Here is a 55,862-nt window from a genome sequence, read left to right on the forward strand (position 1 = left end):
AAGAGTTACATACATTACAAGGTTCTGCATCTTTTCTATTTTCACAATTTAAAGATTTTGATAAAATTCTTGCGATGGTTGTTTTACCAGTGCCTCGTGGACCTGCAAATATATATGCATGTGAAACATTGTTATTTTTTATGGAATTAATAAATAGTGTTTTAACGTGGTCTTGGCCAACTATTTCCGAAAATTTTTTTGGTCTGTATTTTCTGTAAAGAGTTTCCATATTTACACCTCGTTTATGAATTTTTCTATTTTTTCTAGTGCTTCTTTTCTCGAAAGCTCGGATAGATTTATCCACAAGGCATTTTTATATCGTCTCAACCATATTATTTGTCTTCTGGCAAAATGTCTAGTGTTTCTTTTAATCAAATGTATAGCGGTTTTAATATCGTATTTTTTTTCAAAGAAATTTATTAGTTCTTTGTACCCAATTGTTTGAAAGGCATTAATATCTTTGGAGTATTTTTCGGTTAACATTTTTACTTCGTCGATTAATCCATTTTTTATCATTAAATCAACTCTATAGTTTATTCTTTCATATAATTCATCTCTGTTTCTCGTTAATATTAGTATTTTGTAATCACTTGAAATTTTATCTTGTTTGTGCAAATCCGAGATTTTCTTTCCTGTTTTGAAAAAAACCTCAAGTGCTCTAATGGTACGTTTCAAATCACAAGGATGAATTTTTGCTGCATATTCAGGATCGTATTTTAGAAGCATTGTCCTCAAAATACCGGGTTCATTTTTCTCAAGTTCATTTAATTTTTTTCTTATATTTTCATCTCTTGGTGCTCCTTCAAAGAATCCCTTTACTAGTGCGTCGATATATAATCCTGTGCCACCTACAAATAATGGCAGAATACCTTTTTCTTCTAATTTATTTTTGATTTCCAGAGCTTCCTGTCTAAAGTAAAATGCATTATAATATTCATCTGGATAGATATGGTCTATTAGATGGTGTTTTACTTTTTGCTGTTCTTCTTTAGAAGGTTTTGCTGTTCCGATATCCATTAATTTGTAAATTTGTCTAGAATCAAGGGAAATAATGTGGGCACCTAATCTTGTGGAAATTTCGATTAACAAATCTGTTTTTCCAACAGCGGTTGGACCTGTAATTATGCTATATTTCATATCTCACTCCACCAATATCTCAATTTTAACATCTTCACCTTTCATGTTATTTGTTTCCGTAAATATCACAACTTTTTTTGCTAAAAGTTTTATTTTCTTTTTACTGTCTTTTAAATCAACACTTTTTTCCAGAGTAATTTCGCCTTTAGTTCTATTATAGTAGAACTTAAAAGCTTTTGCAACAATACTACCTTTACTGATGAATATTTTATCGTTTTTTCCTGTTCCACGGAAATCTTTTTCTTTTAGATTAAATTCAAGGTTTTCACATTTTATTGAAATGGTTTCCGTACTTTTAGAATCGTGGATTGTTAACGAAGCATCTTTAAGTGTTCCAACTTGTGTTTCAACATTGTAATTCAAATTTGTTCCTTCGATTATTCCATTTTCAAATTCTATCTTTACGTTATTTTCCGAGACTAATGTGCTCCACTTGTTGTTTATTTTTTTTATAACCATCTTTTGAGTTAAGAGTTTGAGATTATCTTCGTCAATTCTTAATAAAATACTTCCTTCGTATTTTATTAAGTTGTCAGTTGGTTCAATATAATCGGAAGAAACGTGTATAGTTTTTGTAAAAAAGATGAGTGAAACTATTAAAAAAAAGGATATTGCAATTTTTTTCATGAAAAGTGCCTCCTTAAATATTCCTGTGACAGTTTAAAAACCTCTGTGGAAATTTCAAATGGATTTAACGAATTAGTCTGATATATAATTTTGTGAGGTGCCTTTTCTAATCGATTATTTGTAATTTTATTTGTTCTTGATATTGTTGAAAACATCATATAGTCAACAGCATTTTTTAAATTAGTTTGAAAGTTTGAGCTTATATAAAACAAAAAATCGGCTTCTGGTATTCCGTATACCCAACTCCCAGAAATATAATTTTCAAAAGGTTTAAATTCTATTGGGAAAGTTAATGTTTTTATCATTGCCTCCCGAATGGAGTCTTTTAATATTTCATCGTTAAAAGTATTCAAATTGAAGGCATGTATCTTCATCTTGCCTGGAATTTCCTCATCAGGAAAGTATTTTTTTACAAAGTTTATTAACGTTTTTTGAGATTTGAATCCATCTATTCCTTTAGAAGCTTTATAAAGTGTTCTTAGTTGTTCAACAATTCCAAAAAGTGATAGACCATATAAAAAATGGAATGTTTTTTTTATTTCAGGGAATAGTTTCTTGGTCTTAAGGTATGATATGTTATATGAACCTGTTTTAAGATAAAAATACACAGGTATACAGGAAAAACCTGTACAATGTATTTCATTAAATAAGTCATATTTTTCAGATACGTTAAAGAATGCCGGAATAGATAGATATAATATTGAATCACCACCAAAAGCGAGGGTCAAATTCTTTTCTCCTTTCATATATGAATTTTAAAGAATGTTCGTATATCTCTTTGTAGAGGTTGAATTGATACCAGAAATAAGGAATCCTATAATATATTACCACATTTGCTTTTTCTAAATCAACATACTCAAGTTCTATCTCTTTCCATGTATCTATGTAGTACATAAGTTCCATTTGATCTTTCGGAAAATCATTCGGTTTTCTTTCAAAAGTGCTTGCAACTACAAAATCAGCCCCCATTTCTATTGCTTCACTTACTGGAGTAGGAGATAAAACACCACCATCTGTATTTTGGGTTCCAGCTATCCATAGTGGTGAAAAAACACCTGGTACGGAGGAACTAGCCATTACGGCATCTACTAAGAATCCTTCTGTAATAAGCAGAGATTTTCCTTCTAATGTATCAAACGTTATTATTCCAATTTTATATTTTAGATCACTAAATTTTTTTCTTTCAAAAAGATATCTAAAAAATTTGTAATACTGATCAATAGGTACTAATGCTCTTTGGAATATTGACCAAATACTTGATTTTTCAAGTTTTTCGGTATATGTTTTGAAATCTGGCAAAAACTTTTCTATACCTTCGGAAAATTTTTCGTACACAATTTGACTATTACCGTATAGACCATATAATGCTGCGACAATTGCACCAGCAGAAGCTCCCGTTATTATATCAGGTTTTACATTATATTCCTCCAAAAATTTAAGTGTCGCAATATGTGAAAATCCCTTTACACCACCCGCAGCAAGAGAAAGTCCTATATTCATTGTTTCACTCCTATTATTTTAAATACTTCTTTAATATCATTTTTATGTATTTTATTATCTCCAGGGGTTTCCAAAATCCATGGTATGTTTTGAATTATTTTGTTTTCTAGAAAGATTTTGAGTCCTTCTTTACCGATTTTTCCCTTTCCAATATTTTCATGTCTATCTTTGTTAGAGCCAAGTTCATTTTTTGAGTCGTTTAAATGTATAAACTTTAGTTTTTCAATTGAAAATAACTTATCTATTTTTTTTAAGAACTTCTCCAATTCTTCCTTGTTTGCTATGTTATATCCTGCGTCCCACGCATGACATGTATCTATTGTTATTCCAACTCTTTCAGGATGTTTAACTTTTTCGATTATACTATTTAACTCCTCCAAAGTTGAACCAATATTTCCCCCTTTTTTGGTTACATTTTCCAATAGTATGAAAGTTTTACTTTCCTCATCCATTGCAATATTAAGAGCTTCTACTATTTTAGTTATTCCGCTTTCTATACCACTTTTTAAATGGCTTCCTGGGTGTATGTTTAGGTATTTTACCCCCAGAGTCTTACATATATGCATTTCAAGGATTAAAAGTTCTAGCGATTTTTTCCAAGTTTCTTCGTTTGGGCTTGCAATGTTAATGAGATAACCACTATGACATAGCATAGAGTCTGTTTCGATATTGTACTTTTTTATGCGTTCTTTAAAGATTTTTATATCCTCTTCATTTGGTAATTTGGCTCGCCATTGGCGTGGATTATGTGGAAATATTTGAAAAGCATTTGCACCAATTTCATAAGTTTCTTTTGGAACCCTCTTAAATCCACCACCTATTGGCATATGTGCACCTATCATGATCATTTTTGTCCATCTCCTTTAATTATAACTAGTCGATTCAGATTAAAGCAGTTGAAATGTTTATTATTTTATTACGAAAAATTAGAACAATATTTCTACCATTCTTTGTAATGATTTGTAATTGGCATACGTCTGTCTTTTCCAAATGATCTCTCCGTTACCTTTACGCCAATTACACCTTGCCTTCTTTTATATTCGTTTTTATCTACTAATTTTGCAACGTATTTTACTGTGTTTAAGTCGTATTTTTCTGATATTTCCTCAACTGATAGTTCTTTTTCAATATATAATTTTAATATTTCGTCTAATATTTCATAAGGTGGTAATGTATCTTGATCCTTTTGATCAGGTCTTAATTCTGCACTTGGTGGTTTTATGAAGACATTATGTGGAATTATTTCTTTTCCCTTGTGTTCATTATACCATTTTGCAATTTTATATACTTCTGTTTTGTATACGTCTTTAATTGGCGAAAAACCTCCAACCATATCACCGTAGAGTGTAGAATATCCTGTTGCTATTTCACTTTTGTTTCCTGTTGCAAGCACTATGTATCCAAATTTGTTTGATAAGGCCATTAAAAGTGTTCCACGAATTCTTGCTTGTATATTTTCTTCTGTTATGTCTTCGGGATGATCTTTAAAGATGTCTTTTAACTCACTCATGAAAGAATAGTATATATCTGTTATCTTTAATGTATGATATTTAATACCCAGATTTTCCGCTAAAGCAATGGCATCTTTTATGCTGTGTTCGCTACTATACATTGATGGCATTAAAATACCTACAACATTTTCTTTTCCCAAGGCTTCTGTTGCAATTGCCGCAACAAGTGATGAATCCATTCCACCACTAAGTCCAATTACTACTTTTTTAAATCCATTTTTCTTGATATAGTCCTTTAGACCTAATGTGATTGCCTTGAATATTTCATTTTCTTTATTGAGATTATAGGTAATTTTTGAAAGTTTTAGTTTTTTTCTTTTGGGTTGTATATTTGAGATTTTAATTATTTTGACATCTTTTTTTTCGAGTTCTATATATCTTCTTCTAGGATCTTGTAGATTTGTTCTTAAGTTTTCTTCTATAGGAATGTCAATCGTTATAATTTCTTCATCAAAAGGTTTGCATTCGTATAATATATCCCCCTTAGATGTTGTTACTATACTGCCTCCATCGAAAACTACTTCATCCTGCCCACCTATCAAGTTACAGTACACTATCGGGCAATGGTAATCATATGATTTGGTTGAAAGATACTGTTTTCGTAAAGTGCGCTTTCCATAGTAATAAGGAGAAGCAGATGCATTTAAGATTAGTTGAGCACCGTTTAATACTTGATAGTGTAATGGGCCAATAGGGCTCCAGATATCTTCGCATATGTTTAGACCAACTTTGATGCTGTTATATTCTATAATAACAGTTTCTTTACCTGGTTTAAAATACCTGTGTTCGTCAAAGACACTGTAATTTGGTAGTAATTGTTTATGATATTTTCCCAAAAATTTTCCATGATGAATTATAGATACAGAATTGTAAGCATCTTCTTCCACGTCTATATATCCGAGTAAAATTACAACATTTTTATCTTTAGAGTATGAAATAACTTTTTCCAAATATTTAATATTTTTCTTTAAAAAAGAAGTTCTTAAGATTAAGTCTTCTGGTGGATAACCTGTAAGAAATAATTCAGGAAATATTACAAAATCTGCTTTGTTTTTTTCTGCGATATCTACTGCTTTATATATTTTTTTTAAGTTTTCATCAAAATTTCCTAAATGAGAATTTAACTGTGCAATAGTTACCCTTATGTACACTTTAATCCCTCCTGTTTTTCTTTATTTAATTATACATTATTTTGAGATAAATAAAACTATTTATGTGATATAATTTTTTTGGAGGGGATAAAATGGTAAAAATAGACGCATTAAAATTTTTTCAACCTACACCTGAATATAGAAAGTTGTTGATTCTGGAGTCAATAAATAAAGATAGTGAAATCTCACAAAAGAACCTTTCAAGTTTAGTCGGTATTGTTCCATCGTTAGTTAATAAGTACTTAAATAAGTTAAGGGAAAGTGGATTAATTAAAGTGGAAAATTTGGGGAAAAAATTGAGATATTTTTTAACCGAAGAAGGGGTTTCTGAGCTTTATTATTTAAAGTTGGCATTTTTCAATGATATAGTTTCACTTTCCATGAAAATTGAATCACATCTTGAAAGTATATTTTTAAAATTAAAATCCAAAAATTTTATTGGTATTTATGGCGCAGGTTTAGTAGGAAGAACTTTAGCACAACTTCTACTGAATAGAGGTTTTAATGTGGTAGTATTTTTCGATGATGATACACAGAAAATTAGGAATAGATATTTTGGTATACCTGTTATAAGCATTGAAGATAAGGCAGAAATTGATGCTATAATTGTAGCGTCAATAAAGAATTCCGAGATTATGGTTAGTAAAGCAAAAAAGTATCAACATAGTGATATTTATGTTTTCAATACAGAGGAGTTTAAAATAAAATGGCATGGTTAAAAATTGCATCATTATTTTTCTTATTTATAATACTTTTTATGTTTTTATTTAATTACAGTAATTATAGTGTTGATTTCAGTAAGTTAGGGTATGTAGATAATTTTGTTGCAGAAATTTACTTGAAAAATAGGTTGTATGATACAGTATTTGAGGTGTTGGTGTTTTCTTTAGCAGCGTTAGGTATTTTTTTGTTTAACTATTCGGAGGAGAAAAAGAATCTTTTTTTACACGAGAACCATATTAGAATTTTTTTAAGATTTTTGAGCTATTTTGTAATTTTGTTGTCTTTTTATCTTGCATATTTTGGTCATAAAAGTCCTGGAGGAGGTTTTTCGGCAGGAGTCGCAGGTGGAACGGGTTTGCTTTTGTATGCGCTAAGTACTACGATTAATGAATTCGAGTATCTATTCAGCAAGTACAAAGTAAAGATTGTTGAAAAATGGATTTTACTTTTAATATATGTATCTTCAATAGTTTCGTTAATTGGAAAAAACAATATTGTATTGTTAAATATCTTAATTTATTTTAAGGTTATGTTTGGTACGTGGATAATACTGTATAGTTTTATAAAACACAGAGGTATAATATAGGAGGCGATTATGTATTTTGAAAATCTTTTAAAAGGGGTTTCAAAGGATTTGGCAAAAGAAGTTGTTAGTGCAAAGATAGCATTGGAGAAAAATTTTAATGATTCAACTATTAAAAGGAAATTTATTGAAGTTGTATGGAAATTGTATGAGTATCTTTGTAGGAATATAACAGAAGACTATGAAATTGAAAAAAGATTATTTTTAAGATTTGGATTACTAGAACCAAAATATTTAAGTACAAGTGATGTTCAGAAAATTAGAAAAATACCATTTGTTGAAGAAGTGGAAAATGTGTTTTATGTTGACGAATGGTTACTAGCTGTGAAAAATGGTAAAATTAATCCAAGTAGTTATCTTGAAACTATAGAACAGCCCAGGGTTTTAACGAGTAATGTTTCTTCTTTTACGAAAGCATTTGAAGAAAAAATTTCGGAAAGAAAAAAGTATGAAAAAGAAGTTCTAGAGATTGTAAAGAATATATCTTTCGAAGATAAACCATATAATAAAGCGGTTTTATCGTTGATAGATCAAGCAATTGAAAGGTTAAAAAAATTAAAACAGTTGGATAGAGAGGTTGAGATACTTTATAATCAAATAGAGGATTTAGAAAAAAAACAATTATCTGATGAAAAAATTGAGAATAAAAAAGAGTTTACAGAATACATGGTTATAAAACAAATGTTGAATAAATCTGTCGGAAGGCTTGGAAACAGGTTTTTGGTATTATCTTCTATATTTTTGACAAATGCTTTTATGTTAACGAAAGAGGTTTTGAAAAATAAGATTGAAGAAGTTGAAAAAATAGATTATAAAATTTTTCAAAGGAGTATTAAGGGGGTAAATATAAGGTTTTTGCCATACTTTATAATTGTTCCAGGGTATGGGGATTATGGATTTTGTTGGGAACCTTTTGAGGGATTGAATTTTTTAAGTGGAAGAGGAAGAGTTGTTATTCCTATGTTTCCAAAAAATTTAGATATAGCTATTTTACGTGCTTTGGGAGATTACAGATGGAAAGTTTCTAAAGAGCTTTCATTTGGACATTGGATGGAGGAAGGATTAACAGGTGAATTTTATAACTATATGTTGGACAATAAGATAAAAGAAAGGCCTGATGAGTATTTCTTGAAAAATTATATACTTTGGATTTTGAAAGAATCAAAGGGTGTGCAAAAATTGGAAAAAGAAGTGAGGGAAATTTTTTGGAGATATTTGGAATTTCCAGAGGATATAAAAATAAAATTATCAAATTTGAGTTATGTTTACAAAAATCTTTATGAAAAAGACAAGAGGAGGAAGAGACGTTGAAGAAGTTTTTAATCTTTATCGTAAGTGTTTTAGTTGTAATATTTCTCTTTTGGTTTTTGAGTAATGTTTTTTCTGGGAAAATTTTACTTAAGAGATATATATTTAAAATAGGAATGTTTGAACTACGTTGGTATAGTTTTTTGATAGTTTTAGGTATTGTTATTTCTTATTATTTGGTTAAAAGAAGGCTTGGGATTTTTGGGATTGAGCCTGAACATTTTGATGAAGCAGTATTTTGGGGAATAATTTTTTCAATAATTGGCGCAAGGGTTTATTACGTAATTTTTATGTGGGATGAATTTTATTCAAAATATCCAGATGAAATTGTAAAAATTTGGCATGGAGGGCTTGCAATACATGGAGCAATAATTGGTGCTATTTTGTCAACATATATTTATACGAAGGTGAAAAAAAATTGTTCTTTTAGTTTTTTGCAGGGAACTGATCTTTTGACAAGTGTTTTGCCTTTAGGACAAGCCCTTGGACGTTGGGGAAACTTTTTTAATTATGAGGCTTATGGAGGACCTACAAACTTACCGTGGAAGATGTATGTTCCACCTTCAAGTAGGATGCCGGGTTTTGAAAAATTTTCATATTTTCATCCTACATTTTTGTATGAAAGTATTATCGATTTCTTAATATTTTTGTTCCTATACAATTATGATTTAAAGAAGAAGAAACACGGAGAAACTACAGCATTATATTTTATTTTGTATTCAATTAATAGGTTTTGGATTGAATCATTAAGAACGGATAGTCTGTATTTTGGGAAAATAAGGGTTGCTCAACTTGTGAGCTTATTACTGATAGTTTTTGGTATTTTTATGTTTATTTATATTAGAAAACATTCGGAGGTGGTAAAATGATTGATAGACAAAGAGTTATTGGTGATTTAATTACGCCTAACAACTCTAAAATTATATTATTAGTTATGGATGGTATTGGAGATATTCCAGGAGATAAAGGTTTAACACCATTGCAAGAAGCTAACACTCCAAATTTAGATTCTTTGGCCCAAAAAAGTGATCTAGGTCAAACCATCCCTGTTTTACCTGGTATAACCCCTGGAAGTGGGCCTGGACATCTTGGAATTTTTGGTTATGATCCTTTGAAATATCAGATTGGAAGAGGAATTTTAGAAGCACTTGGTATTGATGTAGAAGTAGGAGAAAAAGATTTGGTTGCAAGGGGAAATTTTGCAACTTTAGATGATGATATAATTGTTGATAGAAGAGCGGGAAGGCCTTCATCGGAGGAAAGTGCAAAAATAGTGGAGATTTTAAACGAGAACATCAAGCAAATAGAAGATGTAGAAGTTAGATTTTATCCTGGAAAAGAGCATAGATTTGTAGTAAAGTTAACGGGAGAAGGATTACATGATAAATTAGAGGATGCCGATCCACAAAAAGAAGGGAAACCTATAAAATATACAAAAGCATTAGATGAAGCTTCAAAAAAGTCAGAGAAAATTATTAATATGTTGATTGATAAAATAAAAGAAGTATTAAAGGATCAACCAAAAATGAATTTTGCACTTTTAAGGGGATTTTCAAAGTATCCAAATCTTCCACAATTTGGAGAAGTGTATAAATTAAAACCAGCTGCTGTTGCAGTTTATCCAATGTATAAAGGACTTGCAAAGTTAGTAGGTATGGAAATTTTGAAAGCAGGTCAAACAATTGAAGACGAATTTAACACTGTTAAAGAAAATTGGGAGAAATACGATTTCTTTTACGTTCATATTAAAAAGACGGATTCATATGGAGAAGACGGTAACTTTGATTCAAAGGTTAAAGTAATTGAAGAAGTAGATAAAAACCTTCCAATATTATTGGATTTAAATCCAGATGTATTAGTTGTAATAGGTGATCACTCTACTCCTTGCGCAATGAAAGGTCATTCATTTCACCCTGTACCATTGATGGTTTATTCCAAATTTACAAGAAAAGGATTATCGAAATTGTATAATGAATTTGAATGTGCACGTGGAACTTTGGGAACTATTTACGCCGTTGATGTTATGCCACTTGCATTAGGATATGCTGGAAGGTTAGAAAAGTACGGTGCGTAAAGATGTTTTTAATTTTATTTTTTGTAGGATTAATAGGGGCGTTGCTTGCCCCTATTTTTTCTGTGCCAAAACTTTTTTTATTTATTCCATTTTTGTTTTGGAAAAATAAAAAAATATTTTTTATACTCTTTGTGTTTTTAATAATTAATTTTTATGGCGGATTAAAAGTTTTTGGAACGTTTGAATATGTTGGACGGGTTATTCAGACTAATGATAATTATTCTCTTGTTTTTGGAAAAATTTTTTTTGAAAATAAATGGATAAGTTTAAGAATGTTAGTAGGGATTAACGAAGAATTACCACTGGGGGATATTGTTTATTATTATGGAGATATGGAGGCGGATAATTTTTCATATCCCAAAGTAAAATTAGATAAAAATAGGGTGATTTCATCACCCTATTTTTCGATTTTTAGGAATATTTACATGATTTCAGAGAATTTTAGAAAAAAACTTCTAAAGTTTAGCGAGATCTATTATGGATTGTTTGGTGGAAAGGTAAAAAGAGATTATATAAAAAACAGTGGTATGTATCATTTTTTTAGCATATCTGGTATGCATATATCGATAATTTATGCATTTTTTCTTTTCCTTTTTTCAAAGTTTGAGTTGAAAGAATACCTTTCTTTGGCTTTTAGTTTTCTGTTTCTTATTGCAACAGGTATTAATTTACCAGCGCTAAGGGCATTTTTACTTATATTCTTTTCTACCATTTTTGAAGGAAAAATGTTTAATAAAATTGATATACTTTGTGTTATTGGATTATTGTTTTTGTTTATTGAGCCTGCTTTGGCATTTTCTCTTTCTTTTTATATGAGTTTTTTTAGTACATTTGGAATATTATTTGTTGAGAACAAATATTTAAAAATGGTGTCTGCTTTCTTAGGTAGTGCACCATTTTTGGCGCTGTTTACAAATATTAATCTTTTTTCAATTATAGGGACTTTCATTTTAGTGATTCCATTTCAGATATTGCTTTTTGTTTTATTAATTGCTTTTGTTTTTGAATTATTTTCTTTAAGCATAATATCAGAGTTTCTTTTAAAATTATTTCTTTCTCTTACAAATATTATTGAATCAACATTAAAGATTTTTGCAACCCTTCCTAAAGTACCCGGTGGTATCTATACTTATTTATTATTTGAACTTTTTTTCTTTGTTTTTTTACTACATTTTGGGCATATCCCATATATTTTGAAATCGAAATCTTCAAATTGAAATCCTTGTTCAAGAAGTTCTTTTTTTATTATATTAAGGTGTTTTTCTTCGATCTCGTATATTTTACCACAGACATTACAAATAAAATGATGATGCATTTTTTCTTTTTTTGCAAGTTCATATCGATAGATACCATCACCAAAATCGATTTTTCTCAAAAGTCCAAAGTTCACTAAAAGTTCAATGGTTCTATAAACTGTGGCTTTACTTACTGTGTGTTTGTTGGAAAATAAAATTCTATACACATCTTCTGCACCAAGGTGTTTTGATTCATTATCTATAAAGACTTTTAAAACCAATTCTCTTTGTGGTGTCATTCTGTATTTTTTGTTTTTTAGTTCTTTTTTTAGTGTTTCTATATACATGGTTAGCCTCCTTTTATACATTCATAAGTGGTTTGATGTCTATTTTCCAACCTGTTAATTTAGCTGCAAGTCTAGCGTTTTGGCCACCTTTTCCTATTGCAAGTGAAAGTTGATTTGGTGGTACTATAACTCTTGAAGCTTTATTTTCAAGATCAAGTATTTCAACTTCAACAACATTTGCCGGTTGTAAAGCACTTGCAATTAATTCTTTTGGATCTTCTGCCCATTTTATTATATCCAACTTCTCACCTTTTAATTCTTTGAGAATAGCAGCTATTCTGATTCCTTCTTCACCAATACATGCACCTACAGGGTCAACTTTCGGATTATTTGATTTTACTGCAACTTTAGTTCTTATTCCAGGTTCTCTGACCAATTTTACAATTTCAACAACTTTTGATTCAATTTCGGGTACTTCAAGTTCAAGTAAACCTTTGACAAATTCTTCATTTGTTCTTGTGACAAGTATTTTAGGTCCTTTTTTGTCTTTTTTTACATCTTTAACGTATACTTTAATGAGTGATGAAGGTTCAATGTTTTCACCTGGAATCCATTCCTTTTTTGGAAGCCTTGTTTCCAGTTTTCCTATTCTAATGTCTGCCCAATCTTTGGTTACTCTAATTACTTCTGCGGTTGTAATTTTGCTTGCAAGTTCTGAATACTTTTCAAATTGCTTTTCTTTTTCGATTTCTCTTATTTTTTGAATTAACACCTGTTTGGCCGTTTGTGCGGCAATTCTTCCAAATTTCTTTACATTAATTCTTTTTTTTATGATATCACCAATTTGTGCGTTTGATTTAATCTTTAATGCTTCTTCTAGAGAAATTTGGGTTGTTTCTTTTTCTACATTGTCTACTACTTCTAAAAGTTGAAATGCTTCAATTTCGCCAGTTTGTCTGTTGATGATTATTTCAACGTTTTTTTCGCCACCAAAGTTTTTTTTGTATGCACTTACCAAAGCTTTTTCAATTATTGGGATGATTTCGTCAACTTTTATTCCTTTTTCTTCCTCAAGTTGTTCTAGAGCTTGTAAAAAATCCAAATTCATATCTTTCACCTCCTAAAAATCTATTTCTAAATTTGCATTTTTAATTTCTTCAAATTTTATTTCAATTTTTTTTCCGTTTACATCTATTGTTATAATATTGTTTTTAATGTTTTTTATGTAGCCAATATATGAATTTGTTTGAGTTTTTATTTTGACTTTGTGATTTATAAATCTTTCAAAATCATTAATATTTCTAAGTGGTCTGTCTAGTCCTGGGGATGAAACAGTTAAATAATATTTACTTGGAATTATGTCTATTTTGTCTAATTCATATTCAAGAGCCCTTGAAACTTTTTCACAATCTTTAGTACTTACATAATCATACGGATTATCAATTATCACTTCTAAAAACCATCTACCAGATTTATTGTAGTATTTTACATCGAACAACTCTAATTGTAATTCTTTGCAAATTTTTTCAGATATCTTTTTTACTTGAGAGACTATATCTCTCATTTTTTCACCACCTCACCTATACAAATATTAAACCGGGACTTGTTATGTCCCGGTTTTTCTGGCGGAGAGGGTGGGATTTGAACCCACGGACGCCTTATGGGCGTCACACGCTCTCCAGGCGTGCGCCTTCGACCCCTCGGCCACCTCTCCAAAACAACCAATTAAGATTCTACCATAAATTTAAGATTTTGCAATACTTTATTTCAACTTCAAATATATGAATAGAAATAAGCATACGTTGATTTTAGGATTTTTGGATCGAAGCAAATACGTAACTTTGAGTAAATAAACAACTGGTGGCGAGGGACGGAATCGAACGAAAAGTTTAAATATACTCTATTACGTTTCGATATTTAATGTCAATAAAACCATCTGGATAAACGATTATCTGTTTTAACAATCTCTTAAAAACAAGTTCTCTGTCTTTTTCAAGTAAGTTTTGAAGTTCATTCCAAACAAGTTTCAATCCTTCAGGAGTTATAAGCGTTGGTGTATCTTCGGATGTAATTTTGTCAAGTTCTATTTCTTTTTCAATTTTTTGCTGTTTTAGTTTCTCTATTTCACGTTTTAACGAATCAAGATCAATACCTTGAAGAATAGCTTGAGTTGCTCTCTGTAGCTTAAGGTTGATATCTGCAAGCTCAGATTTTATCTTGTTTAATTTCTTCTCTTTGGATTTATTAGTTTTACTTAGAGCTTTGTTCAAATCTTTAGCAAGTTTTTCGAAATCAACATTTTCAAAAAAAGTATGTTTGATATGATTGTAAACATAATTTTCTATCTTCATTTTGTTTACACTTGCATGGCCCTTTTCTTTATATCTTTTTGCATATGAACAAACATATCTGGGGTACTGACCGCCTGAACCAACACTCAAAACACTTCCACAAACACTGCAGTACAAGAGCCCCTTCAAAAAATATTCTCGTTTTTTATAACTTCGTTTACCAATTCCAAGTTTATTTCTTGCATTCCAATAGGTTTCTTCATCAACAATCGCAGGAATAGCACCTTTGATACGTATTACATCATCACGTTTTGCATGATAATTATGTTTTGTACCTTTCTGGTACGTGAAAACCCCCATATATTTTTCATTTAACAGAGTTTCGTATAAGGCACGTACGGTCCATTTGTTGCCTCTACGAGTCCTAATTCCTTTGTTATTTAAAATATCAGCTATTTTCCTTAATGAAACACCCTGAGCAGCTAAATTGAATATCTCTCTTATAAACGGTGCTTCATTTTCATCAATTTCATATCTTTTACGTATTTTTCCATATTCATCTTTTTCCTCAACAAGTTTATAACCAAAAGGAGGGATACCACCCATAAAATAGCCCTTCTTGGCTACTACAATAGCTTTATCTCTAATTTCTTGCTTGAGATTTTCTATATAAAGTTCGTTTATAGCTCCCATTATATTACGGAAAAATTTGCCAGCAATATCTTGTGTTATGGGCTCAGTTGTACTTTCTAAAGCAATATTGAGTTCTTCAAGTTTTTTTGTATAGACAACTGAATCGTATAAGTTACGTGCGAATCTATCAAGTTTATAAACAACAACCACATCGAACGCATGATCTTCTGCATCTTTAAACATCTGTTGAAAAGCTACTCTTTTATCAGTAGCGGCTGATTGTGCTCTGTCAATATATTCTTTTACAATTACATAGCCTTTTTCTTTGCAATATTCTCTAATTTTCTCAAGTTGAGCTTCTATTGAAGTATCAGATTGTCTATCGGAAGAATATCTTGCATATGCTGCTGCTCTTTTCATTTGATTGCTCCTTTAAACTTAAAATATTTTATTAATAATTTTATTGCTCATAGAACAAACTTATTAAATTAACAACTATTCCATCCACACCTTTTTGCGATTTTTCTAAGCCACCGGCTTTTTTTATCATTTATTTCTTTTTTTGAATAATAATAACAAAGAAATTCATAACATGGATTGCTAAGAGCTGATTTTTTAATAGAACGAGATAATTTTAATGCAAGTTGCAAATTTGCTTCAGCTGCTTCTACAGCTTTGGGGATATTATCCAAACTTTTGTATGCCTTCATTGCACTCATATGAAAAAAATAAAGTGACCAAATATCGTTAACCTTAGGAAATTTTTTGATTAAATATTCATACCATTTTATAAATAACTCTGCTTTTTCTCTATCTGCACTATTAAGAAGATTGGGCAATATTTTTGAGAAATAATCAATAGGAGTATTCAATGGAATTTGTTTTTTTCCATCAATCCTAAATGGTGCAGAAAATTCTCCACTATCTATTGCATCAGAATCTCCTACGTCTGTTAATGAAACTTCTAAAGATAATCCTGCGTCACTAGCTTGTTTCACCATTTGTCTTTCATGTTCGGTTAATTTTGACCAAAACTTTTCAAGTTTAAAATAACCTATAGCACCTTTAAACTTCCTTCTAAACAACATTAAAATCACCACACATTGCAAAGCAAAAATGAACGGCTACAGTTTATTTCTTGTGAGTTAGATTAAAAAAAGGTAAAATGATGGGCTTTATATTCAATTGGGATGTAACAGAGGCTATAAACGATCTAGCAATTAATAATAAATTAGCAACACCGTTTAATTCACACAATTTCTTAAATTGTCTTTGATTATCACAAGAACCCTCAAAATAACCATAAATTACCACGTTTACGCTGTGAACAACTCGATCTTTTTCTGATTCTTTACCTATAATTGAAATCTTCAACCTAACTTTGCCACCAAATTTTTCATCCGAAATTTGTTGAATATCTTCCAATTTGGGTTCTATATTAAGATTATATAAAATCTTTTTAGGAATATTCTGTTGTGATACATCATTATCAATTTTAAAATTAGCATCAGTAATCTGATATCTAAGCAGCTGTAAATATTGGCTTTTTGGTATATTCGTCATCATTTGTTGCCCTCCATTCATATCTAATCAAATCAGTATCTAAATTATCAAAATTTAAATTCAAAGATAATGTTAATTCGCCATTTAACTTAGCTGCAATTTTAGCAAGAGTTTTTATTGACAAGTTCTTTAAACCAGATTCTATTTTTGAAACCATTGCTTGAGACATTCCCAGTTTTTCCGCTAATTCTTTTTGCGTCAATCCATGCTGCTTTCTATAAACTAACAGTTCGCCGGCAATATGCGCTAATGCATCAAGATAAATTTTTTCTTCAATTGTTTCATGATGTCCTACTTCTTCTAATAGCTCAAATATATTTTTAGACATTATTAATCCCCTCCTTTTTCTTTAAAATCCCTAAATCTTTGTTTAGCAATATCTATATATTTATCATAATCATTCTTAGATTTTTCGTAAAATATATTTAGATAGATTATTGTTATTGAATCCACAACGGAAAATATAATACGCAAGTTTGGTTTCTTTTTTGTTAGTCTAATCTCATATAAATTATCAGCGTTCTTAATAAAATCAAAATGTGGATCGTTGGGTATTACTTTAATCCCAAATTTTTGTAAGATCTTTGAATAATGCCTAATAGAAACAGTAATTTTCTCCTTATATTGCCTGTATTTTTTCAGAATTTTCTTGAGATCACTTTCAAAATCTTTGTGATAAATAATTTCATACTTAAATTCAAAGCTATTGATCTTTATCACCTCAATTATAACCTATTGGTTATAAAATTTAACTTGTTTAAATTTACAGGGATGTAACAACAACGAAACGATTTATAAAAACACTTGTTTGAAAAATAATTCTCTAAAATACCTGTTTATACTTAAGCATATCCTGTGCAGGTTGTGGAATGTCATTGTTGTTTTTCAAGTACTTATCAGCCAAAGTATATTTATAGAACCCCCAGTTGCCTATATAATTGCTACTTTTAGTGTTGTTGATCTGTGAATATGTTACTTTATTATAACAATTAAATTTGACGATTGATTCTTAATTTTTATATACTGCTTATCAGTTACAAACAAACTATTTATCCATTTATTTCTATCTAATCCAATATTCCATAAATACCAATCATAAGTAGTATCAGAATCCACCTGAGGTAATTCAAAAGAAGATGAATATAATCTTAATGTCGCTGTCGCTTCAGAAATTTCAATTAGCGATTCAGAAAAGTTTACACTACTACTAATTGCATTTTCCAATGAACCAGACAAAGAAATAAAAGAATTAGCCATGATTTCATATATTAATGTTTTTGGACCCGTTACAAGAACTTGTAATTGTACACTTTCCCCTTCAAATGCCTCTGTGGGATTAGATGAAAAATTCCAAGTTATCGGTTGAATTTCCAGAGTTACATAAGTTGTTTGATTTTTAACAACATTTACACCAGTTGCTTCAACAAAACCGTTAATAACATAATAAAACTCTGGGGCATACGCAGTTAAAGCATCTATTGTGTACGTGCCTTCAGCTACATTAAATTCTACTTGAACAGTTTCGCCTGGAAGTCCTTTTATTTCTTTTGCTACCCACGAAGTACTGTTTTCTTCTTTTAACGTTATTTGTAAGTAAGTGGTTCCACTAGGTATACTATTAATTTTACTAGAATTAGCTATAATAGTATCACTTTGTGGGAATGTAATTGAAAATACTATTTTTCCTGTTTCAGCGCTATCTAAAGAATTCACAGTAGCACAAGAACTTAATAATAACAAAACTCCAAACATCACAAAAATAACTTTCTTCATCTCCCCACACCCCCTTGAACTTGAAATTATCTATTTGAGCAACTTCTTTGACAGAAAAAATGAAAGGCTTATGGTTTTACTACTATATTATCATTTAGCAAAATTCTTATATCGGTATCTACAAAGCTCTTTGGCAGCATAAAAACAACTTTGTATTCAAAATCTACAGGACTTTCGATGTAAAAGTAAGCTCCTAAAGGGTGTTGTATATTTTTATCTTTGAAATCGAAAAATGGAATATCACGAACATAATAAAGAGTGTCACGATTATAAATATAAGCAATGTAGAGATTTTCAAATGTTTTTCGTACTATGGTCATTATTATAGGCGCGTAAGCGTCCTGAAGTGAAGTTTTAAGAGTAATTATGTCAAATGTTTGGTAATCAGTATCAGTTGTTAATCTTAATCTCGTAACTATATCTAAATATAGATCATGAATGGATTTAGGATATACTGGTTCATTATAAATCAAGATTGTATCAGTAGCTAATTTATCCCAACCAATTTCGATTTTAAGGTCAAAATTATCATTTGAAAATGTATAAGCAAATGTCGAAACAAAAAAAGTAATCGTTAATATTATAAATATTTTACTCTTCACTGATACACCCCCATGTTTTTTAAAATCTTTTTACTTTCTCTTCAAAACATCACTTCACAACTTTCTTAGGTTTCTGTTTTCATAGTATATCCAATCACTATTTTATAGTTTCTCTGGAACTAATGCTCGTTCTTTAGTTCGAGATTATGTTATCAAGAACTTCTTTTAGTTTATCTTTGAACTTATAAATGTCCTCAATTCGTTCTAAAAGAACCTTTTCCTCACGCTTAGTTATTTTTCCTTCCTGAGTCTCAAATATAGGAAACGAGATATATTTATTGGCTGAGTTGAAGTAAAAACGGCAAATCCATTTAGAAATACTTCCTTTGTACAATACACTGAAATATCTCTTGACATCTTTGTAGGTTACATCAGCGAGGGGTATATACTCGGATAAGATAGATTTTACAATATGGTAAGCAAGAAGTTCTTCTTCAGTTGTTATTACTTTGTCTTCGTTTTCTTCAACAGTTTTTATTTCTTGTTCTGCCGTATCCTCTTTATTGTTATTTAAGGCTTCTTCAAGTTTATTTCTCACCATATCATTCAAAAGTTGAGATATGGAATCTTTAACAAGCTTTCCAAATTTGTCAATAACCTTTTTGGTCTTTATACCATCATACACCTTGCCTAATATATACCTAATGAATTCATCGCTTGGTTCGTTGAACTCTTCTATTAAAAGTTTCTTTACAGCATTTGAATATTTCAGAGATTCTGCGGATGTCAAAATTGTATCTATATCAAAGTTTGCCTTAATAAATTTTTTTAATTCATTAATTTGTGTATCTTTCAAGTTTAACATATCAATTTCTAAGAATGGTGTCTTATCCATTTTGTTCTTTTCATCCAAATCAGTAAAAAATTTATAAATAATGCCATTCGTCAATATTCCAATTTTAGCTTTGGTTGCATTAAAGTATCGCATCAGCTGGGCATCATGTTTTGATAATTCTTCACCACACCACTTTACTTCTACCAATATTTGAGGTTCACCATTTATAAATATTGCATAATCAACTTTTTCTCCTTTCTTGATTCCTGCAAAATCCGCGGTGTATTCTGGAATAAATTCAATAGGATTACGAGTATCATATCCAAGTATTTCGAAAAAGGGTATAACAAACGCCATTTTTGTTGCCTCTTCGTTTGGAATTTGATCTTTCAGTTGTCCGATTCTTTTTGATAATCCCCTCAGTTTATCAGCAAAATCCATTATAATTCCCCCCTTTTCCATTCATAAGCTCTTTACTATTCACCATCTCTCCAACTTCCCCACGACTTTCCCTATGATTCTACACTCCCTATCCCATTTTTTTGCTGAGATAATAAGAGGTTCATAGTTGTCGTTTAGAGATTTAAGCATAACGTAGTTATCGTATTTATAAAACTGTTTCACTATTCCTTCGGCTTGCCCGTTAACCAGGAATACACCAACTTCTCCATTATTGAGTATTTCCTGTTTTTTGATAATTGCGATATCCCCATCTGAAAGCCTCGGCTCCATACTATCACCCGTTATTATAAGACCAAAATCTCCTGACATTCCTTCAGGCAAAACAATGTAACCCTCTATATTCTCTTCGGCAGGGGTTGGCTGACCTGCGGCAACTTTTCCAACAACGGGAATGCGTCTGATAAGTTCGAGCGCTCCCATCTTTCTAAGAATTTCTTCGGCAGGTTCTTTTATGTCGGTGTTACCAACTAAATAATCTACAGATGTTTCGAGAATCTCTGCCAGCTTAGCCAAAAACTCATCACTGGGAGAAGTAGTACCTTGTTCCCAATTTGCATATGTACTACGTGCTATATTCAATTTTTTTGCCATATCATATTGGGTTAATCCCTTTTCAACTCTTAGCTGTTTTAATCTCTCTCTTAGATTGCCCATATCATTTGCGATTTTATCATTATCTTCTCCCAACAAATAATCATATGAAACATCAAGAACTTTAGCCAGTTTTTGGAGTAGTTCAAACGATGGTTTACGCTTCCCAGTTTCCAACATAGCAACATAAGTAGTATGCACACCAAGTAAATGTGCAAGCTGTTCTTGAGTATATCCTTTTTGTTTACGCGCCTCTGCCAATTTTTTGCCAAACCCTTTACTTTCCATATCAATATTCAAGATACCACCACCATATACTCCAAGTCAATAGACAATGAGTATAAGTGTTAACGTAATCGTTACATAACACTCTTGACATATACAATAAGTTTATGTTATTCTTAGACTGTAAGTATAAGTTAACTATCGGAAACAGGAGTGAGATATACAATAAGTTTAAGAGAACTTCGACAACAGCTTGGTCTTTCGCAAAGTGAATTAGCAAATTTAGTAAACGTTTCAGTCATGCACATAAACCATATTGAAAATGGTAGAAGGTTGCCTTCCTTGTTCATAGCCTTCAAACTTGCTAGGGTACTAAGCGAACTATCGGGACAGAAGATTTACATTGAAGATCTATTCCAAGTCGATGATAACACCGAGGAAGGCTGAGGGTGTGGGTCTTTGAAAAGTGAATAAATTTCCATTCCTCACAGATATTCCCACACTTAACTATGTAGGGAATGAGTTTTTCCTTTTTATTTTTTATTGGAGGTGAAATAACATGAAATTCGAAACTGTTATATCCCGTCAACAATTACAAGATGTGCTAGAAAATTTATTAAAAATACTTGAGTTTGATGAACAACAATATGTGTATATTTGTGTCGAAACAAGAAGCACTACTACACAAAAAGAACCTATATCCGGAATCAGTTCTGGATATATCAATAGCGTTGCCCATTCATATCAGACACCCAGCGAGTTGAGAAAGGAGTAACTATTATTGTTTCGACAAAACCACCAACAATCTTTGGCATAGCGGAAAATCTAACATAGTTAATGGTAGTTCTAATCAAAAATTCAGTAAACTCTATTGCATCCTTCACATTCATTGCTGAAAAATCAATATTAGGTTGTGGAGATTTAAGTAAAAGCTTATCAATAGGTATTTTAAAGCCATTCCAATAGCAACCGTAAATTATTTTCTCATCACGTTCATTTAATCGTTTTATATTCAACTTACCTTTAGTTATGGAGAATTCGTAAACAAATGGTGTATCACCGACGAAATAACCTAAAAGAAATATCAAATTATGAGCCTTTGAAAAACGGTTGTATAACAAAGAAGCAAATTCTTCAGCAGAAATACTTGTTTTAGCATTTGTTATTTTAATTCTTTCTAAGTAAACATCAAGTTCTTGGAGATAATATTCAATAGGCTTGTTTTCATATAATGCATCACCAACTGTTGCTAAAGCAAATGGAAAAGATCTGAAAAGATAGACTTTTCTTGAATATACAGAATGTGAAAAAGTATATTGTTGAGTCTGAATAGTCATCGCAGTATCTGCACTAAGCACAATTACACCGGGAACATAAGTGACAACAGCTATACTCACAATTTAGTCCCCCCTTGGAGGTGAACAAGAATGCCTGAAAATGTTTATAACCTTTATTTAGATGGTGCTTCACTAAAAAATTCCTTCCGAGCTTTGAGAGATTCTATATACAATTCGATTGCTTCTTTAAGGTTATTTAATGCTTCTTCTTTAGTTTCTCCTTGTACATGACAGCCTGGAAGAGCTGGACACCATGCGTGGTATCCTCCTGTTTCTTCTGGTTCTACAAGAATACGGTATTTCCTTAACATACGAAACACCTCCATTGCTGTTGTTCCTATTCCTTACAGGATAAACACTATCACTTTTCCAAATCCCTTTTAAGCTGTTCACCAAGAGTTAGTAAGTATTTTCCAATCTCAATGAGCTTCTCAGGAGTCTCTTTAACAGACTCGGGCAGGTACACAGAAAGGTCGAACTCCTTTCCTTTCGGAGTGGGATCGTCAGTTCTTCCCAACAAATAATCAACCGATACATTGAAAAAGTCGGCTATAAGGTTAAGCAATTGAAGACTTGGTTCTCGTTCGCCTTTTTCAAGCCTGAATATGGTAGTTTGACTAACATTTAGTAAGTGTGCTAATTTATTTTGACTTAATCCTAAAGATTCTCGAAGGGACTGAAGCCTATCATTTCTAAAATTCAAGTTTATCCTCCTTCCAGTTTCACTATGATTATACCTAATTGGAAAAGAAAAAACACGATAGAATGCCTAACGGTCAGAATTTTTGAAATAATAGCATATATTTTTATGACAAATAAGCATAACGTTTATAATCGTGATTGCTTTTTAGTCATAAAATAATGTATGATTAAGACGTATAGTCGTTGGGAGGAAAATTACTATGCTTATGAGTTCCAATATAAAAACAAAAATACCAGATTACTTATTAAGGGGTCTTCTAAAACTCGCACGCAAATACGGAGCTATAGCATACACAAAACGAGGTAATTATTACCTTTACCCAGAAAAAGAACTAAAAACTTTCGTAAAGAAACTTGAGGCTGTTGTCATTGGAAAGGATAACACGGGAAAGTAAGAATGGTGTGGTCTTTGAAAAGTGAATAAGTAGGTAAGCTTAACTATTTTAGGCATTTTAAAGAATCTTTTTGAGCAAATCAAATATGAAATATAAAACACTTGATATTAATGCCACTAATTCTGAAGCTATTGCATCGTATTTACCAATTACATCAGAAATATTTTCTTTAAGCCATGACCTTACCTTATCATACTGATCAGTTCTTTCAAAATAGATTATTGTATCTACATCAAGGATTACGCCATCGTCAGGGAGTTCAGGACGCTCAATTTTAGAAGTTTTTTCTCCGTAAAAGACCAAAACATTTTGGGAGGCTTTGAATTTATTTCTATAGTTGTTGCTTTTGTATGTCCACTGGAGTTTTAAATTAAATAAATCACCTGCTTTTGAGCTGAATTCAAATGGAACTAATTTAAAGAATTTCTTTTGTAAATGAGTAATTTGTTTAGAATCTAGTATGGTTGCAATACGTATTCCAAAACTGCCTATGTATAAAGGTGGGCAATTTTCTATAGTTTTTGTTATAACATTCAAAGTTTGATCTTTAAATAATTCTAAATTATAATTTGCATCTAATTTTTTCATTTGAAACCACAAACGCGAACGTTGAATAGTACCAATAATCTCTGGATACCGTTTAAAATGAAAATACAATTTCAATCCTTCTTCGCCAGATAATTCTTTGAATTCAAGGATTTCATCAAATATTGCCATAAATTTCCCCATTCGGTCCCATATCTCTGGATTTTTCCAATTTAACTGGAAAACAATATTATCAAAATAATAACCTTTTTCTAAACAGTTTAACTTCATACTATCACCTCGGAGGTGGCATTATGGATTTATTCAAACTTCTTCATGAATATTTTAACACAAAGCTCGAAAATATTTCAAACAAATATAATATATCGCTTGAAACTGTAAAGGTATGTTTCTTTGAAGGATTTATTGAAGGTTATTCGTTTGATGACAATATAACAGTAAATCTTCGAAGAGAAGTAACTCAGTTTAGCAGCAAAACAAAAGAAATTCCTGTTTTATTAAAAGAATTTATTGAACATGAGCTGGATAATTCAAAGTAATCATTTTTGCTTAGAAAGGAGGGAAATTAATGCAAAAGGAAACTTTAATTGCAGAACTACTTGCTGAGCTATACGAACAAGGAAAATTTCGTATAGAAGGAGGGAGGATATATGTTGAAACAGAAAGTTCTGGTGGAACACAGGAAAATAACGAAACAGATAATGGAGAACATGGAAAGTATAGCGGCAATGGCGGAAGTAAAAGAGCTGTTGTGGCGACACAATCAAATGGAGGTAGTAGAGGATGAACTCAAAAAAACAATTAAGCGTTGGTTGGATGATCCTCTTGTGGAGGATAAGGAAAAGCTCAGGTATATTCTCTCGAAAATTGAAGAAATCGATGTTATTCAAGACAAAATTTTGGAAAAAGTCCTGTTTAAAGCCATAAAAACCATGCAAATGAACCAAGAGAGTAATGGACTCTGGAAGCAGTACGACATGAAAGGACATTACGGAATGCCACTCAGAACGTTTTATGCTCCTCTTTTCAAGTATGAAGTACATAGGAGGTGGGGAACATGGAAAGTTACGAAGAATTCCTCAAAGCAATTGACGAGGTAATAAAAAAGGTCCCCTTTGAGGAAAGGGAACCCATCAAAAAAATTTTCTTTGAAACATGGAACAAAACATTTAACCAAAACCCAAAAAATATTATAACACAATTCATAATTAACTTTCAAGAAATAAAGCAGCAATTTCCATTCATCAAACAATATGCGGCAACAGCGATACTCGCAGAAGCTATGACTGAATTTTTATTTAATACCAACAAGGAGGAGGCGGTGGTATGAGGACAATTACAGTTGAAGGAATTGTTGAAGAGTTAGCAAAAATTAATGAGTATATGCACAAGTTAAAAGAAAGGAAGCAATTGTTAATGGCTCAATTAGAGGAAGTAATAGAAAGACCCATCGACAAAAATTATGTCAATATCGGAGCAGCAAAAATATCTTGGCGTCGTTCAATAAAAATTAATCCAAAATATGCCTCAATGTACGCAGAAAAGTATCCAGAACTTGCAAAAAGAATTTTCTCAGTAAGTTATCGACCGAAAATAACTGCATTAGAACGAATTAAAACAGCTGCCGAAACAGGAAAATTACCTGATTGGGCTGAACCTGAGGCTGTAAAAGATTTACTTTCCCAAGTTGAATATGAAGAAAAAATGAGTGTAACTTTCCAAGGTGGTGAAAACAATGAGTAAAGAACTTGAAGTTGTTGAAAAGCATGAGATGCTTGCTATAGACCAACAAGCAGTTAAAGCTTTAAAGAAACAGTATGATCTATTCAGACAATTGCAAAAAGAAGTTTTAGAAGAAGGAACTGATTATGGATATCCAGCTGGAAGAAGAAATCAATTGCAAAAACCATCGTTATACAAAAGTGGAGCTGAAAAATTAACAAGACTTTTTGGTTTAATTCCAGAATTTGAAATTATTCAAACTATAGAAAAAGATGATTTTATAATGTACAAATTCAGATGTAGACTAAGGACTCGAGATGGAACGGTCGTAGGTGACGGTTTTGGTGCATGCAATAGCAAAGAAAAAGATGGTTGGAATGAAAATCCATGGCGATATCAAAATAATATTCTTAAGATGGCCAAAAAACGAGCGCACGTGGATGCAGTATTAACAGGTGTTGGAGCATCTAATGTGTTTACACAGGATATAGAAGATATGGAAGAGAATACACGAAATAACAAAAATATCCAAAAGCACAACACGAAACAAAAGAATACTTATCAAATAGTTAAAGAGATGGCACAAAATGAATTATATAAAATGAAAAAAGATTTGTGGGGTCATATAAAAGAAAAAGCAAAAGAACTGAACATAGAGCCTGAAGATATTTTACGAGACGTTGAAGAAAAATTTGATTTACAAACTCAATCAGGAATAAAAGCAGCTGAAACTTTTGTTGAAGCTTACAAAATATATCCCGAATCTGGAACAGAAACAGTGGAAACAGTTGAAATAGTAGAAAGCACTAAACCTGAACTGTTTAAAGAGATAGAGGAAAATTTAAGTGATGCTCCATTTTAATACCTCCCTTCTATCCCTGCCCTAAATAGGGGCGGGGCTTACTTTAAAAAGAGGTGATACTAATGCAGATAGCAACAGTATTTAACCAGTTTTGGAGGCTTCGTCTGGATTTTGACCTGAAGGCAACTGAGATCGGATTATTCTTTGCTATCTTGTCTGAAATAAATCGGGCAAGGGCAGAGAATAACGATTTGCTCAGTTCCAAGGTTAAAATCGGAAGCCGCAAACTGGAATTACTATCTGGTATCTCCCGAGCAGAGATATATAGAATAAGAAACAAGTTAAGACAATATGGATTAATCGAATTTGAAAATGGTAAAGGTAAAAAAAATTATGCAGTTTACTATTTAGGAAAAATTTTCAAAGAACTGTCTCAGAGTGAGACGGTAAGTGAGACGGATAATTTAGTGTCTCACACAGAGACGGTAAGTGAGACGGTAAGTGAGACACTAAATGAGACGGTAAGTGAGACACTAAGTGAGACACGTAATAAGAATAAAGAATATAGAATAGAGAATATAGATAGTAATAGTAATAAAGAATCTCAAGAAAATACTAACGTATTTTCTTTCGATTCTGCGACAAACGTCGCAAACGAACCACCGAAATGGTATCTCAATTTAGACGATAGAAAAAAAGACATAGTTGACACATGGCGTACTCTTATAGGTCCTTTCGATCCAAAATGGCTTTCCTTGGTTTCGCAAGTCTTACGTGAATGCTATCCCGCACAGATCAAAAATGCAATAGTGACACTGGCAAAAACAAAAGCTGATGTAATGCAAGAGCAAGGATTTGAATATATCGTAGAGCCGCTCTTAAAAGGAGTGTTTGGCAAACGTACTAAACGAAAAAAGAAAACCTCAACCGGATTTGCCAGCAAACTTACAGGATTAAAACAATTTCTGGAAGAGGGTGAAGAAAGTGCTTAATCGTAAAACATTTGCCGCTGGTATAGCATTACTTGCAAGTGTATATGAAAAACTTGAACGCATTACAACTGATAAATTTCTCTCAGAGCAGTGGTACAAGATGCTTGCTGATCTAACAGACAAACAATTCAAATACGCGATAGAAGTAATAGTCAAAACACATAAATTTGCTCCAACTATTGCCGAGATACGGGAAAAAGCAGTTGAATATAATCATCAATCTGATCTTACACCAGAAGAAGCTTGGGGGATCGTATATACAGATATTCGAAAGAGAGGATATTATGCTGAACCACATTATGAAGATTGGAAGTTGGAAGCAGCAAAAAATGCTATAGGCTGGGAAACTCTCTGCAATATGACGGAAGATACTAAAATGGCCACAAGAGCTCATTTCATGAAAATATACGATTCTTTGAAAGAAAGAGAAAAAACAACGGAAGCTATACAGAGTCCACAAATGAAACAGCTTATCTCAAGTCTTACCAGAAAACTTGCTCCATTTTCTGCTAAATCTTTACCGAACAGTAAAAAACCTAAAGAATTAATCAAGAGGTGATAATATGCGATGGTATGTTTGCACGCTCAGAAAGCAGATCATAGGACGGTTTTCGAGTAAGAAGCATGCATTAGAACATGCTCTCAAACTTCTGAAATACATGGTATACAGCAATCTTTACATTGTGAGCGAAGAAGATTATAACAAAGGTATTACTTCGCGAGTAATATGTATAAATTACATGCCAGAAAAAAACGAAAGAATAGAGGAATTAGTGGAAGAATACCTGGAGGTGTGAATATGAGGATTCTAATTGCGGTGATAATCTGGGCGGTTTTATTCTTATTTAATTGGGCAATGCTTAAAGTAAGTCACGAAACTGATCTTGAAATGGAGGAGTTTTTGAAAAAACAAAAAGCGAGTAAAAAAGACTAAAACAACTAAATAAAGTCGTTTGTGGAGGTGATAATATGCCAAAAAAATTTTACAAAGATGTTGTATACATGAACGGTGAACCATATTATAGCATTAGATTTATTAACAAATATCTTAATCACAAACGTACCATTCGTGCTATTAGAAACTGGATTTATAAGTATAACGTACCAAGTATTAAGGTTGACGGAATACGATATATTTCCGGTGAATGGGTTGACTTCATAAAGGATGAAATAGAGAATTTTGGATTAAAAAGAATACATTTCAACTTGTATGTGTAAGAGGGTGATCAGAACGAAAATTTAAGAAGTTCAGTTGCAAATTAGCACGAGAATTTGAGAAGGTGATAAATGTGGGCAAATCGCAGCGAGTTAAAGGTTATAGGGGTGAATATAACTTAGTAAAGAGTCTTCAAGAAGCAGGTATAGACGCAAAAAGAATTCCACTTTCTGGGAGTGTTAATGGATTCAAAGGAGACGTTGTAGTTGAAGGCTTAGTAGGAGAGGTGAAAGTTAGAAAAGATGGTTTCAAAAGACTGTATCAATGGTTGGAAAACAAAGATTTACTTTTTTTGAAAGCAGATCGAAAGGCTTACTTAGTTGTATTGAGAATAGACGATTTTATAGATTTGTTCTTCAAATGTAAGGAGTGAGAGCATGATGATAGAAACATGCGCAACTTGCAAACATTTTCAAACGATAGGTTTAAATACTGTAGAGATAACGACAGGTGGATGTCGTTTAAAGGAACAAATACAACAAATCAAATCATTGTTGGCACCGTATGTATCGGAAAGTAAATTGGAAACATTGTTTCAAACAGATGTATGCATTTTACATGAGCAAAAAGTGACATATTCTACAAGCGCGTGGATTACATATTAAAGAGTTTCACAAATGCATAAGTTCCAAAGGAGGTTTTTAAAAATGTGGGTGCAAGGACTAACAATTAAGAATAAGCATCAGATATTAACTTATCTTAGAGAATTAGCACAAATGGATTTCAGAGGAAAGAATATCGAGGTAACAATTATCGTAAAGGGGGAAAATAACTATGAAGAGTTTAAGAAATTATTCGATAGGTTTAATAGACGGGAAAGCAGTCATCGTAACAGAAGATCCAGAAGTAGCGAGAAGATTACTTGAAACAATATACATGCCAACCTATTTGCATGAAGAAAGCGACACAGTATTAGATATAAGAGATATAAAAAGTATAACGGTTACTATCCAGTTGGAGGGAGATATACAAAGAATTAAATTAAAAAAACCGGCTACTAAATAGCCGGTACCCGAAAGGGGGTTTTTATTTGGTGTTTGCCATCACTCAGGATTTTATCATTTCTGAATTACAAAGGTACAAAAGTTATTGGATGCGAATTTTAAATAAGAAGATACATTTAGAATTTAAAGACGGAGAAATAGAAACACTAATAGCTTTGCCGTCAGGAGAAAAGCAGTTGATAGACAAAACAAGCTTTAAACGTAAAGAGGTATTAGATAGATTAACGATTGAAAAGAAGAAAAGAGCATGGAATAAAATCCGCAGAATTGAGTATTGGCTGAATCAACTATCATTACGGCAGAGAGAAGCAATATTCTGGCGTATAATTAATCATGACTTCGAACCGTGCAATACAGAAGAGTGTATTGGATTAAAGTATAAAACGCTGCCATATCGTGAGATAGCATATAAGATGGGCATCAATGAAAAGACTGTTTGGAGTTATGTTCAAGAGGGCATTGAAAAATTAATCGAAATTATTGACAGACCCCCACAAAAATGATACAATTTTTGTAGAATGGATTAGTCTACAAATATGCCGGGCGAAAAGCCCGGTTTTTTCATGCAAAATATTCTTAGTTAAACACGGGGACTTTCTGTCCCCTTTTTTCATGCCAAAAATCAGGTAGCGGGGAATTAGACAAAGAGCTTGCCCGCTGTGGGAAAGGGGAGAGGGTATGGATTTAAAAACCTTTTTTATAATTTCCCAAACAGGATAACTCCTTTCAACTGGGAAAGTTCAGGCGGCTGGTGGGATGTTTGGATAAGACTTAACTTTGCAGATGACATGTTTTTTCAATTTCTACATAGGAGCGAACACAATTTCGACAATCTTAGATATCTAAACATACACTGGTACAACTTTTTTGAGTTTGGCTTTTCTTTCTAGGGGGCGATTCCATGGGCTCAGGGTCGATTCCGAGGATTATCCGTGATTACATTCACAAAAGGGATAAGGAGAAGTGTCGATTATGTGGGAGATTTGTAAACGGAACTGGTCAAATTCATCATTTGTTTCGTAGAAACGCGGCTATACCTGTCGAATACAATATCCCGTGGGTCCCTAAGAATAATCATCCGTATAACCTGATTTTACTTTGTCCAGAATGTCACTTGAAGATACATCAGGGATATGAAATAGACAAAGATAAGCTTATTGAACAAAATAAAAGAAAGAGATTAACTAAAGGTGTTTTGAAATTCATAGAAGAGAACCAAATAGAGTTCAAAGGAGTGAAAGGATGAATTGGGATAAATTAGATGAACTGCTTACCTTAGAAGAATTAACCGCAGAAGAAATTAGTCAAATATCTGCTCAAGAGGCGCAGCTTAGAATTCAAAACAATATTAATCTTCTTGCTCAGATTAACAACTTACTTCTGGAAGCTTCAAATGAGCTTGGAAAATGGAGAATTATAGTTGAAAAGCTTAAGCATACGAAGAATACAGTTATAGAGCAAAACAGGGCTTTGAAAGAAATTTTGAAAGGCGAGAAATTCTAAGTGAGGTGACTCGGATGTGGCAGGGAAAAATATTAATTGGGACGAAGTTTTCGAAAAATTCACCGAAAATAAAGTGCTTAAAGCTTCGTATAGTAAGATTGCCAGAACACTGGGAGTTAGTGAAAAGGCTGTCAGGAAGCAATTTAAGAAACGGGGTGTAGTTGATCCACGCAAAGTCCGAGCAAGGTCCGAAGTGACAAGTCCGAAGTCCGAGAACGGTTCGGACTCGGACCATAAGATTTTTAATTTGAGACCTGAAGCCTTCAATGCTGTTAAACACGGACTGTATGCTCGAGTTTTTTGGACAGAAGAAGGCAGACAACTATATGAACAGCTAGTTAAATCTGATAGTCTTCCCAACCTTATTGACGCAATTTATATGCTGAAAGCGAAGATAGCATCAAGAGAAATAAGCAAAATTAAAGATGTTTTAAATGCTTTGGAAATAATGAGTAAATTGTACGACAAGGTTTTAGGGGCAGAGAGAAATGAAATCGAACGCAAACGATTAACACATGAAAAAACGCGTGTAGATATTGCACGCGAAAAACTCGAACTTGAACGCCTAAAATTAAAAGGTCCAGATAAAGACACAGAAGAGGTTCATAAAGATTTCATTAAGAGTGTTGTAGAAGAGGTTGAACCAGAGGAGTTGTACAGCGATGAAGAAGAACAAAGCGTTTGAATTTAAACCATTTTCAAAGAAACAAAAAAAATTACTTTTCTGGTGGGCGGAAAGTAGTCCACATAAAGATAAAGATATCGTAATAGCAGATGGTTCTATAAGATCAGGTAAAACAATTGCAATGATTGTATCTTTTCTTATGTGGTCTCAGTACACGTTCTCTGGCAAAGACTTTATTTTAGCTGGAAAGACAATAGGAGCATTGAAGCGAAATGTTGTAAAGCCTATGCTTCAGATCTTAAATACATGGAAATGGGATTACAAATACAATCGCTCCGAGAACTACATCATAATCGGATCAAATACTTATTACATGTTTGGTGCAAATAACGAAGCATCCCAGGATGTGTTACAAGGTTTAACCGCAGCTGGGGCTTTAGCAGATGAAGTAACACTCTTTCCGGAAAACTTTGTTGAGCAGATGATAGGACGTTGCTCTATTGAAGGATCGAAGATCTTCATGAACTGTAATCCTGGAAGTCCTTTTCACTATGTTAAGACTGAGTTTATTGACAAAGCTCTGGAAAAACAGGTGTATCATCTTCATTTTACACTCGATGATAACTTAACGCTTTCAGAGAAGATCAAAAAGCGTTATAAAAAGATGTTCACTGGTCTATTCTACAAGCGCTATATTTTAGGACTCTGGGTACTTGCTGAAGGTGTTATCTATGACATGTTCGATGCTGATAAACATGTAATTAAGGAAGTTCCTAAATGCGATGAATATATAGTTTCAATCGATTATGGAACGGGAAATCCAACTGTCTTTTTACTTATTGGAATCAAAGAAGCAAAGTATTACGTAATAGATGAATACTATTACTCTGGGCGTGATACTGGAAGACAGAAAACAGACTCGGAATACGCAGATGATTTTGTAAATTTTGTAAAAGAGAAAAATATTACAGCAGTTTATGCTGACCCTTCAGCTGCTTCGTTTATCGCTGAATTAAGAAAGCGTGGTTATTATGTAATCCCAGCCGATAATGTGGTTCTTGATGGCATTAGATATGTTGCCAACCTAATTTCGCAAGATCGTTTGTTTGTTCATGAAAAATGCAGGAACACAATAACAGAATTCACAGTGTATAGCTGGGATCCAAAAGCTGCACAACGTGGAGAAGACAAACCATTAAAGGAGCATGATCATACGATGGATGCATTAAGATATGGGATTTTTACGCATTCTAACAATGGCAAAGTGTTCAGCGCTAAGTTAGACATTCTGTGAGGTGATCTTAATGGCAAAAAATTATCAGGAACTTTTCGATCTTTTTTACGGCGATTATACAGAATCTTATTGCTTAAAAAAGAAATTGTTTATAGATTACGATAGCAAAGGAAATTTGAAACACATAACAAAAAGCTTAATTGACTATGCTTACGAAATAATCATGACTGATTATTCTTTGATATTCGGAGATAAGGTTGAAATATTAGTGCCGGATAGCGAAACCGCAACTAATCGATTGAATCAGCTTTTAGAAACAAATAATTTTGAAAAATTATCGAGATTGTTTGTGATACAAGGCTTAATTCTTGGCGATACTGCTCTTAAACTTGGAAGGGATGCAAATGGGAATATTCGAATGGGACTTGTTAATTTATTAAACGGTGTTCTTGACTATGTAATGGAATATGGACAAATCGTTCAATGGATATATGAGTATGCAATGAAACACCAAGAAGGAACGATAAATGTAAAGGAAATTTATACGAGAGACAAAGTTCAGGTGTACTTTAATGACAAATTAGTACTTGATGTTCCTAATAGATACGGCGAATTTTGGTTAATACATGTGGCAAATACTCCTTCATTGCAGGATCCTGTTTGGGGAGAAAGTGAACTTGAAAGAATTGGAGATACCATCGACGAAATGAATTCTACATTATCACGTATAAGTGCAATAGAAGACATATACGCAAAACCGCGCATCATAGCGTCAGGGATTAGAGATGCATCCAATCTTAAGCAAGAACACAATGTATGGGCAACACCAGATAATGCAGAGCTCAAAATTCTGGAATACAACGGAAACATTATTCCCTCAATGTTGGACAAGTATGAAAAGCTTGAAAACTATCTTAGAAACAAATGCCCGGAACTGATTTTGAATGACTTGGGAAATATTTCAGGATACGCTTTGAAACTTAAACTTTCTAAATTGATTAAAAAAATTAAGAATTATAGAAAAGTTTATTTTGATGGTATCAAGAAAGCTTGCAAACTCGCTCTTGCAATGGATGGAGTAATTGTTGACAAAGTTGACATAAACGTAGATCCTGTTATTCCAGCGGATGAAATTGAAGACCTCAACAAATGGTTAATGTTGATGCAGGCGCAACTTGTTTCAAAACAGACGGTGGCAGAAGCGCTCGGGTATGATTTTGCAAAAGAACAGCAAAGAATGGAAGAAGAAAATGCCTGGTATTTGGAGATGATAGGTAATGAATCTGGACAAAAGATTAAATAAAGTTGAAAAGATGTTGATAAATAGGAATTTGAAACTATTTAAGGCTCTAATAGAACGTATAGCGGGTATGCTTATAACGAATCAGATAGGAATAAGGACTTTTGAATGGCTAAAACAACAAATTGAATTACAAATAAATGCTTATATCCAAGAATTCAAAGAATACCTTGATAGGGAACTTGTAGAAACTTTTACGTTATCAAGTAAGATAGCACACGAAACAATTAAACTGCCTTTCAACGGAGTTCCTACAAATGCAATGCTTTGGTTTAATGAGAATTTTATGAATTTCGAGAAAACCATCATGAAAAATTATGCAGGGGATTTGATGAAAACTATCGAAAATATTTTAACAGCGGGGCTTATTACAGGAACTCCTCCAAATATAATAGCAAAATCTCTTATGCAACAAATATTACCGACAAACAAAAGGCGAATAACTGTAATGGTTCGTGATCAATTAGGAAATGCTTTACAACAAGGTATTTGGAAAACTTATCAGGAATACAACGAGGTTATTGATAAATACAAATGGGTTGGACCAAAAGATAAAAGAACAACTGATTGGTGCAAAAACAGAAAAAAACTTACAAACGAAAACCCTTGGACTTTTGAACAAATACAAAGATACATAGAAACTAATCCTAAGAAGCTGAAAGGCCTTGAGATAAGAGCAGATCATGGCACTTTCTTACATCCACACATACAATGCAGACATAGGCTTTTAGCAATCCCAAAATCTCCAGAGGTGGTGGTTAGTGAAACAATTAAAAGCTTAAAGAGGTGAGAGTATGGCAAAAGTTATGAAAGATAAAGTGTGGAAAAACATTCCACCTGCTGGATCTTCGAAAAGAGAGGATTGGCCAGTACACGTATTTTTAGATCCACAAAACAGAAGATATCCATACAAAAAGTATGTTAATGGACAATGGAAAGTGTCATGTGCAGGGCTTTTAGCAGCATATCGTAGGGCAATTATGAACAAAGAGCAAGATATTGCTAACAAAGCGAGAAGCTTAGCAATTCAATACAAATGTCCATGGGCCTTAAAAGAATAAATTAAAAGGAGGTATGAACATGGGTGAATTGTTAAAGAGGGGTATTGATATCCAACTCTTTGCAGAGGGGGATAACAATACCACTCAAGAGGAACAAAAAGAAGCAACACCACAAGAACAAAAACCGGAAGGTGTTGAATATGATGATCAAGATCCAATGGAAGTATTAAGGGCAACAGCTATACAGCTGGGGCTCAATCCTGAGGATGTTGCTATTATGACCAAAAAAGAGCTACAGTCTCAAATCGATAGGGCTGTAACTCAAGCAATCAAAACAAGGGAGGAGAAACTCAAAAAACAAGCCGAGATTGAGAAAATGAAAGAGAAGGGTCAATATGAACAACTCTTGAGACAAGAAAGGAAAGAAGCACTCGAAGATCTTAAAAACACTTATTTGCAAGCAAAAGGGCTTCCTGAGGAATTCGGAGTATTGATAACAGTCGATCCTCTTGTTGATTTAACTCTTTCAGATGCAAAAGAAGAATTAGTAAAAAAGGTAGATACCGTGGCAAGTAAAATAAATGAAATAATCGAAACTAAAGTAAATGAGAAACTTAAAACAATGGAAAAAGGGACTTTTACGCAACAACCAAATACAACTCAGCCTCTTCCAAATAACCCAAGGGAGGCGTTAAGACAACTGTTTGAAGAAAAAAGTTAAAGGAGGTAGTTATCTATGGGAACAATTAAAGGATTAATTACAAGTTATGATGTTAAAGAAAATAAAGTGGATGTTTCTCCAGTGCTTTCCATGCTTAAACTTCCAGAAACACCTTTGTTAAATGCAATTGGTATATCAAACAAACCTGTAGTTGGAACAAAATACGAATGGTGGGATGATGTTCTTCCTGTACTTAAAGTAAGCCTTGCTGCTGCATACACCACTGGCGGAGGTTCATTAACTGTTGAAACTGGTGCTGGAAAGAAATTTAAAATAGGAAATGTAATTAAGGTCGAAAGTTCCATTTACAGAGTAACAGCGATAAATGGTGATGTTTTGACAATTGCAGTGATTTCAAACGATGCGGATCACGCGGCTGGTGTTGATGTAGAAATAATTGGTGATGCCAATCCTGAGGGTCAGGAATATGTTGATAGCATGTATGAACAAAAAATTAAGAGATACAATGTCACACAAATATTCACTGAATACGTGAAATTCACTGGAACTCAAATGTCGGTAGATCAATACGTGAATGAGGATGTTTTCTTAGAAGAAGTGCAAAGAAAACTCGCAAAAATCAAACTCTTGCTTGAAAGAAGTGCTTGGATGGGGGTTAGAGTTGATCCAAACGATAATTCAACTCCAAGACTCTTTGGTGGTATTAAATGGTTTATCGAACAAGAAGGAATAACAGTTACTTCTACCTTTACGGAAGCTAACTTTAATGCGTTCTTAAAACAAATATTTGATGCAAGTGGTGTAGTAAGAGAAGCTTGGATGAATCCGGCAACCAAAGCAAATTTCAATGCACTTAATCAAGACAAATTAATTGTTGAAAGAAATGATACAACTGCAGGAAGGCTTATTAATGCATATCTCTCTGACTATGGAAATGTTGAAATTAAAACAACGCCGCACTTACCAGAAAATGTAATTATCGTATTTGATACCAGCAAAGTCGCAATCAAACCTCTTAAAAACAGGCAAGCTGCTTACGAGCAACTTGCAAAAACCGGGGATTATGTAAAAGGACAAATTGTAGGTGAATATACACTCGAGTTTAGAAATCCTGATGTGGCTGGAATATTCAATATTCAATAATTAGAGGGGGAGTTATCCCCCTTCTTTTTTTGAAAAGTTTATTAAGGAGGGTGAAAAAATGAAATATGTGTTCAATGGAAACACCAAATTTGTTATTGTTGAGGGGAAAGCTTACCCCGTGAAAGAAGAAAAAGGCAAGAAATTTGTGGAAATACCAGATAATGTTGAAGTAAAAGAAAAATTCCTTAAACCTGAAAAAAAGCCAAAACTGGAACCAAAGAAGGTTGAACAAACAAAGGAAGGTGAAAAATAAACTAAGGAAGTGATACAATGACAAATCTTGAATATCTTAGAATGAAAATTCCTGACAAAGATATGGAATTGTTTACTGATGTTGAGTTACAAGAAATTATTAAGCTGAATTCTGAAATAAAAGTATTACAAGGACGACAAATAGATGTAGACGGCAAAGTGTTCAAAATAGATGCGTACAGGCTCGATGAAACATATGCTGAAAGGGTATTTATAGGATTACCAGCTCCAGAAAATGAACTTACAACAGGATTTACCATTGATAAAGACACAGCAATAATCTACTTTGACTCTCAAATGCAAGTAGATGTATTCGTTCAGGCAAAAGTTATAAACTGGAATGATGTTTTGGCTGATTGTTATGAAATGATTATGGGTGACTATAGGAAATTAAATTCTTATTCAATTCAAAATGCTTCTCAACAAATTGACGATACAAAACGACATCTAAGATATCTTGTTAATTATTATAGAAACCCGCGAGGTTGGGAACTATGATTGAAATCAGAGTAGATAAGAAACAATTAAAGAAAATAAGAAGATACATAACTGATAGCAGGTTCCAAGAAGTTTTGCGTAAAACTTTGATTGGAGCTGGCTTAGAGTTGGAAAACATGATTGTAGAAAACATTATTGAAAGAGCTTCAAATACAAGTTATCTTGAGCAATCTTGGACTATAAAAGATCTTGATTACGACAAAATTAAGGTATTTACTAATGTGCAATATGCTCCGTTTGTTGAATTTGGGACAAAACCACATAGACCACCATATGATGCTATCTTAAAATGGGTTCAGCAGAAGCTTAGGATCAAAGGAAAAAAGAGCAAAGGAGTAGCTTGGGCTGTATGGCAAAAGATTGCAAGAAAGGGAACACCAGAAAAGCGGTATCTAAGAGATGCTGTAGATAAATTCAACCTTTCAAAATGGGTTGATGCGTTAATAAGGAAGTGGGAGAATGTATAGTCAGATCCGAACTCTTATGACAAACCTTGCACCTTATTTTAAATCAGTTACCTTAACCAATGACACTGCATTACAAAAACCAGACAACGCAGTCTTATTCATTGATCGTATAACGGTTGAGTACTTGACTTCCACAAGGAAAAGAAAACATTGCGAAATGGCAATTATGTTCTCACTCGAAGGAACTTCGGATACAGTTTACCAACAAGTAGATTCTAAAATTGTAGATGTAGAAAATGTTTTGGAAAGTACTTTTAATTACTATGAGATAAACGAAATGCAATTTAGCTACGTGGCAAATATAAAAAGGTTATTCGTATTTTTACAAGTAACATTCCAGTGGGAAGAATAACGGAGGTGAGTTAGATGTATACAGGAGCTAAATCAAGTGTTCTTTTAGGAATAGAAACAAGCTTTGGTTCTGAAGCAACAGCAATATGGAAACTACCTTTTAAATCAGAAAGTTTGAATCATAAAGTTGAAGCTGTAAGGAGCGAAGCTTTGCTTGGTTATAGGGGAATTAAATCTCTTGCTCCCGGACAAATAGGGGCAGAGGGGAGTATAGATGTAGAATTATATCCAGATACTGCAGGAGTTTTGTTCTATCTTGCATTGGGGAAATCTGCTCTTGTAGACCCTGATGCTACTCCATCTTCTGGGGACGAATATACTAAAATAACTCCAATAGGTTTGAATGATGAACTACCAAGCGCAAGTATAGAAGTAAACCATGGTGGACAAAGCTTTAAGTATTTGGGGATGAAAATTAATCAATTAAGATTCTCCGGTAGTGTTGGAGCAATTCCTTCAGTAACTGCTGATTTTGTTGGAAAAGAAGAACTTAGTGGTTCTTTAACACAGGGAACTTTAACCGTTCCGGGTGATGATCCCTATTACTTTAAAGAATTAAAACTCTATACAGACCAATTTACAACTGCCACTGATCTTTATTCTTCAATAGAACTTACAATCAATAACAACCTTGACACAGACGATTATCGCTTGGATGCAACAGGGAAAAGAAAAAGTTTAGATCCAGGAACTTTGGAAATAACAGGTTCTCTTGATATTATTTTTGATCCATCTGTTATATCCGGGGAATATACCAAATTCAAAAACTTTACAGAAGCAGCGATAGGTATAGAACTTGCTAAAGACACGACAAATAAACTTACAATTTATATTCCAAGATTGTTATTCAGCAACATGACACACGATATTTCTGGACCAGATAAGATCATACTCAGAGCAGAATTTACCGCTTTGATACCACTTTCAGGAGACATAATTGAGATAGCTGATTATACTAACGGAACAGGAACATACTAAGAGGGGTGATTAGATGGGTCTTTTTGCAAGTAACGAGACAGTAAAGCTTTATATCAAGGACAAAAAGGTAGTTAACAAAGAAACTGACGTATGGATAGAAGTACCAAAGGAACTTACGGCGGAGTTAAGAGAAGAAGCTATGGTGCTTTTTAAAAACTCCAAAGTAGAGGTAACTAAAGACGGGAATGCTATTTTGGATCTTGCAACGATTAATGCAATACCTTATAAGTTTTTATCAAAGGTTATTAAATCTTGGAGCGAAAACGTTCCTGTAACACTGGAAAACTTGAAAAAAGTAGAAGCAACAACTCTTTTAAATATCTGGTTAAAGTTGCAAGAGATGTATAATCTCGGTGGTGCAAATGTTGCTGGAATTTGACGGGGGTTGGATCGAATATAAGAAGTTGACACTCCGGGGCTTTCAGCTATTCAGACAGGGGAGAGTTTTAGAAGCTCTCCCCTTTCATATAGTTAGGTGGAGTGAGGACTTGCCGATTAACAAAAATACTTGTGGATTGTTAAAGTATGTAGTAGTGGAAAAATTGAAGCAGAAGCTCTTAGAAAGTGTAGAACCAATTATAAGTTTGGATAAAAACATTTTACAAAGATGGATAAAGCTAATGATAGCTGGAACGAGAATAAAAACACCAGACAACGAAATATTTGAGTTTATACGGACGAATTATTTTGAATTCGCATTAATGTTTGTAGATCACAAAGGAAATATTATTAATCTTCCTGAAAAAGGAGGTTTATTAGATCAACCACTTGATTGGATCATTTTCTTGCAAATGTTTAAGGTAGCATTTGTAGAGGAACTTGCTAAACAGGATAAAGGCAGGTGAAATTATGCCAAAGAATGAAACTTTAAGTGTAACCATAAAGGCAATGGATAGTATGAGTCCTGTTTTAAAGAATGTTGCTGCGAATTTGGGTAATTTTCAGAAACGAATAGATAGCATAAGAGCAGGTTTACAACAATTTTCGAATGCAATAAACACAGCGTTAAGATATACTGCTGCATTCACAACCGCATTAGCAGGGGCTGTTAGCGCTTCTTCCTATTTTGCTGCTAAAGTAGAGAAATCTTTCCAAAATGCTCGAACAATGATGAAAATGACTGCAGAAGAAGCCAAAAATATGCAAAAAGGACTCTTACAATTGTCAGTTCAAGCAGGAAAATCACTTGATGAATTAAATAATGCTTTATATATGCTCGGTTCAGCGGGTGTAGAGGCAAAAGACGCTTTAAACGTTTTAAGACAAACTACTATATCTTCTATCGCAGGAGCAACAGATTTAACTACTACATTCCAAAGTGCAATAAGTATAATAAACGCATACGGAATGAGTATAGATGATCTCACAAGTGTATATGCAATGCAATTTGAAGCAGTCAAGAAAGGACTTTTGACATACGATGAACTTGCAAGAGACTTTGGAGTGTTAATACCTTCAGCAAGAAACTTGGGCGTTAGTTTACAGGAAGCGTTAGCAAGTTATACAGCATTGACCACAGCAGGATTTAGATCTTCCGAGGCAGCTAACGCAGCGGAAGGAGCGTTCCAAGACTTAATGCAACAAGCTGATAAATTTAGGAAGCTTGGAATAGATATATACGATTCAGAAGGAAGGTTTATTGGACTTACAAAAGTAGTCAAACAACTCAAGGAAACTATGCAAGACTTGACTGATGATGAAAAACGTGCGTTATTACAACAACTTGCACTTTCTGAAACAGGAACAAGAGCGTTATTAACGTGGGTAAATAATTACGAAAAGTTCCAAGATGTCTTATCAGGAATACAAGGCAATACAGATGCCTTGATGGAAGCATACAAAACACAGACCCAATCTATATCATTCTTGTTAGACAGGTTGAAATCATCTGTTCAAGCTGTTAATATAGCTTTTTTCAACGCTATTCGCAGTAATGTAGTGGAATATTTAGGCAAATTTATTAATTTCCTTGGCAAAGTAGAACAATGGATAAATTCTAACAAAGACAAAATAGGAGATTTAGTATTTGCACTGTTGAGATTGTCGGCGACATTTTTGGGAGTATTACTTGGATTGAAACTGTTTTCGCAAGGTGCACAACTATTAATGTTCTTACTCAAACCAATGAACTTACTTATTCTGGGCATAGTTTGGGCAGTGTATGAACTTTGGAAAGCATTTTATAAAGGCAATGACTACGTTAAAAACTTCGGTGGTTTCTTGATGTTTGTATGGGATAAGTTTAAAGCATTTGTAAACTTTATTAAAGGCGAAATTGAGAAGATCAAAAAGCTCGCAGGAGAAAATGCAGGATTCTGGGATTGGGTAGTTGCGATCATTTTATACATAGGTCAGCAGCTTGCAAAAGTTTTTAAAGCAATTTTTGATTGGTTTATGAAACTGCTTGAGGATTTCTGGAATAAAATTAAAGATAAATTTGGTGGAGGTACAAAAATATTTTTAATACCAGCAATTATTCGTACAGTTCGTACAGGAGGCGGGAATTCTCCTTCAGGAGGTACCGTTAAAACAAAAGAAGAAAAAGAAATAACTGTAAAAACAATAATGGATACAGCAACGCAAAAAATTATTGCATTTATGGAATCTTTTGCTAATTCTGTAGCAGAACTTACACTTAAAATTCTCGCTGATTTATCTAAACTCCCACAATGGCTAAAAGATGTTTTAGAGCAAACAAAAGAGCAGTGGGATTTAAATTTAAGACCTGTTTTAGACTTTGCACAAGAAATTACCTTAAACTTCAAAGAGAATTTAGCTAATATAAGCGCTTGGATAAAAGAGGGAATTCGGGAATTACAATTGAAACTGAAATGGGCAGAAAATTTTGTTTTAACTGGTTGGAAATGGTTAATTGAAGGAGCACAGACAATTAAAATAACTCTTCAGAAAGCATGGGGGAAAGCTTTTGAGTGGTTAGAAAAAGGATTTCAGGAGATCAAATTGCATTTAAGACTGTGGTTACCAAAGAGAGAAACTGAAACATCTATGGCAAAAGAACCAACAACAGGAATTGTTTCAACAGAAACAACGATTTCATTTATCCCAAGAGATTTTAACAAAGTTCGAGAAGTTGCAACTGATTTTGTATACAACATTGGTGATGTTTCTGATGCTTTAGTAGGTTTGAATGTGGCGATTAATGAAACTTCAACAGCTTTAAACACAGTTGCTACCTACAACGTTCCAAATTTAGATGAAGTAGTAAGAAAATTTGTTTTAAACAAACAATCTTATAGCTCAGGAACACCATTGAGAGTTCACTTGTACCAACAACCGCAACCATTTGCTATGTTTATGCCTATATTTGATTTTATAGGAGCTTTGTCAAGTGTACTTGGTATTTCAACTTCTGCAGCCTCTGCATTCTCTTTGGGAACAGTTTTAGGATATGCAGAAGGTGGTTATACGGGCAGTGGTACTACATACGAGCCAGCAGGAATAGTTCATAAGGGTGAATATGTTATTCCTGCGTGGATGGTACAAAAGTATCCGCAGTTAATAGCTTTATTAGAAAGAAAAAGATTAAAAGGATACCAGGAAGGTGGAATTGTAGACGCAATTATCTCATATTTTGCTGGGTCAGGCAATGTAAATGTCTATAAAGATATAGAAGCTTTGAAAGAAACAGGTTCAATTGCGGTTCAACTTCTTAAGGATACTAATCCGGAAATTGGCGCTTCTCTCGAAACGATTGCAAAAAAGGTAGGAATAATTACAAATGAAGTGAAAACAAACATTAAAGAAACTCAGTATGATAAAGGATTTAAGGTTGGGTTTGGTCCTGGAAAAGTTTTATTCGAATTAATGGACAAAGGAAAAAACATACTCAATACTGTAAAAACAAACCTTGAAGAATTACCAAATACGACCAAACAAACATTTAAAGATTTAGAAGCAAGTTTAAGTGGTTTCTGGGCAGGGTTAAAACAATCTTTTAATGTTTTAACTAACATCAATGTTGGAGAGCTTCTTGTAGGTGCAACAGCTACTGCTTTTGAGGAAATCGGAAATTTCTTTGGCGCACTTGCTGGTCAAATATCACCATTATTGTTGAGTCTTGAAAATTTAATAAATTTATTAAATCCAATGGCGACCATCGCACAGGCGATGATGACTGTCTTGCAACCATTAATCGAAGGAGCTTTAAAGCCATTTGTAACAATACTTAATGTATTTGGGCAGTTGTTAGGAACTCTACTGCTCCCATTACTTGAGCCTTTTTTAGGTGCGTTACAGATGCTTGGGGTGATCTTACAGTGGGTCTATAACACGGTAATCGTTCCTATCGGGAGAGGTTTCTATATCGTGTTCGGCATGATCGCAAGTGCATTTAATTGGCTCTACAACGTCATCTCGGATATAGTTAAGGCTCTTACTTTTGGCGCTGTGAATATGGGCCATAGAGCGGTTAAGAGCCTTGAACAAATTATCAAAGAAGCTAATGAAAAGATACAAGGTGTTGAGTTGAATTTTGAAGAAGCAACAACACCTGAGATAACACAGCAGTATACAGCAACAGTTACAAGGCAAGGGCCGGAAACTGTGAACATTTATCAATACTTTCAGAACAGCAATTTCCTTGACAGCGCTGAAGCATTCAAAGAAATGGTTGTTGAAGCAGTAAAAGAAGCATTGGAAGAAGGCACGTTGGTGGTTAATGGTTGATAAAAGGAGGTGTTGCGAATGGCTATTACGACAAGTAGTGAAAAGCCCGCTGAAATAGTGATATTAAGTGTTCAAGATGATATTAAAAAAGCGAAGTGTAAAGTCAGGTATGCTTTTAGATACAACATCCAAGAAACCACAACAACTGTTGAAAGCATTAATGAAGAGACAGGTGAGTTAACAACGCAAGAAGTAACAGCATGGCAGTATGAAGAAATAATTTCAGAAACAGAGTTTGATTTGGTTTTTAAAAGTGTAATACCAGACCTTTTGAAAACGCTCTACGAGAAAAGTAAGCCTATTTTGGAACAAAACATACAACTTGCTTCAGTTGAGCTTCCGAAAGAAATTTCTGTTGGGGAGTGATGTATTATGGGCAATTTAATAAAGACTAATTACGGCTTGATTTACAACGACGATGGCAGCTTATGCGTGACAGTTCGCGAAGACGACATTCCCTTTCCAGGCGTGAAGAGTTTTGCCGTTGAAGAGGGGACGAAGAATTTATTAATTACAAATGGTTGGTCTACACAAGGAACAAAGATAACAGACATGTCACAATTACCTTCTCAACCACCTGTAACGCCAGTTATTGCTTCATATGTTCCTGGCGGCGGTAATTGGCAAGATTTATGTCAATATGCAACTTCGATAACACTTGCTCCAGGAGAAAGTATAACATTTAGTGCTTGGGTATATGCTAAATATGCTACAAATTATTTCAATTTTAATGCCAGTGTTAATGGCGTTAACAGTGGACTGGGCTCGTATCAAAATTTACAAATCGGTTGGAATTATATCGAAGGACATTGGACAAACAATTCTGGAGCATCGCAAACGTTAACTTCCATCAGATTAGAAGCAGGTAATACGGCAAATTGGAGAAACGGTGATAATGAAGCTTGGGGATGTAACTACCAATTAGAACTCAAACCCTTCGCCACATCTTTTGTGGAAGGGACGAGGCAGGATGGACGTTTTTATATCCCAATCAACAAATTAGCTATTGACCCAGCTAAGGACAATTGGGTTGTTGCATATTGGAAAAAACCAATAGCAACTCATGACGGAACATTGACTAATGGCGATAATTCATCTTGTTTTGGTAGATATGTTTCGGATTATTCTGTTGGGTATATTATTTGGGGCAAACGCGCATTAGGAGAAACATTAAGATTAGCTGTTGTTTGGGCAGATAATACAATTAGTATTGTAACAAAACCAATAGATTTAAATTGGTATTTCAATAATTGGCATTTTGAAGTTGTTAGAAAAACAGATACTGCTATTGAATATTTTGTAGATGGTATAAAACAACTTGAAATAGCATTATCAAAACAAATTCAGAATTTTGACACAGGATTATTTGTTGGTGGACATGCTAATGATACATCTCATAATTCTTTATATTCCAACCTCTTCATAGGCAAAGCAAAAGACACACAAGGCAATTTAATATGGACTGATAAGTTTATACAAGAAGTTTACAACGCTAAGAAGCCGTTTGCTGTGCCGCCGAGAATACCTGTGATATAAGGCAGGTGATAATCTGTGTTACCAGCTAATCCTATCGCAAGTGAAGGGATTCCTTATGTAAGACATCCTACAAGATACAAGAAAGTTTTAGTATATGCCAAAATAGACGGCCAAAATTGGTATGACATATCAGATTGGGTAAAAGAAGTAAGAATAGTCAACAAGCTAGAGTTTCTTGAAAGCCCAGCAATTGATAAAGCAACAATAGTAGTTGCTAATCAGAACAATGAATGGACACCGACGCAGTATAATGATGCTTTTGCCCCTGCCAATGGCAAATTTAATGGAACAGTTGATCAAGCATATTTAGAAAAAGAGTGGGAAGTAAAAGTAAGTGTTCGCGTATTTAATGGAACATCTACATTAGATATTCCTTTGTTTTACGGCGTCAAAACTGCAATCACAGAACAGCACAAAACAGCAAGAATAGAGCTTTCTGATAATTGCTATTACGCCACAAAGAAAAAGCTGGATAACGATATTTTGTATATCAACATGGTACCTAACAGCATACTATCTGATTTACTTCAACGTGCTGGTTATTCTTCATCTCAGTTTGATTTTCAAAGTTTGACTACACCTGTCACTTTCTTAGCCAAAAAAGATCAAACGGTTTGGCAAGCGGTTGTCAACTTAATGAAAGGAATAAATGGGAAAATAAGCACTACCCCTGAAGGAAAAATAATCTTTAGAACAAGGATTGAAAATTATACAGACCCTGCTCCTGCTTTAGACTTATCACAGGATACATTTAAGAAATATGACTTATCCACAGAAAAAAGATATAACAGAGTAGTGGTGAATTCAGACACATATAAAGTAGATTCACAGCTAACTTATGTGGTAGATTTTGAGTTGAGTGGCGATAACACAATAGCGCCAAATACCGAAGCGACTTTTGAGTTTGAATATATTTCTGATTTTGCACGTGGCGTAGAAGACCATGGGCTTCTTTCATATAAAGCTGGAACAGGTGTATTTGAAGACCAATATGTTGAGTTGGGAACAAGTGATAGTAATATTAAAATTACAAAATTTGATATATATGCTGACAAAATTGTGCTTGGTATAAAAAATCTCAACAGCTCAGTTGATGTGATAATCACACATTTTAAAGTTAAAGGATTTCAGGTTAATAAAAAGGAAATAAACAAAGTTATAAGAGAAAATACAACGGATGAGCCAGACAAAGAATATTCGGTTACTTCTTTTTATCCCGGAGAAGCTCAGCTCTCAGTGTTGGCGGACATAATATACGATGACATAAACAAAACGGTAAGATTTGGGCTTGCAATGAATGATTTTTATCCGGATGTTTTTGCAGGCAATTTAATAAATTTCTCTGTTCCAGCCAAAGGTATAGCTTCTGGAACTTTCTTGGTTTTGAAAGCAGAACATGAGTTGAAACCTACTTCTTTCAAAACTTCGTTAGATATTGTGGAATGGAAAGGATTAAGTTATGTTGTCGGAGCCAAAACATTTACAAGAAGCATGCCACTGAAACAAAGCAGCGATGTTCAACAGCAAATCACCGAGATACAAGGCGAAATTCAAGATTTGCAAGATCAAACGCAAAAAATACAACATTTTGACGGTGTTGCTCCTGCAGTACCTTCAAATTTACAACTTGCAACAGTGGTTAATAGTCAAGGTGAAAGTGTTGTTCGGGTCAGTTTTGACGCAAACACTGAAACTGATATAACAGGTTATGAAGTCGCCTGGAGTATAGACGGTGTGAATTGGAGAACATATACAACAACAGAAACGTTGTCTGAATTTGTTGTTCCAGGGAATACCACTATATATGTTAAGGTCAGAGCTTTAGATGCAGAAGGGTATAAATCAGATTGGACAACTGTGAAAAGCATAGTTTCGGCAAAGGATACTATTCCGCCTGCTGTTCCGACAGGATTAACGGCTTCTGCATTGTTCCAGAAAATTATGCTTTCTTGGAACGAAAATACAGAGGCTGATTTTGATACTTATGAAATACAAGTTGCGACAGACAGTGGGTTTACACAAGATGTTGAAACATTCAAGGTTGCTGCTACAAAATTCGCATACGCTGGTACAGATAACCAAACATATTATTTTAGAATTAGAGCTTACGATAAGTCTGGTAACGCAAGTAATTGGAGCAGTACAGTATCAGCTACTACAGAATCATTAGCTGATGTTAGAAAAATAGGAGAAATGTATAATGCGTGGATTAATTCTAATTTTATAGATAGTGAAGGTAATGCAACGGATGAAGGTTGGATATTACATCAAGGCACAGTTGGAAGTGTTACCGAAGTAACAGATGGACCAACAAGTAAATTTGCTTTTCAAAATTCTGCTAATGCTGTTTGTTGGTATAAATCAAGTGTACGTATTCCAATAAATCCTAATAAACAATATGTTATTGAAGGATATTTCCGAACTGTTTCTGGTACAACTGGTGTTATTTATTTGGCTGTGATTTTAGAAGACGCTAATGGTAATAATATAAGCGGAGACGGGATATGGTGGTATTATCCAGCACGTGCCGAACGTCCTGGAAGTACATTCACATATTACAATGGATTATTTGGCTATAATACCAGTAGACCATTTCCAAGCAACGCAAAATATATGCGTGCTGGTTTTATCTTAAATTACAACGTTGGAAATAGTATTCAACAAGTGCAGGGAATTAGAATAAGAGAAATAATTGAAAGTGTTTATATACAAGACGCAGCTATAACAACAGCTAAAATAGATGATTTGGCTGTAACAAACGCTAAAATAGCTGATTTAGCCGTTGACAACGCTAAGATAGCGAATGTGGATGCTGCCAAAATCACAACTGGTTATCTTGACGCAGCCAGAATGGAAGCTGGAAGCATTACTGTAGACAAACTATCCGTTATGCCTTCGTTCGCTGTCCCAGAAGGTGTAATAGCGTATTTTACAAATAATTTAATAGATAATATAAATGGTATAGTTCCAGATGGATTTACTGAAATTAATTTATCTCCGTCTGTTACTCTTGTTCCAGAAAATGCACCACCAGGAAGTGTTGTTGGTGATTTAATTGCTGGAAACAAAATATTTGCTGGAAAAAGCATACAAGTTGGTAATAAGGTGTTTATAGAAAATACATCAAATAATAAAGGACGCATTAGAGTGACAGATGGTGCTAATGATATAATTAAAATTGGCGAAGGAGTTATTAACGGAGTTGATGACGGAATTGATGTTGACGGCGGTAAGATTAGAATTAAAAGTACTACTGGGCAAACTGTTTTGGATGGTTCTGGTATCAAACAAATTTATAATATTAGTTTGGTTGACCAGATTGATAACACACACGGATTAGATATTCCAATTTACATTCCAGCAAATGCAGCAGGAGGTGCAGCTTCAGGAACAGCAAGGATTATTGTCAAGGCGGAGCCATTTAGAGCTTATTCGACGAGTGCAGCAAATTCAGCACAGTTGACCACCGATGCAGTATGGGACACAACAGGTTTTACTGTTGCAACTGGCAATCCAACGTGGACTGGTATTGATGTAGCTGCAGGTGATACATTCGCGTCAGATACTTATGTTGGTACAAGACAGACATACTCATCTGGAACACATAACCATGGTGGCAGCACTGGAAGCAATACTGTTCCTAATTTAGCAGGAGCAACAAGTTTTGTAGATACTGCTGTTGTAGGAACAGATCACTATCACAATATTCCAAATGGTAACACAAGCCATAGTCATAGCATATCGTCAGATGGTAGCCATACACATTCAGTAAGTATCACACACACACATTCTATTGGAGTAACGCAATTTGACCATTATCATGAATTTGATAAAAACGCATTATCCCACTCGCATACAATTCAACCACACAATCATGGTCTAAATTATGGTATTTACGAATCGACAGTAACTGCAACTGTTACAATCAGCAAGGGCACAACTACTCTTGGAACAGTTGCAACTGGAAATAAAGCAGACATAACGAATGTTAGTGTTACAGACGGAGATACAATTTCCATTACTGCAGACAATCTTGCAAGAGTACAGATTTATATCTTTGTTGAATACAACATGCAAGTTTAAAACGTTAATATTTCCAATTAGCCCTCTCTTGAGGGCTTTTTTCATGCCGAAAGGGGGTCTTAGATGCCATCTTTAGTTGCAAAAAACTACATTTTTCAGGAAGAGATTGTACAAATTCTTGCTATAGGGGACTTACATTTAGGAAGTGAAGGAAGCAATTATCAAAAAATTTTTAGTAAAGTCAGAGAATTTAAAGACGCAAAAATAATTTTAATGGGCGATCTTTTGGATAACGCAATTATTGGTAGTGTTGGTAATGTGTATGAACAGGTTGAAAACCCACAAGGTGCTTTAAGGATTTTATTCAATTTTTTAGAAGAAAACAAAAAACGGATTTTAGGCATTTTAAGAGGAAATCATGAGCGTCGTACTTGGAAAGTTGCTGGAGTAGATCCTATAGAATTATTTGCTGAAACATTAGAAATTCCTTATAGTCGGGATTTTCTATTTTTAGACATATCTTTATCTCCGGAAGGTCGTAGTTTGCGAGGTCTTAAAAATCGAACAAACTATCTTGTAGTCTGCCATCACGGAATAACAGGTGGACGATTTAGGGAAAAGTCTATGCGGCAGCACAGATATTTTCAAGGCGTTTTCGCAAGTGCGGATATTTACATAACAGGTCACACACATATACCTGATATGCATCAAGTTGGTATCTGGGAGTATGATAAACGCAACAAAAAAATTTTCAAAAGGAAAATATGGAATGTTATTGTTCCAGCGTGGACAGATGAAGCATATGCCAAAGAGCATATGTTAGGACCTAATCCCGAAACAATTATTCTATTAAATCTATATGCTGGCAAAACTAAAAAAATTAAAGGAATCATGTTGTGAGGTGATAATGTGAAAAAATTACTTGCAATCCTCAAAAAAATTTGGTGGATATTTCTCTTAATAATAGGTTTCATAGCAGGATTGATAATCAAAAATCCTCGAAAGGTCGATGATTTAGAAAAGCTGAAACAAGAAAGAGGGGAACTAAAGAAAGAACAGCACTCACTAAAAAAAGAACAAGAACGTTTAGAAAAGGAGGCTGAGCAAATTGAGAAGAAAAAATATTTTAATAATGTTGATGATGCTGCTAAGTATCTCAACGATGTTATGCGCAAACGAAAATAACTATCAATTTATACAGAGATCTGAAGACGGCAGATATTACCTTACCGAACAAGCTGTTATTGACATTGCCAATTATATCAAGCAATTAGAAGAGCTAAATAAGAATTACTTGCAACAAATAGATAATCTGAAAAAGCAAATCGCAAACCTCGAAGCGCAAATACTTAATTTGGAAAAACAACAAGAGCTTACCATTGAAAGAACTAAAAAGTTTGTATGGGAAATAGTGGCTGTGATTGCAATTGGGACAACAATTTACCTATTCATCAAGTAAGTGAGGTGATATTATGCATAAATTAAAGAGTAGGAAACTTTGGCTTGCGTTAGTATTAATAGCTTTGTTCACTGTCTTGCTCTGGTTTAATAAAGTAGATCCAGAAAATTATGTACAAGCAGTAATTACCTTATTCGGGATTTACTCAGGTGCTAATGTTGTAACAAAATTCGCAAAAAGGAGTGATAACAATGGATAATTTAGAACATCAAGTGATTAAAAACACAGAAAATATTAAGTCAATAAATGAAGATATTAAAGAAATTAAGGAATCTATTAAAAATATTGAAAAGAAAATGAATGGCTATTTAGATAAAAAAATAGAAATTAAAATAAAATCTATGAGCGATTATTTTCAGGAACTTGCGTCTGATGCCTATGCAAAACTCGCGGGAAAGAGAGCTTTAGCTTTTGCAATTTCATTAATATTATCATTAGTAACAGGCGCTTTAGCAGGACGCTTCTTTTGGAGGTGACATAGTGAATAAAAAATTGGAAACAATGGTTGAAAAAATCGCTAAAAATTTACAAATAGATCCAGATTTAATAAAAGGTATTATAATGACGGAAAGCGGGGGGAATTCTAAGGCAGAGAGTTCGTATGCACGTGGACTTATGCAAATCTCTCGGGCCGCATTAAAAACTATTAACTTTAAATATCGATTAAACAATTCATATGATGATCTATTCGACCCTAAAATAAATGTAGAGGTCGGGACACTATATTTAAAATGGTTATTGGAGTATTTCAAGGGAAAATATCCATTGAATCCTTTTTATATTATTTACGCATTGATGGCTTATAACTGGGGTGTGGGGAATGTCCAAAAATGGTTACGTTCCAACAACGCAAGTAATTCTTGGATAGATGAAAATGTTCCACAGGAGACTAAATCATATTTACTGGATACAATCTGGTGGTATGCATATTTTAAAAATAGGCACTGTCCCCCTCCTGAAGATAGATAAAACATTAGCCCCCTTTTTTAAGGGGCTTCTTCATCGAACAAAAAATCACCTATTAAGCTATAACGCTGGTGGCGAGGGACGGAATCGAACCGTCGACACGTGGATTTTCAGTCCACTGCTCTACCAACTGAGCTACCTCGCCACCATTATAACTAATATGGTGGGTGCGGCAGGACTTGAACCTACGACCTCCTGCTTGTAAGGCAGGCGCTCTCCCACTGAGCTACGCACCCATTTCCTGGCGCCCCCAACGGGATTCGAACCCGTGCCTCTGGCTTGAAAGGCCAGTGTCCTAGACCGCTAGACGATGGGGGCATTCCTTATTTGTTTTTCAAAATCGACCGTAATCAATGATATCAAAAATTATTTTCTTTGTCAACTGTCATTTTTGTAACTTTTATCTGACAGGTGAAAAAATATGGTGTTAACTAAAATTCGTGTGTTATATATATTAAAAATATGGTAAAATATATAAAGAAAGCTTTTTAGAGGTGATTTAATGAATAAAGGTGCTGATGTAATTGTTGCAATAATGGTTGCGGCTATTGTTTTATTGATGGTTTTACCGATACCTGGTTTTTTACTGGATTTTTTCCAACTTTTGAATATTTCCCTTTCATTGGTTATTTTATTTTCTACAATGTATATAAGAAAAGCTCTAGAACTTTCATCTTTTCCTACAATTCTTTTGGTTGTCACATTATTTAGGCTCGGACTCAATGTTGCGTCAACAAGGCTTATACTACTGCAAGGTCCAAAATTTTCAGGTAAAGTTATTCGAGCATTTGGAGATTTTGTTGTAGGTGGAAATTACGTTGTAGGACTTGTAGTATTTCTAATTTTAGTTATCATCCAATTTATTGTCATTACAAGAGGTTCGGAAAGAATTGCAGAAGTAGCAGCAAGGTTTACTTTAGATGCAATGCCTGGTAAACAAATGAGTGTTGATGCTGACTTAAACGCAGGATTGATAACAGAAGAAGAAGCAAGAAAGAGGAGAGAAGAGATAAGGAGAGAAGCAGATTTTTATGGTGCTATGGATGGAGCCTCTAAATTTGTTAGAGGGGATGCAATTGCAAGTATTATTATTGTTCTTGTAAACATAATTGGTGGATTAATTATAGGTATTCTTACTCATAAAATGACAATTAATGAAGCTGCACAAACATTTACACTTTTTACAGTTGGTGATGGACTTGTAACACAAATCCCAGCATTAATGGTTTCAACTGCAACTGGTATTTTAGTTTCTCGGGCTGCTTCTGAAGATAACTTAGGAAATGAACTTATTAAGGAACTTGGAAGTGAAAAGAAAGTAATAATTTTAACAGGAACAATATTAATATTTTTGGGAATATTTACTCCTATACCACTTACTGCTGTGCTTATTGGTTTACTATTTTTAATTACTGGAATATTAATTAAAGGTAATCAAGAACCAGAACTTCAAACTACAGAGTATAGTGGTGAAATGTACACGGAAAAAAGTTTAGGGCCTGTACTTTCTACTCCGCAAGAAGTTTCGGAAATACTTCAAACTGATACAGTAGAAATAGAAATAGGATATGGGTTAATTCCGCTTGCAGATACTTCTCAAGGTGGAGATTTACTTGAAAGGGTTACGATGGTAAGAAAACAGCTGGCATATGAATTAGGGCTTGTTGTTTCGCCAATACGGGTACGTGATAGTGTTTTATTAAATTCAAATGAATACGCCATATTTATTAGAGGAGCGGAAGTGGCAAAGTATGAGCTATTACCCAATAGATTACTTGCAATTAATCCGGGTACTGTGATAGAAAAAATACCTGGAATTGAAACCAAAGAACCTGCTTTTGGATTACAAGCATTTTGGATTGATGAGAGTAAAAGAGAAGAAGCAAGTAGATTGGGATATACCGTTGTTGATCCACCGACGGTTTTTGCAACTCATTTAACAGAAGTTTTAAAGCGGCATGCTCATGAACTGTTGGGAAGCAAAGAGTTTGATTTATTAATTGAAGGTTTGAGAAACAAGTTTGACAAATTAGTTGATGATCTGTTCAATTTGCTAAAACCTGCTGAGATAAAGAAAATATTGCAGAGATTATTAAAAGAAGGAATATCAATAAGGAATTTGCCGTTAATTTTCGAGACATTACTTGAGTATGGAGAATACACCAAAGATATAGTATATCTAACGGAAAAAGTACGGAAATCGTTAAGAAGACAGATAATTACACCTTTAATTGCACAAGATAACATATTACATGCCGTTGCACTTGATAATAACTTGGAGAAGAATCTAATAAACTTGGTAAAAGAAATAGACGGTGAAAGATATCTTGATCTAAATCCAGAAATTATGAGAGAACTAATTGAAAGCATTTCTAGAAATCTAGAAACTCTTATGAAAAAAGGTTATAACCCTATTCTCATAACATCTTCATCGTTAAGACCTTTAATTGCTGATTTAATTATTAAGTTCATTCCAGGGATATTTGTGATCTCGTATGAAGAAATACCAGAAAATGTAACTATGCAAATTGAAGGAGTGATAAAACTATGATTGTAAAAAAATATTTAGTTAAAGATATCAAAGAAGCTTTAGAAAAAATCAAAATAGAATTGGGAAAAGATGCTGTAATCCTTGGAACAAGGAAAATAAAAAAAGGGGGATTTTTGGGTATTGGAGCAAAAACTTATCTTGAAGTTACAGCTGCCGTTGAAGAAAATGAACTGAAGCAAAATCAAGAAAGTAAAAACCAACAAATTTATCAACTTCAAGAAATCCTCTCTAAAAATTCCCCAAAAAAAGATTCCGATGATTTAGATGAAATAAAGAAAATGATGTATGAATTAAAATCTATGGTCTCAAGGCAAAGATCCGATAATGAACCTGAATGGATTATAAACTTGAGAAAAGCGTTGAATTTTCATGATGTTAACCAGGAAATCATTGAAAAGGTAATAGAATATATTAGGATAAAATATGGAAATATAGATTTCAACGATGAAAATACAAGATTTGTATTATCGGAAATATTTCTTCCTTTTATAAAAACGGAAACTCCAGATATACTTGGCAAAGTTATGTTTGTAGGACCAACTGGTGTTGGGAAAACAACAACACTTGCAAAACTTGCGGCAAAAATGTCTATAAATGAAAACAAAAAGGTAGGAATTCTCACGTTAGATACTTATAGAATTGCCGCCACAGAACAGCTTAAAACTTATGCTACTTTAATGGACATACCTATGAGAGTTGCATACACACCTAAAGAGGCAAGAATAGAACTTGAAGCAATGTCCGATTTTGATGTCGTCTTTATAGATACTGCGGGAAGAAGTCAAAAAAACGAATTGCAAATGAATGAAATAAAAGCTATGTCTGAGATCATATCACCAG

Annotated in this window: 73 protein-coding genes and 4 tRNA genes (2 of these 77 cut by a window edge); 50 read left to right on the forward strand and 27 right to left on the reverse strand. The window is 33.5% G+C overall.

All coding sequences use genetic code 11. The features are described from left to right. The 7 genes from dnaX to XO08_RS07625 all read right to left on the reverse strand — a co-directional run. Positions 1–229: the 5' portion of a DNA polymerase III subunit gamma/tau gene (gene dnaX, locus XO08_RS07595; protein WP_077287877.1), read on the reverse strand. It extends 1,184 nt beyond the left edge of the window; the window shows 229 of its 1,413 coding nt (coding positions 1–229); the start codon lies at positions 227–229; its stop codon lies off the left edge, out of view. A 2-nt stretch (positions 230–231) separates the two neighbouring features. Then, positions 232–1,137 carry a tRNA (adenosine(37)-N6)-dimethylallyltransferase MiaA gene (gene miaA, locus XO08_RS07600; protein WP_077287879.1) on the reverse strand — a complete coding sequence of 302 codons (906 nt, stop codon included), beginning with the start codon at positions 1,135–1,137 and terminating at the stop codon, positions 232–234. A 3-nt stretch (positions 1,138–1,140) separates the two neighbouring features. Beyond that, entirely contained in the window at positions 1,141–1,764 is a 624-nt protein-coding gene (locus tag XO08_RS07605) for a hypothetical protein (protein WP_077287881.1), read from the reverse strand. Further along, the gene (locus tag XO08_RS07610; RefSeq protein WP_077287883.1) at positions 1,761–2,492 is read right to left on the reverse strand and encodes a hypothetical protein; all 732 of its coding nucleotides are present in this window, start codon (positions 2,490–2,492) and stop codon (positions 1,761–1,763) included. The genes XO08_RS07605 and XO08_RS07610 overlap by 4 nt, the downstream gene beginning before the upstream one ends. Then, positions 2,470–3,264 carry a patatin-like phospholipase family protein gene (locus XO08_RS07615; protein WP_077287885.1) on the reverse strand — a complete coding sequence of 265 codons (795 nt, stop codon included), beginning with the start codon at positions 3,262–3,264 and terminating at the stop codon, positions 2,470–2,472. Before XO08_RS07615 ends, XO08_RS07610 begins: the two co-directional genes overlap by 23 nt. Beyond that, positions 3,261–4,112 (reverse strand): deoxyribonuclease IV, encoded by an 852-nt coding sequence (locus XO08_RS07620; RefSeq protein WP_075666408.1) that lies wholly within the window; start codon positions 4,110–4,112, stop codon positions 3,261–3,263. The genes XO08_RS07615 and XO08_RS07620 overlap by 4 nt, the downstream gene beginning before the upstream one ends. Before the next feature lie 92 nt (positions 4,113–4,204). Continuing rightward, positions 4,205–5,926: an NAD+ synthase gene (locus XO08_RS07625; RefSeq protein WP_077287887.1), complete on the reverse strand. Its 1,722-nt coding sequence runs from the start codon at positions 5,924–5,926 to the stop codon at positions 4,205–4,207. 92 nt (positions 5,927–6,018) lie between these two features. On the opposite strand from XO08_RS07625, the gene XO08_RS07630 reads away from it, so the two are divergent. From XO08_RS07630 to XO08_RS07655, 6 genes are read left to right on the forward strand one after another with little or no spacing between them, the layout of a single operon-like run. Beyond that, on the forward strand, positions 6,019–6,645 hold the full coding sequence (locus XO08_RS07630; protein WP_077287889.1) for a winged helix-turn-helix transcriptional regulator: 627 nt from the start codon (positions 6,019–6,021) through the stop codon (positions 6,643–6,645). Further along, positions 6,633–7,235: a Na(+)/H(+) antiporter subunit B gene (locus tag XO08_RS07635; RefSeq protein WP_077287891.1), complete on the forward strand. Its 603-nt coding sequence runs from the start codon at positions 6,633–6,635 to the stop codon at positions 7,233–7,235. Before XO08_RS07630 ends, XO08_RS07635 begins: the two co-directional genes overlap by 13 nt. 9 nt (positions 7,236–7,244) lie before the next feature. After that, positions 7,245–8,543, forward strand: a complete 1,299-nt coding sequence (locus XO08_RS07640) for a hypothetical protein (protein ID WP_077287893.1) — start codon at positions 7,245–7,247, stop codon at positions 8,541–8,543. Beyond that, positions 8,540–9,409: a prolipoprotein diacylglyceryl transferase gene (lgt, locus tag XO08_RS07645; protein WP_075666413.1), complete on the forward strand. Its 870-nt coding sequence runs from the start codon at positions 8,540–8,542 to the stop codon at positions 9,407–9,409. Before XO08_RS07640 ends, lgt begins: the two co-directional genes overlap by 4 nt. Beyond that, positions 9,406–10,614, forward strand: coding sequence for a 2,3-bisphosphoglycerate-independent phosphoglycerate mutase (locus XO08_RS07650; protein ID WP_075666414.1), 1,209 nt, complete (start codon positions 9,406–9,408; stop codon positions 10,612–10,614). The genes lgt and XO08_RS07650 overlap by 4 nt, the downstream gene beginning before the upstream one ends. A gap of 2 nt (positions 10,615–10,616) precedes the next feature. Next, on the forward strand, positions 10,617–11,831 hold the full coding sequence (locus XO08_RS07655) for a ComEC/Rec2 family competence protein (protein ID WP_075666415.1): 1,215 nt from the start codon (positions 10,617–10,619) through the stop codon (positions 11,829–11,831). Here the strand turns inward: XO08_RS07655 and XO08_RS07660 are convergent. From XO08_RS07660 to XO08_RS07720, 13 genes are all read right to left on the reverse strand, one after another. Next, entirely contained in the window at positions 11,744–12,196 is a 453-nt protein-coding gene (locus XO08_RS07660) for a Fur family transcriptional regulator (protein WP_075666416.1), read from the reverse strand. The two genes, XO08_RS07655 and XO08_RS07660, sit on opposite strands and share 88 nt — an antisense overlap. 13 nt (positions 12,197–12,209) lie before the next feature. Next, positions 12,210–13,244 (reverse strand): transcription termination factor NusA, encoded by a 1,035-nt coding sequence (gene nusA, locus XO08_RS07665; RefSeq protein ID WP_077287895.1) that lies wholly within the window; start codon positions 13,242–13,244, stop codon positions 12,210–12,212. 12 nt (positions 13,245–13,256) lie between these two features. Further along, positions 13,257–13,700 (reverse strand): ribosome maturation factor RimP, encoded by a 444-nt coding sequence (gene rimP / locus XO08_RS07670; RefSeq protein WP_075666418.1) that lies wholly within the window; start codon positions 13,698–13,700, stop codon positions 13,257–13,259. Positions 13,701–13,759: 59 nt separating this feature from the next. After that, positions 13,760–13,850, reverse strand: a tRNA-Ser gene (locus tag XO08_RS07675). 175 nt (positions 13,851–14,025) lie between these two features. Then, entirely contained in the window at positions 14,026–15,480 is a 1,455-nt protein-coding gene (locus XO08_RS07680; RefSeq protein ID WP_077287897.1) for a recombinase family protein, read from the reverse strand. 68 nt (positions 15,481–15,548) lie between these two features. After that, positions 15,549–16,148: a hypothetical protein gene (locus XO08_RS07685; RefSeq protein WP_077287899.1), complete on the reverse strand. Its 600-nt coding sequence runs from the start codon at positions 16,146–16,148 to the stop codon at positions 15,549–15,551. 43 nt (positions 16,149–16,191) lie between these two features. Next, positions 16,192–16,626: a protein-export chaperone SecB gene (locus tag XO08_RS07690; RefSeq protein WP_077287901.1), complete on the reverse strand. Its 435-nt coding sequence runs from the start codon at positions 16,624–16,626 to the stop codon at positions 16,192–16,194. Next, positions 16,583–16,951 (reverse strand): helix-turn-helix domain-containing protein, encoded by a 369-nt coding sequence (locus tag XO08_RS07695; protein ID WP_077287903.1) that lies wholly within the window; start codon positions 16,949–16,951, stop codon positions 16,583–16,585. Before XO08_RS07695 ends, XO08_RS07690 begins: the two co-directional genes overlap by 44 nt. 2 nt (positions 16,952–16,953) lie before the next feature. After that, positions 16,954–17,343, reverse strand: coding sequence for a type II toxin-antitoxin system RelE/ParE family toxin (locus tag XO08_RS07700; protein WP_158074256.1), 390 nt, complete (start codon positions 17,341–17,343; stop codon positions 16,954–16,956). 252 nt (positions 17,344–17,595) lie between these two features. Beyond that, entirely contained in the window at positions 17,596–18,396 is an 801-nt protein-coding gene (locus tag XO08_RS07705; protein ID WP_077287907.1) for a hypothetical protein, read from the reverse strand. 68 nt (positions 18,397–18,464) lie between these two features. Beyond that, positions 18,465–18,998, reverse strand: coding sequence for a hypothetical protein (locus tag XO08_RS07710; protein ID WP_077287909.1), 534 nt, complete (start codon positions 18,996–18,998; stop codon positions 18,465–18,467). A 133-nt stretch (positions 18,999–19,131) separates the two neighbouring features. Beyond that, a complete protein-coding gene (locus XO08_RS07715; protein WP_077287911.1) occupies positions 19,132–20,214 on the reverse strand; it encodes a type I restriction endonuclease in 1,083 nt (360 codons plus the stop codon). Between the two features lie 39 nt (positions 20,215–20,253). Continuing rightward, positions 20,254–21,126, reverse strand: coding sequence for a helix-turn-helix domain-containing protein (locus XO08_RS07720; protein WP_077287913.1), 873 nt, complete (start codon positions 21,124–21,126; stop codon positions 20,254–20,256). Between the two features lie 138 nt (positions 21,127–21,264). On the opposite strand from XO08_RS07720, the gene XO08_RS07725 reads away from it, so the two are divergent. Next, entirely contained in the window at positions 21,265–21,498 is a 234-nt protein-coding gene (locus XO08_RS07725) for a helix-turn-helix transcriptional regulator (protein ID WP_233120243.1), read from the forward strand. A gap of 275 nt (positions 21,499–21,773) precedes the next feature. On the opposite strand, the gene XO08_RS07730 is transcribed toward XO08_RS07725, so the two are convergent. The 3 genes from XO08_RS07730 to XO08_RS07740 all read right to left on the reverse strand — a co-directional run bounded on the left by XO08_RS07730 (position 21,774) and on the right by XO08_RS07740 (position 23,091). Continuing rightward, positions 21,774–22,388 (reverse strand): hypothetical protein, encoded by a 615-nt coding sequence (locus XO08_RS07730; RefSeq protein ID WP_158074257.1) that lies wholly within the window; start codon positions 22,386–22,388, stop codon positions 21,774–21,776. A 113-nt stretch (positions 22,389–22,501) separates the two neighbouring features. Continuing rightward, positions 22,502–22,699 (reverse strand): type II toxin-antitoxin system HicB family antitoxin, encoded by a 198-nt coding sequence (locus XO08_RS07735; RefSeq protein ID WP_198927591.1) that lies wholly within the window; start codon positions 22,697–22,699, stop codon positions 22,502–22,504. A gap of 50 nt (positions 22,700–22,749) precedes the next feature. Continuing rightward, a complete protein-coding gene (locus XO08_RS07740; protein ID WP_077287919.1) occupies positions 22,750–23,091 on the reverse strand; it encodes a helix-turn-helix domain-containing protein in 342 nt (113 codons plus the stop codon). 199 nt (positions 23,092–23,290) lie between these two features. Between XO08_RS07740 and XO08_RS07745 the strand changes: the two genes are divergently transcribed. After that, positions 23,291–23,485, forward strand: a complete 195-nt coding sequence (locus XO08_RS07745) for a hypothetical protein (RefSeq protein ID WP_077287921.1) — start codon at positions 23,291–23,293, stop codon at positions 23,483–23,485. A 57-nt stretch (positions 23,486–23,542) separates the two neighbouring features. On the opposite strand, the gene XO08_RS07750 is transcribed toward XO08_RS07745, so the two are convergent. Next, positions 23,543–24,301, reverse strand: coding sequence for a hypothetical protein (locus XO08_RS07750; RefSeq protein WP_077287923.1), 759 nt, complete (start codon positions 24,299–24,301; stop codon positions 23,543–23,545). Between the two features lie 23 nt (positions 24,302–24,324). On the opposite strand from XO08_RS07750, the gene XO08_RS07755 reads away from it, so the two are divergent. From XO08_RS07755 to XO08_RS07955, 40 genes are all read left to right on the forward strand, one after another. Beyond that, entirely contained in the window at positions 24,325–24,570 is a 246-nt protein-coding gene (locus XO08_RS07755) for a hypothetical protein (RefSeq protein ID WP_077287925.1), read from the forward strand. Positions 24,571–24,599: 29 nt separating this feature from the next. Then, positions 24,600–24,818 (forward strand): hypothetical protein, encoded by a 219-nt coding sequence (locus XO08_RS07760; RefSeq protein WP_077287927.1) that lies wholly within the window; start codon positions 24,600–24,602, stop codon positions 24,816–24,818. Beyond that, positions 24,799–25,131 carry a hypothetical protein gene (locus XO08_RS07765; RefSeq protein WP_077287929.1) on the forward strand — a complete coding sequence of 111 codons (333 nt, stop codon included), beginning with the start codon at positions 24,799–24,801 and terminating at the stop codon, positions 25,129–25,131. Before XO08_RS07760 ends, XO08_RS07765 begins: the two co-directional genes overlap by 20 nt. Next, on the forward strand, positions 25,089–25,361 hold the full coding sequence (locus XO08_RS07770) for a hypothetical protein (RefSeq protein ID WP_077287931.1): 273 nt from the start codon (positions 25,089–25,091) through the stop codon (positions 25,359–25,361). Before XO08_RS07765 ends, XO08_RS07770 begins: the two co-directional genes overlap by 43 nt. Then, positions 25,358–25,774, forward strand: a complete 417-nt coding sequence (locus XO08_RS07775; protein ID WP_077287933.1) for a hypothetical protein — start codon at positions 25,358–25,360, stop codon at positions 25,772–25,774. Before XO08_RS07770 ends, XO08_RS07775 begins: the two co-directional genes overlap by 4 nt. After that, positions 25,767–26,615 (forward strand): hypothetical protein, encoded by an 849-nt coding sequence (locus tag XO08_RS07780; protein WP_077287935.1) that lies wholly within the window; start codon positions 25,767–25,769, stop codon positions 26,613–26,615. The genes XO08_RS07775 and XO08_RS07780 overlap by 8 nt, the downstream gene beginning before the upstream one ends. A gap of 62 nt (positions 26,616–26,677) precedes the next feature. Continuing rightward, a complete protein-coding gene (locus XO08_RS07785) occupies positions 26,678–27,547 on the forward strand; it encodes a hypothetical protein (protein ID WP_077287936.1) in 870 nt (289 codons plus the stop codon). Then, positions 27,540–28,106, forward strand: a complete 567-nt coding sequence (locus tag XO08_RS07790; RefSeq protein WP_077287937.1) for a hypothetical protein — start codon at positions 27,540–27,542, stop codon at positions 28,104–28,106. Before XO08_RS07785 ends, XO08_RS07790 begins: the two co-directional genes overlap by 8 nt. Before the next feature lie 240 nt (positions 28,107–28,346). Beyond that, a complete protein-coding gene (locus tag XO08_RS09465) occupies positions 28,347–28,481 on the forward strand; it encodes a hypothetical protein (protein WP_255362981.1) in 135 nt (44 codons plus the stop codon). A gap of 35 nt (positions 28,482–28,516) precedes the next feature. Beyond that, on the forward strand, positions 28,517–28,765 hold the full coding sequence (locus XO08_RS07800; RefSeq protein WP_077287939.1) for a hypothetical protein: 249 nt from the start codon (positions 28,517–28,519) through the stop codon (positions 28,763–28,765). 71 nt (positions 28,766–28,836) lie between these two features. Then, positions 28,837–29,136 (forward strand): hypothetical protein, encoded by a 300-nt coding sequence (locus XO08_RS07805; protein WP_077287940.1) that lies wholly within the window; start codon positions 28,837–28,839, stop codon positions 29,134–29,136. A gap of 4 nt (positions 29,137–29,140) precedes the next feature. After that, the gene (locus XO08_RS07810; protein ID WP_077287941.1) at positions 29,141–29,368 is read left to right on the forward strand and encodes a hypothetical protein; all 228 of its coding nucleotides are present in this window, start codon (positions 29,141–29,143) and stop codon (positions 29,366–29,368) included. Between the two features lie 169 nt (positions 29,369–29,537). Then, complete coding sequence (locus tag XO08_RS07815) at positions 29,538–29,768, forward strand: hypothetical protein (RefSeq protein ID WP_077287942.1); 231 nt, start codon at positions 29,538–29,540, stop codon at positions 29,766–29,768. A 28-nt stretch (positions 29,769–29,796) separates the two neighbouring features. Further along, positions 29,797–30,270 carry an RNA polymerase sigma factor gene (locus XO08_RS07820; protein WP_143609967.1) on the forward strand — a complete coding sequence of 158 codons (474 nt, stop codon included), beginning with the start codon at positions 29,797–29,799 and terminating at the stop codon, positions 30,268–30,270. A 398-nt stretch (positions 30,271–30,668) separates the two neighbouring features. Next, positions 30,669–31,013 (forward strand): HNH endonuclease, encoded by a 345-nt coding sequence (locus XO08_RS07830; protein WP_077287944.1) that lies wholly within the window; start codon positions 30,669–30,671, stop codon positions 31,011–31,013. Then, the gene (locus XO08_RS07835) at positions 31,010–31,270 is read left to right on the forward strand and encodes a hypothetical protein (protein ID WP_077287945.1); all 261 of its coding nucleotides are present in this window, start codon (positions 31,010–31,012) and stop codon (positions 31,268–31,270) included. The genes XO08_RS07830 and XO08_RS07835 overlap by 4 nt, the downstream gene beginning before the upstream one ends. 16 nt (positions 31,271–31,286) lie before the next feature. Then, positions 31,287–31,955 carry a hypothetical protein gene (locus XO08_RS07840; protein WP_077287946.1) on the forward strand — a complete coding sequence of 223 codons (669 nt, stop codon included), beginning with the start codon at positions 31,287–31,289 and terminating at the stop codon, positions 31,953–31,955. Further along, positions 31,933–33,189: a PBSX family phage terminase large subunit gene (locus XO08_RS07845; protein ID WP_077287947.1), complete on the forward strand. Its 1,257-nt coding sequence runs from the start codon at positions 31,933–31,935 to the stop codon at positions 33,187–33,189. The genes XO08_RS07840 and XO08_RS07845 overlap by 23 nt, the downstream gene beginning before the upstream one ends. Positions 33,190–33,199: 10 nt before the next feature. Next, the gene (locus tag XO08_RS07850) at positions 33,200–34,432 is read left to right on the forward strand and encodes a phage portal protein (RefSeq protein WP_077287948.1); all 1,233 of its coding nucleotides are present in this window, start codon (positions 33,200–33,202) and stop codon (positions 34,430–34,432) included. Beyond that, positions 34,407–35,219, forward strand: a complete 813-nt coding sequence (locus tag XO08_RS07855) for a phage minor head protein (RefSeq protein ID WP_077287949.1) — start codon at positions 34,407–34,409, stop codon at positions 35,217–35,219. Before XO08_RS07850 ends, XO08_RS07855 begins: the two co-directional genes overlap by 26 nt. Before the next feature lie 4 nt (positions 35,220–35,223). Further along, on the forward strand, positions 35,224–35,490 hold the full coding sequence (locus XO08_RS07860) for a hypothetical protein (protein WP_077287950.1): 267 nt from the start codon (positions 35,224–35,226) through the stop codon (positions 35,488–35,490). A 19-nt stretch (positions 35,491–35,509) separates the two neighbouring features. Continuing rightward, positions 35,510–36,151 carry a DUF4355 domain-containing protein gene (locus XO08_RS07865; RefSeq protein ID WP_077287951.1) on the forward strand — a complete coding sequence of 214 codons (642 nt, stop codon included), beginning with the start codon at positions 35,510–35,512 and terminating at the stop codon, positions 36,149–36,151. A 15-nt stretch (positions 36,152–36,166) separates the two neighbouring features. After that, positions 36,167–37,255 carry a DUF5309 family protein gene (locus tag XO08_RS07870; protein WP_077287952.1) on the forward strand — a complete coding sequence of 363 codons (1,089 nt, stop codon included), beginning with the start codon at positions 36,167–36,169 and terminating at the stop codon, positions 37,253–37,255. 58 nt (positions 37,256–37,313) lie between these two features. Next, positions 37,314–37,508: a hypothetical protein gene (locus XO08_RS07875; RefSeq protein WP_077287953.1), complete on the forward strand. Its 195-nt coding sequence runs from the start codon at positions 37,314–37,316 to the stop codon at positions 37,506–37,508. Between the two features lie 17 nt (positions 37,509–37,525). Further along, on the forward strand, positions 37,526–38,005 hold the full coding sequence (locus XO08_RS07880) for a hypothetical protein (RefSeq protein WP_077287954.1): 480 nt from the start codon (positions 37,526–37,528) through the stop codon (positions 38,003–38,005). Further along, positions 38,002–38,472, forward strand: coding sequence for an HK97 gp10 family phage protein (locus tag XO08_RS07885; RefSeq protein ID WP_077287955.1), 471 nt, complete (start codon positions 38,002–38,004; stop codon positions 38,470–38,472). The genes XO08_RS07880 and XO08_RS07885 overlap by 4 nt, the downstream gene beginning before the upstream one ends. Then, positions 38,465–38,824 carry a hypothetical protein gene (locus XO08_RS07890; protein WP_077287956.1) on the forward strand — a complete coding sequence of 120 codons (360 nt, stop codon included), beginning with the start codon at positions 38,465–38,467 and terminating at the stop codon, positions 38,822–38,824. The genes XO08_RS07885 and XO08_RS07890 overlap by 8 nt, the downstream gene beginning before the upstream one ends. A 14-nt stretch (positions 38,825–38,838) precedes the next feature. Next, positions 38,839–39,801, forward strand: a complete 963-nt coding sequence (locus tag XO08_RS07895) for a phage tail tube protein (protein WP_077287957.1) — start codon at positions 38,839–38,841, stop codon at positions 39,799–39,801. A 13-nt stretch (positions 39,802–39,814) separates the two neighbouring features. Next, the gene (locus XO08_RS07900; RefSeq protein ID WP_077287958.1) at positions 39,815–40,180 is read left to right on the forward strand and encodes a hypothetical protein; all 366 of its coding nucleotides are present in this window, start codon (positions 39,815–39,817) and stop codon (positions 40,178–40,180) included. Between the two features lie 109 nt (positions 40,181–40,289). After that, on the forward strand, positions 40,290–40,646 hold the full coding sequence (locus XO08_RS07905; RefSeq protein WP_233120244.1) for a hypothetical protein: 357 nt from the start codon (positions 40,290–40,292) through the stop codon (positions 40,644–40,646). Positions 40,647–40,698: 52 nt separating this feature from the next. After that, positions 40,699–44,487, forward strand: a complete 3,789-nt coding sequence (locus tag XO08_RS07910; protein WP_233120253.1) for a phage tail tape measure protein — start codon at positions 40,699–40,701, stop codon at positions 44,485–44,487. 18 nt (positions 44,488–44,505) lie between these two features. Continuing rightward, on the forward strand, positions 44,506–44,853 hold the full coding sequence (locus XO08_RS07915; RefSeq protein WP_077287961.1) for a hypothetical protein: 348 nt from the start codon (positions 44,506–44,508) through the stop codon (positions 44,851–44,853). Between the two features lie 6 nt (positions 44,854–44,859). Continuing rightward, positions 44,860–46,023: a hypothetical protein gene (locus XO08_RS07920; protein WP_077287962.1), complete on the forward strand. Its 1,164-nt coding sequence runs from the start codon at positions 44,860–44,862 to the stop codon at positions 46,021–46,023. 15 nt (positions 46,024–46,038) lie between these two features. After that, a complete protein-coding gene (locus tag XO08_RS07925; RefSeq protein ID WP_077287963.1) occupies positions 46,039–50,106 on the forward strand; it encodes a hypothetical protein in 4,068 nt (1,355 codons plus the stop codon). A gap of 63 nt (positions 50,107–50,169) precedes the next feature. Beyond that, positions 50,170–50,946 carry a metallophosphoesterase gene (locus XO08_RS07930; RefSeq protein ID WP_077287964.1) on the forward strand — a complete coding sequence of 259 codons (777 nt, stop codon included), beginning with the start codon at positions 50,170–50,172 and terminating at the stop codon, positions 50,944–50,946. Positions 50,947–50,955: 9 nt separating this feature from the next. Further along, entirely contained in the window at positions 50,956–51,231 is a 276-nt protein-coding gene (locus XO08_RS07935) for a hypothetical protein (protein WP_077287965.1), read from the forward strand. Beyond that, positions 51,209–51,505 carry a hypothetical protein gene (locus XO08_RS07940; RefSeq protein WP_233120245.1) on the forward strand — a complete coding sequence of 99 codons (297 nt, stop codon included), beginning with the start codon at positions 51,209–51,211 and terminating at the stop codon, positions 51,503–51,505. The genes XO08_RS07935 and XO08_RS07940 overlap by 23 nt, the downstream gene beginning before the upstream one ends. 13 nt (positions 51,506–51,518) lie before the next feature. Further along, positions 51,519–51,704 carry a hypothetical protein gene (locus XO08_RS07945; RefSeq protein WP_077287966.1) on the forward strand — a complete coding sequence of 62 codons (186 nt, stop codon included), beginning with the start codon at positions 51,519–51,521 and terminating at the stop codon, positions 51,702–51,704. Then, entirely contained in the window at positions 51,697–51,981 is a 285-nt protein-coding gene (locus XO08_RS07950) for a hypothetical protein (protein WP_077287967.1), read from the forward strand. Before XO08_RS07945 ends, XO08_RS07950 begins: the two co-directional genes overlap by 8 nt. Before the next feature lie 4 nt (positions 51,982–51,985). Next, positions 51,986–52,474 (forward strand): lytic transglycosylase domain-containing protein, encoded by a 489-nt coding sequence (locus XO08_RS07955; protein WP_077287968.1) that lies wholly within the window; start codon positions 51,986–51,988, stop codon positions 52,472–52,474. 66 nt (positions 52,475–52,540) lie between these two features. Here XO08_RS07955 and XO08_RS07960 read toward each other — a convergent pair. The 3 genes from XO08_RS07960 to XO08_RS07970 form a co-directional block, all read right to left on the reverse strand. Beyond that, a tRNA-Phe gene (locus tag XO08_RS07960) sits at positions 52,541–52,616 on the reverse strand. A gap of 16 nt (positions 52,617–52,632) precedes the next feature. Beyond that, positions 52,633–52,707 (reverse strand) — tRNA-Val (locus tag XO08_RS07965). A 6-nt stretch (positions 52,708–52,713) separates the two neighbouring features. Further along, positions 52,714–52,789 (reverse strand) — tRNA-Glu (locus tag XO08_RS07970). Between the two features lie 184 nt (positions 52,790–52,973). On the opposite strand from XO08_RS07970, the gene flhA reads away from it, so the two are divergent. Further along, positions 52,974–55,022: a flagellar biosynthesis protein FlhA gene (gene flhA / locus XO08_RS07975; RefSeq protein WP_077287969.1), complete on the forward strand. Its 2,049-nt coding sequence runs from the start codon at positions 52,974–52,976 to the stop codon at positions 55,020–55,022. Next, a protein-coding gene (gene flhF, locus XO08_RS07980; RefSeq protein WP_075666420.1) for a flagellar biosynthesis protein FlhF crosses the window boundary here: on the forward strand, positions 55,019–55,862 show its 5' portion. It continues 278 nt past the right edge of the window; only the first 844 of its 1,122 coding nucleotides appear in the window; the start codon lies at positions 55,019–55,021; the stop codon falls past the right edge of the window. Before flhA ends, flhF begins: the two co-directional genes overlap by 4 nt.

Origin of the sequence: Thermosipho sp. 1074, assembly GCF_001999655.1 — a bacterium.
GTDB classification, from domain to species: Bacteria; Thermotogota; Thermotogae; order Thermotogales; family Fervidobacteriaceae; genus Thermosipho; species Thermosipho affectus.

What these genes read in the sequence shown, in the direction of transcription:
- XO08_RS07850 (WP_077287948.1), top strand. Translation starts at nt 33,200, where the DNA reads ATGGCAAAAAATTATCAGGAACTTTTCGATCTTTTTTACGGCGATTAT.
- XO08_RS07940 (WP_233120245.1), top strand. Translation starts at nt 51,209, where the DNA reads ATGTTATGCGCAAACGAAAATAACTATCAATTTATACAGAGATCTGAA.
- XO08_RS07885 (WP_077287955.1), top strand. Translation starts at nt 38,002, where the DNA reads ATGATTGAAATCAGAGTAGATAAGAAACAATTAAAGAAAATAAGAAGA.
- XO08_RS07715 (WP_077287911.1), bottom strand. Translation starts at nt 20,214, where the DNA reads ATGGATTTTGCTGATAAACTGAGGGGATTATCAAAAAGAATCGGACAA.
- XO08_RS07750 (WP_077287923.1), bottom strand. Translation starts at nt 24,301, where the DNA reads ATGAAGTTAAACTGTTTAGAAAAAGGTTATTATTTTGATAATATTGTT.
- XO08_RS07760 (WP_077287927.1), top strand. Translation starts at nt 24,600, where the DNA reads ATGCAAAAGGAAACTTTAATTGCAGAACTACTTGCTGAGCTATACGAA.
- XO08_RS07605 (WP_077287881.1), bottom strand. Translation starts at nt 1,764, where the DNA reads ATGAAAAAAATTGCAATATCCTTTTTTTTAATAGTTTCACTCATCTTT.
- XO08_RS07800 (WP_077287939.1), top strand. Translation starts at nt 28,517, where the DNA reads ATGCCAAAAAAATTTTACAAAGATGTTGTATACATGAACGGTGAACCA.
- XO08_RS07680 (WP_077287897.1), bottom strand. Translation starts at nt 15,480, where the DNA reads ATGAAAAGAGCAGCAGCATATGCAAGATATTCTTCCGATAGACAATCT.
- XO08_RS07870 (WP_077287952.1), top strand. Translation starts at nt 36,167, where the DNA reads ATGGGAACAATTAAAGGATTAATTACAAGTTATGATGTTAAAGAAAAT.
- XO08_RS07830 (WP_077287944.1), top strand. Translation starts at nt 30,669, where the DNA reads ATGGGCTCAGGGTCGATTCCGAGGATTATCCGTGATTACATTCACAAA.
- XO08_RS07930 (WP_077287964.1), top strand. Translation starts at nt 50,170, where the DNA reads ATGCCATCTTTAGTTGCAAAAAACTACATTTTTCAGGAAGAGATTGTA.
- XO08_RS07855 (WP_077287949.1), top strand. Translation starts at nt 34,407, where the DNA reads ATGAATCTGGACAAAAGATTAAATAAAGTTGAAAAGATGTTGATAAAT.
- XO08_RS07835 (WP_077287945.1), top strand. Translation starts at nt 31,010, where the DNA reads ATGAATTGGGATAAATTAGATGAACTGCTTACCTTAGAAGAATTAACC.
- XO08_RS07815 (WP_077287942.1), top strand. Translation starts at nt 29,538, where the DNA reads ATGAAGAGTTTAAGAAATTATTCGATAGGTTTAATAGACGGGAAAGCA.
- XO08_RS07615 (WP_077287885.1), bottom strand. Translation starts at nt 3,264, where the DNA reads ATGAATATAGGACTTTCTCTTGCTGCGGGTGGTGTAAAGGGATTTTCA.
- XO08_RS07890 (WP_077287956.1), top strand. Translation starts at nt 38,465, where the DNA reads ATGTATAGTCAGATCCGAACTCTTATGACAAACCTTGCACCTTATTTT.
- XO08_RS07810 (WP_077287941.1), top strand. Translation starts at nt 29,141, where the DNA reads ATGATGATAGAAACATGCGCAACTTGCAAACATTTTCAAACGATAGGT.
- XO08_RS07845 (WP_077287947.1), top strand. Translation starts at nt 31,933, where the DNA reads ATGAAGAAGAACAAAGCGTTTGAATTTAAACCATTTTCAAAGAAACAA.
- XO08_RS07780 (WP_077287935.1), top strand. Translation starts at nt 25,767, where the DNA reads ATGAGTAAAGAACTTGAAGTTGTTGAAAAGCATGAGATGCTTGCTATA.
- XO08_RS07650 (WP_075666414.1), top strand. Translation starts at nt 9,406, where the DNA reads ATGATTGATAGACAAAGAGTTATTGGTGATTTAATTACGCCTAACAAC.
- XO08_RS07945 (WP_077287966.1), top strand. Translation starts at nt 51,519, where the DNA reads ATGCATAAATTAAAGAGTAGGAAACTTTGGCTTGCGTTAGTATTAATA.
- XO08_RS07860 (WP_077287950.1), top strand. Translation starts at nt 35,224, where the DNA reads ATGGCAAAAGTTATGAAAGATAAAGTGTGGAAAAACATTCCACCTGCT.
- XO08_RS07880 (WP_077287954.1), top strand. Translation starts at nt 37,526, where the DNA reads ATGACAAATCTTGAATATCTTAGAATGAAAATTCCTGACAAAGATATG.
- XO08_RS07765 (WP_077287929.1), top strand. Translation starts at nt 24,799, where the DNA reads ATGGAGGTAGTAGAGGATGAACTCAAAAAAACAATTAAGCGTTGGTTG.
- XO08_RS07755 (WP_077287925.1), top strand. Translation starts at nt 24,325, where the DNA reads ATGGATTTATTCAAACTTCTTCATGAATATTTTAACACAAAGCTCGAA.
- XO08_RS07685 (WP_077287899.1), bottom strand. Translation starts at nt 16,148, where the DNA reads ATGTTGTTTAGAAGGAAGTTTAAAGGTGCTATAGGTTATTTTAAACTT.
- XO08_RS07695 (WP_077287903.1), bottom strand. Translation starts at nt 16,951, where the DNA reads ATGTCTAAAAATATATTTGAGCTATTAGAAGAAGTAGGACATCATGAA.
- XO08_RS07950 (WP_077287967.1), top strand. Translation starts at nt 51,697, where the DNA reads ATGGATAATTTAGAACATCAAGTGATTAAAAACACAGAAAATATTAAG.
- XO08_RS07730 (WP_158074257.1), bottom strand. Translation starts at nt 22,388, where the DNA reads ATGACTATTCAGACTCAACAATATACTTTTTCACATTCTGTATATTCA.
- miaA (WP_077287879.1), bottom strand. Translation starts at nt 1,137, where the DNA reads ATGAAATATAGCATAATTACAGGTCCAACCGCTGTTGGAAAAACAGAT.
- XO08_RS07660 (WP_075666416.1), bottom strand. Translation starts at nt 12,196, where the DNA reads ATGTATATAGAAACACTAAAAAAAGAACTAAAAAACAAAAAATACAGA.
- XO08_RS07705 (WP_077287907.1), bottom strand. Translation starts at nt 18,396, where the DNA reads ATGAAGAAAGTTATTTTTGTGATGTTTGGAGTTTTGTTATTATTAAGT.
- XO08_RS07785 (WP_077287936.1), top strand. Translation starts at nt 26,678, where the DNA reads ATGCAGATAGCAACAGTATTTAACCAGTTTTGGAGGCTTCGTCTGGAT.
- XO08_RS09465 (WP_255362981.1), top strand. Translation starts at nt 28,347, where the DNA reads ATGAGGATTCTAATTGCGGTGATAATCTGGGCGGTTTTATTCTTATTT.
- XO08_RS07620 (WP_075666408.1), bottom strand. Translation starts at nt 4,112, where the DNA reads ATGATCATGATAGGTGCACATATGCCAATAGGTGGTGGATTTAAGAGG.
- XO08_RS07770 (WP_077287931.1), top strand. Translation starts at nt 25,089, where the DNA reads ATGGAAAGTTACGAAGAATTCCTCAAAGCAATTGACGAGGTAATAAAA.
- XO08_RS07630 (WP_077287889.1), top strand. Translation starts at nt 6,019, where the DNA reads ATGGTAAAAATAGACGCATTAAAATTTTTTCAACCTACACCTGAATAT.
- XO08_RS07745 (WP_077287921.1), top strand. Translation starts at nt 23,291, where the DNA reads ATGCTTATGAGTTCCAATATAAAAACAAAAATACCAGATTACTTATTA.
- XO08_RS07875 (WP_077287953.1), top strand. Translation starts at nt 37,314, where the DNA reads ATGAAATATGTGTTCAATGGAAACACCAAATTTGTTATTGTTGAGGGG.
- XO08_RS07915 (WP_077287961.1), top strand. Translation starts at nt 44,506, where the DNA reads ATGGCTATTACGACAAGTAGTGAAAAGCCCGCTGAAATAGTGATATTA.
- nusA (WP_077287895.1), bottom strand. Translation starts at nt 13,244, where the DNA reads ATGAATTTGGATTTTTTACAAGCTCTAGAACAACTTGAGGAAGAAAAA.
- XO08_RS07910 (WP_233120253.1), top strand. Translation starts at nt 40,699, where the DNA reads ATGAGTCCTGTTTTAAAGAATGTTGCTGCGAATTTGGGTAATTTTCAG.
- flhA (WP_077287969.1), top strand. Translation starts at nt 52,974, where the DNA reads ATGAATAAAGGTGCTGATGTAATTGTTGCAATAATGGTTGCGGCTATT.
- rimP (WP_075666418.1), bottom strand. Translation starts at nt 13,700, where the DNA reads ATGAGAGATATAGTCTCTCAAGTAAAAAAGATATCTGAAAAAATTTGC.
- XO08_RS07640 (WP_077287893.1), top strand. Translation starts at nt 7,245, where the DNA reads ATGTATTTTGAAAATCTTTTAAAAGGGGTTTCAAAGGATTTGGCAAAA.
- XO08_RS07655 (WP_075666415.1), top strand. Translation starts at nt 10,617, where the DNA reads ATGTTTTTAATTTTATTTTTTGTAGGATTAATAGGGGCGTTGCTTGCC.
- XO08_RS07900 (WP_077287958.1), top strand. Translation starts at nt 39,815, where the DNA reads ATGGGTCTTTTTGCAAGTAACGAGACAGTAAAGCTTTATATCAAGGAC.
- XO08_RS07635 (WP_077287891.1), top strand. Translation starts at nt 6,633, where the DNA reads ATGGCATGGTTAAAAATTGCATCATTATTTTTCTTATTTATAATACTT.
- XO08_RS07920 (WP_077287962.1), top strand. Translation starts at nt 44,860, where the DNA reads ATGGGCAATTTAATAAAGACTAATTACGGCTTGATTTACAACGACGAT.
- XO08_RS07690 (WP_077287901.1), bottom strand. Translation starts at nt 16,626, where the DNA reads ATGATGACGAATATACCAAAAAGCCAATATTTACAGCTGCTTAGATAT.
- XO08_RS07775 (WP_077287933.1), top strand. Translation starts at nt 25,358, where the DNA reads ATGAGGACAATTACAGTTGAAGGAATTGTTGAAGAGTTAGCAAAAATT.
- XO08_RS07735 (WP_198927591.1), bottom strand. Translation starts at nt 22,699, where the DNA reads ATGTTAAGGAAATACCGTATTCTTGTAGAACCAGAAGAAACAGGAGGA.
- XO08_RS07865 (WP_077287951.1), top strand. Translation starts at nt 35,510, where the DNA reads ATGGGTGAATTGTTAAAGAGGGGTATTGATATCCAACTCTTTGCAGAG.
- XO08_RS07895 (WP_077287957.1), top strand. Translation starts at nt 38,839, where the DNA reads ATGTATACAGGAGCTAAATCAAGTGTTCTTTTAGGAATAGAAACAAGC.